63 protein-coding genes and 1 tRNA gene (2 of these 64 cut by a window edge) are annotated in these 53,593 nt (G+C 70.8%); 24 read left to right on the plus strand and 40 right to left on the minus strand.

Annotation, left to right across the window (positions count from 1 at the left end):
• The 3 genes from NE234_RS16770 to NE234_RS16780 form a co-directional block, all read left to right on the plus strand.
• Positions 1 to 257: the final stretch of a CGNR zinc finger domain-containing protein gene (locus NE234_RS16770; protein ID WP_252781215.1), read on the plus strand. The gene continues 340 nt to the left of window position 1, outside the view; 257 of the gene's 597 nt are visible here — the last part of the coding sequence; its start codon lies beyond the left edge, outside the window; it ends in the stop codon at positions 255 to 257.
• A gap of 67 nt (positions 258 to 324) precedes the next feature.
• Positions 325 to 519, plus strand: a complete 195-nt coding sequence (locus NE234_RS16775; protein WP_252781216.1) for a hypothetical protein — start codon at positions 325 to 327, stop codon at positions 517 to 519.
• Positions 520 to 659: 140 nt separating this feature from the next.
• Positions 660 to 968, plus strand: a complete 309-nt coding sequence (locus NE234_RS16780; protein ID WP_252781217.1) for a type II toxin-antitoxin system VapB family antitoxin — start codon at positions 660 to 662, stop codon at positions 966 to 968.
• A gap of 75 nt (positions 969 to 1,043) precedes the next feature.
• Here the strand turns inward: NE234_RS16780 and NE234_RS16785 are convergent, their stop codons facing one another.
• Positions 1,044 to 1,397 (minus strand): beta/gamma crystallin domain-containing protein, encoded by a 354-nt coding sequence (locus tag NE234_RS16785; protein ID WP_252781218.1) that lies wholly within the window; start codon positions 1,395 to 1,397, stop codon positions 1,044 to 1,046.
• Between the two features lie 103 nt (positions 1,398 to 1,500).
• Here NE234_RS16785 and NE234_RS16790 point away from each other — a divergent pair, with 103 nt between their 5' ends.
• Positions 1,501 to 1,836 carry a hypothetical protein gene (locus NE234_RS16790; protein WP_252781219.1) on the plus strand — a complete coding sequence of 112 codons (336 nt, stop codon included), beginning with the start codon at positions 1,501 to 1,503 and terminating at the stop codon, positions 1,834 to 1,836.
• Between the two features lie 16 nt (positions 1,837 to 1,852).
• On the opposite strand, the gene NE234_RS16795 is transcribed toward NE234_RS16790, so the two are convergent.
• From NE234_RS16795 to NE234_RS16835, 9 genes are all read right to left on the minus strand, one after another.
• On the minus strand, positions 1,853 to 2,992 hold the full coding sequence (locus tag NE234_RS16795; protein WP_252781220.1) for an alpha/beta hydrolase: 1,140 nt from the start codon (positions 2,990 to 2,992) through the stop codon (positions 1,853 to 1,855).
• Positions 2,993 to 3,105: 113 nt separating this feature from the next.
• Complete coding sequence (locus NE234_RS16800) at positions 3,106 to 4,062, minus strand: phosphotriesterase family protein (RefSeq protein WP_252781221.1); 957 nt, start codon at positions 4,060 to 4,062, stop codon at positions 3,106 to 3,108.
• A complete protein-coding gene (locus NE234_RS16805) occupies positions 4,059 to 4,652 on the minus strand; it encodes a TetR/AcrR family transcriptional regulator (RefSeq protein WP_252781222.1) in 594 nt (197 codons plus the stop codon). Before NE234_RS16805 ends, NE234_RS16800 begins: the two co-directional genes overlap by 4 nt.
• 59 nt (positions 4,653 to 4,711) lie before the next feature.
• Complete coding sequence (locus NE234_RS16810) at positions 4,712 to 5,218, minus strand: hypothetical protein (RefSeq protein ID WP_252781223.1); 507 nt, start codon at positions 5,216 to 5,218, stop codon at positions 4,712 to 4,714.
• A 357-nt stretch (positions 5,219 to 5,575) separates the two neighbouring features.
• Positions 5,576 to 5,665: transfer RNA gene (locus NE234_RS16815), tRNA-Ser, on the minus strand.
• Between the two features lie 11 nt (positions 5,666 to 5,676).
• Positions 5,677 to 6,126: a tRNA adenosine(34) deaminase TadA gene (tadA, locus tag NE234_RS16820; RefSeq protein WP_252781224.1), complete on the minus strand. Its 450-nt coding sequence runs from the start codon at positions 6,124 to 6,126 to the stop codon at positions 5,677 to 5,679.
• Between the two features lie 46 nt (positions 6,127 to 6,172).
• A complete protein-coding gene (locus NE234_RS16825; RefSeq protein WP_252781225.1) occupies positions 6,173 to 6,625 on the minus strand; it encodes a tRNA adenosine deaminase-associated protein in 453 nt (150 codons plus the stop codon).
• Between the two features lie 26 nt (positions 6,626 to 6,651).
• On the minus strand, positions 6,652 to 7,128 hold the full coding sequence (locus NE234_RS16830) for a tRNA adenosine deaminase-associated protein (protein WP_252781226.1): 477 nt from the start codon (positions 7,126 to 7,128) through the stop codon (positions 6,652 to 6,654).
• 86 nt (positions 7,129 to 7,214) lie between these two features.
• Positions 7,215 to 7,403, minus strand: coding sequence for a hypothetical protein (locus NE234_RS16835; RefSeq protein ID WP_252781227.1), 189 nt, complete (start codon positions 7,401 to 7,403; stop codon positions 7,215 to 7,217).
• 51 nt (positions 7,404 to 7,454) lie between these two features.
• Here NE234_RS16835 and upp point away from each other — a divergent pair, with 51 nt between their 5' ends.
• From upp to NE234_RS16850, 3 genes are all read left to right on the plus strand, one after another.
• A complete protein-coding gene (gene upp / locus NE234_RS16840) occupies positions 7,455 to 8,093 on the plus strand; it encodes a uracil phosphoribosyltransferase (RefSeq protein WP_252781228.1) in 639 nt (212 codons plus the stop codon).
• 236 nt (positions 8,094 to 8,329) lie between these two features.
• Positions 8,330 to 8,857, plus strand: a complete 528-nt coding sequence (locus tag NE234_RS16845) for a PH domain-containing protein (protein ID WP_252781229.1) — start codon at positions 8,330 to 8,332, stop codon at positions 8,855 to 8,857.
• Positions 8,858 to 8,990: 133 nt separating this feature from the next.
• Complete coding sequence (locus NE234_RS16850) at positions 8,991 to 10,322, plus strand: helix-turn-helix domain-containing protein (RefSeq protein WP_252781230.1); 1,332 nt, start codon at positions 8,991 to 8,993, stop codon at positions 10,320 to 10,322.
• 115 nt (positions 10,323 to 10,437) lie between these two features.
• Here the strand turns inward: NE234_RS16850 and NE234_RS16855 are convergent, their stop codons facing one another.
• Together NE234_RS16855 and NE234_RS16860 are read right to left on the minus strand one after the other, a co-directional pair.
• A complete protein-coding gene (locus NE234_RS16855) occupies positions 10,438 to 11,271 on the minus strand; it encodes a DMT family transporter (protein WP_252781231.1) in 834 nt (277 codons plus the stop codon).
• Positions 11,268 to 11,915 (minus strand): B3/B4 domain-containing protein, encoded by a 648-nt coding sequence (locus NE234_RS16860; RefSeq protein WP_252781232.1) that lies wholly within the window; start codon positions 11,913 to 11,915, stop codon positions 11,268 to 11,270. Before NE234_RS16860 ends, NE234_RS16855 begins: the two co-directional genes overlap by 4 nt.
• Positions 11,916 to 11,991: 76 nt before the next feature.
• Between NE234_RS16860 and NE234_RS45330 the strand changes: the two genes are divergently transcribed.
• Positions 11,992 to 12,549: a helix-turn-helix domain-containing protein gene (locus tag NE234_RS45330; protein ID WP_252781233.1), complete on the plus strand. Its 558-nt coding sequence runs from the start codon at positions 11,992 to 11,994 to the stop codon at positions 12,547 to 12,549.
• Here NE234_RS45330 and NE234_RS16870 read toward each other — a convergent pair.
• Positions 12,536 to 13,453: an aldo/keto reductase gene (locus NE234_RS16870; protein ID WP_252781234.1), complete on the minus strand. Its 918-nt coding sequence runs from the start codon at positions 13,451 to 13,453 to the stop codon at positions 12,536 to 12,538. The genes NE234_RS45330 and NE234_RS16870 overlap by 14 nt on opposite strands.
• Positions 13,454 to 13,692: 239 nt before the next feature.
• Between NE234_RS16870 and NE234_RS16875 the strand changes: the two genes are divergently transcribed.
• Both NE234_RS16875 and NE234_RS16880 read left to right on the plus strand, forming a co-directional pair.
• Entirely contained in the window at positions 13,693 to 14,058 is a 366-nt protein-coding gene (locus NE234_RS16875) for a nuclear transport factor 2 family protein (RefSeq protein WP_252781235.1), read from the plus strand.
• Between the two features lie 77 nt (positions 14,059 to 14,135).
• A complete protein-coding gene (locus tag NE234_RS16880; RefSeq protein WP_252781236.1) occupies positions 14,136 to 15,074 on the plus strand; it encodes an NAD-dependent epimerase/dehydratase family protein in 939 nt (312 codons plus the stop codon).
• A 42-nt stretch (positions 15,075 to 15,116) separates the two neighbouring features.
• On the opposite strand, the gene NE234_RS16885 is transcribed toward NE234_RS16880, so the two are convergent.
• Positions 15,117 to 16,658 carry a GNAT family N-acetyltransferase gene (locus NE234_RS16885; protein ID WP_252781237.1) on the minus strand — a complete coding sequence of 514 codons (1,542 nt, stop codon included), beginning with the start codon at positions 16,656 to 16,658 and terminating at the stop codon, positions 15,117 to 15,119.
• 143 nt (positions 16,659 to 16,801) lie between these two features.
• Between NE234_RS16885 and NE234_RS16890 the strand changes: the two genes are divergently transcribed.
• Positions 16,802 to 17,404 (plus strand): DsbA family protein, encoded by a 603-nt coding sequence (locus NE234_RS16890; RefSeq protein WP_252781327.1) that lies wholly within the window; start codon positions 16,802 to 16,804, stop codon positions 17,402 to 17,404.
• Between the two features lie 30 nt (positions 17,405 to 17,434).
• Here the strand turns inward: NE234_RS16890 and NE234_RS16895 are convergent, their stop codons facing one another.
• From NE234_RS16895 to NE234_RS16905, 3 genes are all read right to left on the minus strand, one after another.
• The gene (locus NE234_RS16895) at positions 17,435 to 19,456 is read right to left on the minus strand and encodes an elongation factor G (RefSeq protein WP_252781238.1); all 2,022 of its coding nucleotides are present in this window, start codon (positions 19,454 to 19,456) and stop codon (positions 17,435 to 17,437) included.
• A 231-nt stretch (positions 19,457 to 19,687) separates the two neighbouring features.
• Entirely contained in the window at positions 19,688 to 20,446 is a 759-nt protein-coding gene (locus NE234_RS16900) for a MerR family transcriptional regulator (protein WP_252781239.1), read from the minus strand.
• Positions 20,447 to 20,541: 95 nt separating this feature from the next.
• A complete protein-coding gene (locus NE234_RS16905) occupies positions 20,542 to 20,937 on the minus strand; it encodes a nuclear transport factor 2 family protein (protein WP_252781240.1) in 396 nt (131 codons plus the stop codon).
• 88 nt (positions 20,938 to 21,025) lie between these two features.
• Between NE234_RS16905 and NE234_RS16910 the strand changes: the two genes are divergently transcribed.
• Positions 21,026 to 21,478, plus strand: coding sequence for a MarR family winged helix-turn-helix transcriptional regulator (locus NE234_RS16910; RefSeq protein WP_252781241.1), 453 nt, complete (start codon positions 21,026 to 21,028; stop codon positions 21,476 to 21,478).
• A 4-nt stretch (positions 21,479 to 21,482) separates the two neighbouring features.
• Here NE234_RS16910 and NE234_RS16915 read toward each other — a convergent pair whose 3' ends face one another.
• From NE234_RS16915 to NE234_RS16930, 4 genes are all read right to left on the minus strand, one after another.
• Positions 21,483 to 22,073 (minus strand): hypothetical protein, encoded by a 591-nt coding sequence (locus NE234_RS16915; RefSeq protein WP_252781242.1) that lies wholly within the window; start codon positions 22,071 to 22,073, stop codon positions 21,483 to 21,485.
• A gap of 1,003 nt (positions 22,074 to 23,076) precedes the next feature.
• Complete coding sequence (locus NE234_RS16920; protein WP_252781243.1) at positions 23,077 to 23,721, minus strand: hypothetical protein; 645 nt, start codon at positions 23,719 to 23,721, stop codon at positions 23,077 to 23,079.
• Complete coding sequence (locus NE234_RS16925) at positions 23,718 to 24,785, minus strand: DNA polymerase III subunit beta family protein (protein ID WP_252781244.1); 1,068 nt, start codon at positions 24,783 to 24,785, stop codon at positions 23,718 to 23,720. The genes NE234_RS16920 and NE234_RS16925 overlap by 4 nt, the downstream gene beginning before the upstream one ends.
• Positions 24,786 to 24,830: 45 nt before the next feature.
• Complete coding sequence (locus NE234_RS16930) at positions 24,831 to 25,307, minus strand: MarR family winged helix-turn-helix transcriptional regulator (protein ID WP_252781245.1); 477 nt, start codon at positions 25,305 to 25,307, stop codon at positions 24,831 to 24,833.
• A 106-nt stretch (positions 25,308 to 25,413) separates the two neighbouring features.
• Between NE234_RS16930 and NE234_RS16935 the strand changes: the two genes are divergently transcribed.
• The gene (locus tag NE234_RS16935; protein WP_252781246.1) at positions 25,414 to 26,328 is read left to right on the plus strand and encodes a nitroreductase/quinone reductase family protein; all 915 of its coding nucleotides are present in this window, start codon (positions 25,414 to 25,416) and stop codon (positions 26,326 to 26,328) included.
• On the opposite strand, the gene NE234_RS16940 is transcribed toward NE234_RS16935, so the two are convergent.
• The 5 genes from NE234_RS16940 to NE234_RS16960 are packed head-to-tail and all read right to left on the minus strand — an operon-like array spanning position 26,249 to position 30,453.
• Complete coding sequence (locus NE234_RS16940) at positions 26,249 to 26,995, minus strand: hypothetical protein (RefSeq protein ID WP_252781247.1); 747 nt, start codon at positions 26,993 to 26,995, stop codon at positions 26,249 to 26,251. The two genes, NE234_RS16935 and NE234_RS16940, sit on opposite strands and share 80 nt — an antisense overlap.
• The gene (locus NE234_RS16945; RefSeq protein WP_252781248.1) at positions 26,992 to 28,464 is read right to left on the minus strand and encodes a hypothetical protein; all 1,473 of its coding nucleotides are present in this window, start codon (positions 28,462 to 28,464) and stop codon (positions 26,992 to 26,994) included. The genes NE234_RS16940 and NE234_RS16945 overlap by 4 nt, the downstream gene beginning before the upstream one ends.
• A complete protein-coding gene (locus NE234_RS16950; protein WP_252781249.1) occupies positions 28,461 to 29,204 on the minus strand; it encodes an ATP-binding cassette domain-containing protein in 744 nt (247 codons plus the stop codon). The genes NE234_RS16945 and NE234_RS16950 overlap by 4 nt, the downstream gene beginning before the upstream one ends.
• A complete protein-coding gene (locus NE234_RS45075; RefSeq protein ID WP_252781250.1) occupies positions 29,201 to 29,890 on the minus strand; it encodes a hypothetical protein in 690 nt (229 codons plus the stop codon). The genes NE234_RS16950 and NE234_RS45075 overlap by 4 nt, the downstream gene beginning before the upstream one ends.
• Positions 29,887 to 30,453 carry an RNA polymerase sigma factor gene (locus tag NE234_RS16960; RefSeq protein WP_252781251.1) on the minus strand — a complete coding sequence of 189 codons (567 nt, stop codon included), beginning with the start codon at positions 30,451 to 30,453 and terminating at the stop codon, positions 29,887 to 29,889. Before NE234_RS16960 ends, NE234_RS45075 begins: the two co-directional genes overlap by 4 nt.
• 108 nt (positions 30,454 to 30,561) lie before the next feature.
• On the opposite strand from NE234_RS16960, the gene NE234_RS16965 reads away from it, so the two are divergent.
• Positions 30,562 to 31,191 (plus strand): hypothetical protein, encoded by a 630-nt coding sequence (locus NE234_RS16965; RefSeq protein ID WP_252781252.1) that lies wholly within the window; start codon positions 30,562 to 30,564, stop codon positions 31,189 to 31,191.
• Here NE234_RS16965 and NE234_RS16970 read toward each other — a convergent pair.
• Positions 31,188 to 31,925 (minus strand): GbsR/MarR family transcriptional regulator, encoded by a 738-nt coding sequence (locus NE234_RS16970; RefSeq protein WP_252781253.1) that lies wholly within the window; start codon positions 31,923 to 31,925, stop codon positions 31,188 to 31,190. The genes NE234_RS16965 and NE234_RS16970 overlap by 4 nt on opposite strands.
• 222 nt (positions 31,926 to 32,147) lie before the next feature.
• Here NE234_RS16970 and NE234_RS16975 point away from each other — a divergent pair, with 222 nt between their 5' ends.
• From NE234_RS16975 to NE234_RS16990, 4 genes are all read left to right on the plus strand, one after another.
• On the plus strand, positions 32,148 to 32,810 hold the full coding sequence (locus NE234_RS16975; RefSeq protein ID WP_252781254.1) for a DUF4097 family beta strand repeat-containing protein: 663 nt from the start codon (positions 32,148 to 32,150) through the stop codon (positions 32,808 to 32,810).
• Between the two features lie 25 nt (positions 32,811 to 32,835).
• Entirely contained in the window at positions 32,836 to 33,774 is a 939-nt protein-coding gene (locus NE234_RS16980; RefSeq protein ID WP_252781255.1) for an ATP-binding cassette domain-containing protein, read from the plus strand.
• Positions 33,771 to 34,544 (plus strand): ABC transporter permease, encoded by a 774-nt coding sequence (locus NE234_RS16985; RefSeq protein ID WP_252781256.1) that lies wholly within the window; start codon positions 33,771 to 33,773, stop codon positions 34,542 to 34,544. The genes NE234_RS16980 and NE234_RS16985 overlap by 4 nt, the downstream gene beginning before the upstream one ends.
• A 229-nt stretch (positions 34,545 to 34,773) precedes the next feature.
• A complete protein-coding gene (locus NE234_RS16990; RefSeq protein ID WP_252781257.1) occupies positions 34,774 to 35,694 on the plus strand; it encodes a serine protein kinase RIO in 921 nt (306 codons plus the stop codon).
• Here the strand turns inward: NE234_RS16990 and dnaB are convergent, their stop codons facing one another.
• Complete coding sequence (gene dnaB / locus NE234_RS16995) at positions 35,695 to 38,349, minus strand: replicative DNA helicase (protein ID WP_252781258.1); 2,655 nt, start codon at positions 38,347 to 38,349, stop codon at positions 35,695 to 35,697.
• 325 nt (positions 38,350 to 38,674) lie between these two features.
• Here dnaB and NE234_RS17000 point away from each other — a divergent pair, with 325 nt between their 5' ends.
• Positions 38,675 to 39,991 carry an MATE family efflux transporter gene (locus NE234_RS17000; RefSeq protein WP_252781259.1) on the plus strand — a complete coding sequence of 439 codons (1,317 nt, stop codon included), beginning with the start codon at positions 38,675 to 38,677 and terminating at the stop codon, positions 39,989 to 39,991.
• Here NE234_RS17000 and NE234_RS17005 read toward each other — a convergent pair.
• Positions 39,988 to 40,689 carry a TetR/AcrR family transcriptional regulator C-terminal domain-containing protein gene (locus tag NE234_RS17005; protein ID WP_252781260.1) on the minus strand — a complete coding sequence of 234 codons (702 nt, stop codon included), beginning with the start codon at positions 40,687 to 40,689 and terminating at the stop codon, positions 39,988 to 39,990. The genes NE234_RS17000 and NE234_RS17005 overlap by 4 nt on opposite strands.
• Before the next feature lie 81 nt (positions 40,690 to 40,770).
• Between NE234_RS17005 and NE234_RS17010 the strand changes: the two genes are divergently transcribed.
• Both NE234_RS17010 and NE234_RS17015 read left to right on the plus strand, forming a co-directional pair.
• The gene (locus tag NE234_RS17010) at positions 40,771 to 42,279 is read left to right on the plus strand and encodes an FAD-dependent monooxygenase (RefSeq protein WP_252781261.1); all 1,509 of its coding nucleotides are present in this window, start codon (positions 40,771 to 40,773) and stop codon (positions 42,277 to 42,279) included.
• A 53-nt stretch (positions 42,280 to 42,332) separates the two neighbouring features.
• Entirely contained in the window at positions 42,333 to 42,521 is a 189-nt protein-coding gene (locus NE234_RS17015; RefSeq protein WP_252781262.1) for a hypothetical protein, read from the plus strand.
• A 212-nt stretch (positions 42,522 to 42,733) separates the two neighbouring features.
• Here the strand turns inward: NE234_RS17015 and NE234_RS17020 are convergent, their stop codons facing one another.
• The 6 genes from NE234_RS17020 to NE234_RS17045 all read right to left on the minus strand — a co-directional run bounded on the left by NE234_RS17020 (position 42,734) and on the right by NE234_RS17045 (position 45,638).
• Positions 42,734 to 43,492, minus strand: coding sequence for a peptidoglycan recognition protein family protein (locus NE234_RS17020; protein ID WP_252781263.1), 759 nt, complete (start codon positions 43,490 to 43,492; stop codon positions 42,734 to 42,736).
• A 162-nt stretch (positions 43,493 to 43,654) separates the two neighbouring features.
• Entirely contained in the window at positions 43,655 to 44,101 is a 447-nt protein-coding gene (gene rplI, locus NE234_RS17025; protein ID WP_252781264.1) for a 50S ribosomal protein L9, read from the minus strand.
• A 17-nt stretch (positions 44,102 to 44,118) separates the two neighbouring features.
• Positions 44,119 to 44,355, minus strand: a complete 237-nt coding sequence (rpsR, locus tag NE234_RS17030; protein WP_252781265.1) for a 30S ribosomal protein S18 — start codon at positions 44,353 to 44,355, stop codon at positions 44,119 to 44,121.
• A 75-nt stretch (positions 44,356 to 44,430) separates the two neighbouring features.
• Positions 44,431 to 45,012 carry a single-stranded DNA-binding protein gene (locus tag NE234_RS17035; protein ID WP_252781266.1) on the minus strand — a complete coding sequence of 194 codons (582 nt, stop codon included), beginning with the start codon at positions 45,010 to 45,012 and terminating at the stop codon, positions 44,431 to 44,433.
• Between the two features lie 51 nt (positions 45,013 to 45,063).
• Entirely contained in the window at positions 45,064 to 45,354 is a 291-nt protein-coding gene (gene rpsF, locus NE234_RS17040) for a 30S ribosomal protein S6 (protein WP_252781267.1), read from the minus strand.
• Positions 45,355 to 45,494: 140 nt separating this feature from the next.
• Positions 45,495 to 45,638 carry a hypothetical protein gene (locus NE234_RS17045; RefSeq protein WP_252781268.1) on the minus strand — a complete coding sequence of 48 codons (144 nt, stop codon included), beginning with the start codon at positions 45,636 to 45,638 and terminating at the stop codon, positions 45,495 to 45,497.
• Between the two features lie 182 nt (positions 45,639 to 45,820).
• On the opposite strand from NE234_RS17045, the gene NE234_RS17050 reads away from it, so the two are divergent.
• Positions 45,821 to 46,078: a hypothetical protein gene (locus tag NE234_RS17050; RefSeq protein ID WP_252781269.1), complete on the plus strand. Its 258-nt coding sequence runs from the start codon at positions 45,821 to 45,823 to the stop codon at positions 46,076 to 46,078.
• Between the two features lie 140 nt (positions 46,079 to 46,218).
• Entirely contained in the window at positions 46,219 to 46,977 is a 759-nt protein-coding gene (locus NE234_RS17055) for a deoxyribonuclease IV (protein WP_252781270.1), read from the plus strand.
• A gap of 111 nt (positions 46,978 to 47,088) precedes the next feature.
• Here NE234_RS17055 and NE234_RS17060 read toward each other — a convergent pair whose 3' ends face one another.
• The 5 genes from NE234_RS17060 to NE234_RS17080 form a co-directional block, all read right to left on the minus strand.
• Positions 47,089 to 47,538, minus strand: a complete 450-nt coding sequence (locus NE234_RS17060; RefSeq protein ID WP_252781271.1) for a barstar family protein — start codon at positions 47,536 to 47,538, stop codon at positions 47,089 to 47,091.
• 76 nt (positions 47,539 to 47,614) lie between these two features.
• Positions 47,615 to 48,790 carry a mannosyltransferase family protein gene (locus tag NE234_RS17065; protein WP_252781272.1) on the minus strand — a complete coding sequence of 392 codons (1,176 nt, stop codon included), beginning with the start codon at positions 48,788 to 48,790 and terminating at the stop codon, positions 47,615 to 47,617.
• A 3-nt stretch (positions 48,791 to 48,793) separates the two neighbouring features.
• On the minus strand, positions 48,794 to 50,215 hold the full coding sequence (locus NE234_RS17070; protein ID WP_252781273.1) for a glycosyltransferase family 87 protein: 1,422 nt from the start codon (positions 50,213 to 50,215) through the stop codon (positions 48,794 to 48,796).
• 9 nt (positions 50,216 to 50,224) lie between these two features.
• On the minus strand, positions 50,225 to 52,438 hold the full coding sequence (locus NE234_RS17075; RefSeq protein WP_252781274.1) for a transglycosylase domain-containing protein: 2,214 nt from the start codon (positions 52,436 to 52,438) through the stop codon (positions 50,225 to 50,227).
• Positions 52,439 to 52,872: 434 nt separating this feature from the next.
• Complete coding sequence (locus NE234_RS17080; protein ID WP_252781275.1) at positions 52,873 to 53,271, minus strand: DUF5318 family protein; 399 nt, start codon at positions 53,269 to 53,271, stop codon at positions 52,873 to 52,875.
• Between the two features lie 212 nt (positions 53,272 to 53,483).
• Here NE234_RS17080 and NE234_RS17085 point away from each other — a divergent pair, with 212 nt between their 5' ends.
• Positions 53,484 to 53,593: the 5' portion of a PadR family transcriptional regulator gene (locus tag NE234_RS17085; protein WP_252781276.1), read on the plus strand. 463 nt of this gene lie beyond the right edge of the window; 110 of the gene's 573 nt are visible here — the first part of the coding sequence; its start codon is at positions 53,484 to 53,486; the stop codon falls past the right edge of the window.

A 53,593-nucleotide genomic window follows, 5' to 3' on the forward strand; every position in this document is an offset into this window, starting at 1 on the left:
GGATCCGGTGGGCCGCGGACGACCCGGTCACGGCCACGCTCGCCCTGATCGCGCGGGACGCGCTCGACCTCGTCACCTCGGCCGCCGTCACGCGCGTCCGCGAGTGCGCCGACCCGCGCTGCGGGGCGCTCTTCCTGGACCAGTCGCGGCCCGGCACCCGCCGCTGGTGCTCGATGGACACGTGCGGCAACCGCGCCAAGAAGACGACCCTGCGCGCGCGGCGGAGCGGCTCACAAGCCGCCGTCACCGAGGTTTGACCGCCCTCCTCCAGGAGATCACTTGGGCGTCTCGGGGGACGCGGATCAACCTCAGGAGGCACTCGTCATGTTGGCCATAATCGCGGCGATCTGCTTCGCCGTCGCGCTCCTCGCCGACTGGATCGGCGCGAGTTCGGACTTCTTCAACTACCCCACGCTGGACACGCTCGGACTGCTGCTCCTCGCGCTGCACTTCGCCGGGTTCGGCGCCGGGTACGACTGGCGGGCGCGCGGCCGGTCCTGGCGCGGCAGGCGCCGCTGAGACACCTGGGATTCGTCCCCCGGCACGGCGTCCGCGGCGCCGTGCCGGGCCGCCCGTCCCGCGACGGCCGTACGGCGCGGCTTCCCCGCACTACCGCGCAAAGGAGGCAGGTCGGCCGGTGCGGCACTAAACTGCATGGGGTGATCTTCAAGGCAGTGGGCGAGGGGCGTCCTTACCCGGAGCACCGGCTGAGCTCCCGGGACTGGGCGAGCGTCCCGCCACGCCAGGTGCGCCTCGACCAGTTGATCACCACCAAGGCCGGGCTGGACCTGAACTCCCTGCTGGCCGAGGACTCCACCTTCTACGGCGACCTGTTCCCCCACGTCGTCCAGTGGCGCGGCCAGCTCTACCTCGAGGACGGCCTGCACCGGGCGCTGCGGGCGGCCCTGCACCAGCGCCTCGTCCTCCACGCCCGCGTCCTGGACCTGGACGAGCACGCCCCGCACTGACACCAATGCCGGTCGGTTAAGGGCTGGGTGCTGCTGTCGACTTCCGCAACATCGACGGAATTCGCTGAGGTCACCTCAGAGAATGGTCATGCGGTCTACCCCTTTCGGACGGTTGGGGTAGGTCACGATGTTCCATCGCGAGATGTACACGTCGGTTCCGTTGACGTCGTGAAGGGATACGTCGTTATTGCCGGTCGACACCTTGTCGATCCATACGTATGCGTCGGCCATCGTTGTGGTTCCCGCATTCGCGTAGCATGTCGTGTACGACCCTATGCCGTCGTGCCACCAAATCTGCAAGAAATCAGAACCAGTGCAGTCGACCCTGTCGATCGCGAACGCCTGGCCTGGAATCAAGCTCATGACCAGTGCGGTTGCCCCGGCGATGATACCGACGCGCTTGATCGATTTTCGACCGACGGCGAACATTTGACCACCCCAACCTGGTGCGTATTTCCCTTACTTCGCCACTCTCCCGTAACCGCCACCTGTCGGAAATAGGCAAGGTTGCCTATATCGCCCTCATAGGTAAATGCCCGTCGTTGACATGTGGCCCGACAGGCCGGCCGACCTGGGCCGTTACGGGTGCCAAAGCGGCAGTCACGATGAATCGGGGGATCCGATGCTGCGGCTGGTGGCCGTGGTCGCCTCTGGCACCCGAACGCTGGTGGACGCGGTGTTCGGCGCCTATGCCACCAGTGAGCTCACCGATGCTCAGCGGCTGCCGGCGTGCCTGCGGCCGGGAATGGTGCTTCTCGCCGACCGGACCTCCGCTACCGCCGACCTGATCGGTACGTTCGCCGCCACCGGCGCGGACCTACTGGTCCGCCGCGAGAACCTCTCTGCCCGCCCTCCGCGTCCGGTCTGACCACGGGGGCTGATGACTAACACGCCGTACCGCCGGGGGGCCGCGCGCACTGCGCCGCGCTCCACAGTCTCGGCGTCGCCCACGTGAACAGCTTCGGGAACGCCTCCCGCCAGGCGCCGTAGTTGTGCTGACCGCCCTTCACGATCATGAACGGCACGTCCGGCTGGTACCGCCGCACCAGATCGACGAACGCGTGCGCCTGCACCAGGTCGACCTGCACGCCGCTGCCGGTCATCACCCAGAAGTGCGGCAGCCGGCCGGTGTACCCGGTCTTGCCCAGCACCTTCAGCGGGGAGTTCGCCTCGCGCAGCGCCTTGTTCCCGCCGAAGGGATCGACCTGCTGCGGCAGCTTGTTGTACCGCAGCGGCTCGTAGTAGCCGCTCAGGGAGGCCGCGATGCCGTACCGGTCGGGATGGCGCACGCCGAGGTTGGCCGCGCAGTACCCGCCCTCGGAGAACCCGGCGATCGCCCACGCCGGGCCGGGCGGCTGGACGCGCAGCCGCGCGGCGACGAGGTCCGGAACGTCGTACGCGGTGTACGTCTCGTCCTGCTCGCCGCCGACCGTGTCCAGGCACTGCGTGGCACGGTCCCGCCCGCCGCCGACGTCCGGGATGACGAGCACCGCCGGCTTGGCCTTCCCGGCGGCCATCAGCTTGCGGAACATCCCGGAGATCTTCAACCGGCCCTCGTAGTCCCCCGGGTTCCCCGGGGCGCCGTGCAGCAGCTCGACCACCGGGAACCGCGTCGTGGCGTACTGCCGCTGGAAGTACTGGGGCGGCAGCCAGATGATGCCCTGGCGGACGATGTGGCTCTTCGCGCCGTTCAGCACGGTCTCCATGGCGAAGCCGTTCTTGCGCGCCTGCCGCTTCTTGACCGCCTCGCCGAGGACCTGGTCGAGGCGGTCACCGAGGTCGGGCACACGCGCCACGGCCGCCGGCGCCTGGTTGGTCAGGTCCCGCCACGCGTCGTCCCAGCTCTGGTAGTAGCCGTAGAACCTGTTCACGAGCGCCACGCCGAACAACATGGCGGGAGCGAACGCGACCACCCCGGCGACCATCCGCAACGCGAGCAGCCGCGTCTTGACGAGCCAGTACAGCGCGCCCATGAAACTCGCCACGAGCACGGTGAAGGTCACGAAGCCCTGCGGACCGAACACGACCCTCCCTACCCATGGTCACCTCGCCAGGCCGGACTGCTCCGGTCAGTAAGCATGACGTCTGCGGCGACGCGATAGATCCCACTGCGGACGGACAGAACACCAAGTTTGCTTTACCCGGCCTCCCCCGGCTCAGCCGCGCGTGGCCGGTCCCCGCCACGCCATTCGACGGCGAACGCCCGCGCCGGGTTGGAAACGAAGATCTTCTCCGCCACGGCCTCGCCCAGGTCGCGCGCGATCCTCGGCCGCATCACCCGCAGGAGGTACGGGATGCCGGGTCCGCCGCCGGTCGACGCACGCGCCGCGGCGGTCGTCGTGTCGCCCCCCAGCAGCAGCCGGTCGGCGTGGCCCGCATCGACCAGCGCCGCGAGCAGGTCGAACAGCCGCCAGTCGGTCGCGTGGTTGGCCCGGGAGGGCCCGTCGAACGCCAGGAACGCGCCCGCCCGGCCCGCCTCCGCGTGCAGGCTCGGATCCGGGAAGCGGTTCAGGTGCCCGAGGATCACGCGCTCCGGCGGCACGCCGTGGCGGCCGCACAGCAGGTCGAGCACGTCGAGCGAGGCCGTGCCGAGCTCGTGGTGGATGCCGATGGGGGCGCCGGTCGCGTGATGCGCCCGCGCGGCCGCCGCCATCACCGTACGGGCGTGGTCGTCCAGCGCGTGGAAGCCGCCCGCCACCTTGATCATCCCGGCGGGCGGCAGCGAACCGCCGTCCATGCCCTCGGTCAGCTCCCCGACGAAGAGCTCGTCCAGCCGCCCGTACACCTCCTCGACGACCCCCGGCTCGTAGTGCGCCGCCTGGTGCATGCCGGTCGCGGCGATCAGATGCACGCCGCCCGCCCTCGCCACCCCGGCCAGCGCCTCCGCGCGCCGGCCCAGTCCGTACGGCGTCCACTGCACGACCGTGCGACCGCCGAGCGCGTGGAACCCCCGCAGCTCCGCCACCGCCGCGTCGACGTCGTCGAGCTCCTGCCCCGGCAGCCGCGCGCTGCGGAAGAACAGGTGGTCGTGCGCGTCGCAGATCCCGAGCTCGTCCGCCGGCACGTCACCGAGGACGGTACGCGCGAACCTCATCGCTCCCCGCCCTCCGCGAGCACGGCCGTCCCCGACCGGGCGGCGAGCAGGCCCAGCACCCCCCTGATGGCGTGCTCGAACGGCTCGACCGACGCGGCCGCCCGTGCGAGCACGTAACCGCCCTGCAGCGTGGCGACGATCGTCGCCGCCGTGGCCACCGGGTCGAGGTCTCCCGCCAGTTCGCCGCGCTCCTGCCCCTCCGCGATGACCTGCGCCAGCCGCTGCCGGAGCCAGCCGAACGTCTCCTCCAGCGGCTGCCGGAGCACCTCGTCCGTGATCACGTCCGGATCCTGGGTCAACCGCCCGACCGGGCACCCGCGCAGGACCGCGCGCTCACGGAGCAGGTAGGCCTCGATGCGCTCATACGCGGTACCGGACCCGGACAGCTCCCCCTCGGCGTTGGCCCGCATCTCCTCGGCCGTGCGGCGTACGGCCGCCAGGGCGAGGTCCGGCTTGCCGCTGAAGTGGTGGTACATACTGCCCTGACCGACCCCGGCCCGCTGCTGGATCGCCCGTGGGCTCGTCCCCACGTACCCGCGCTCCCACAGCAGCTCACGCGTGCTCTCGATCAGCCGCTCCCTGGTGTCCATGTCGTACATACTAGTAGGTACAGCAGCAGCCGTAGCGCCCCGGCGTGGCCGCCCGAGCGCTACGGCTGGTAGATCTGCTCGAGACGGGTGATCCGGCCGTCCGCGCCGACCCGTATGTCGAAGCCGATACGCGGCAGCTGGTCCCGATTCCGCGCCAGAGCCGCCGCGAAGGTCGCCGGGGTCACCGATTTGGCCGCCGGGTCGTCCCCGGCCAGCGGCACCCTCAGCAGGATCCGGGCGTCGGGGCTCAATTCCAGAGTCGTCTGCGGACCGGTGACCGCGACCTTGATGTACTCGCTGTACTCGTCGACGACATGCCTCACCTTGGCCGGCCGGTACGTCACCCGCGTACCGTCGGCACGCACCATCACCCCGGTGAAGCTCCTCGGACGCATCGACGGACTGGGCGTCGGCGAGGATGGCGTCGCCGACGCACTCACCGTCGGCGCGGCGTGAGTGCCCGGCGGCCCGACCGGACGATGACCGGCCCGGTCATCGTTACAGCCACCGCACAGTACGCCGGCAACCGTCATGAACACCGCAACCCGGAGACGGATGACGCGCACGTTCCCCCTTCGGCCGTTCGGATCCCTCCGTAACGAGATGCCCAAGGGGACCATGCCGGTTCCGGAAAGCATGATCACGATCGAGTCACGCCGCCACGGCGCAGCCGCGCACCGCGAGTCGTCCCCCGGCCGAAGGTCGAAAACGGCGAGGCGCCACCCCGCGCGGCGCAGCCGCGCACCGGGGGGCTCGGGGGGTCGTCCCCCCGAAAGAGGCCCGGAAACGGGAAGGTGGCCCCCAGAGGGGGCCGCGGAAGGGGCGGGCGCGGCGCAGCCGCGCACCGGGGGGCCCGGGGGGTCGTCCCCCCGAAAGAAGGCGGAAAAACGGGAAGGTGGCCCCCGGAAGGGGGCCACCGAACATGGCGGTGGAGGTGGGATTTGAACCCACGGATGAGTTGCCCCATCACACGCTTTCGAGGCGTGCGCCCTCGGCCACTAGGCGACTCCACCAAGAGGGCAGCCTACCGGAACTCGGACGGTCCTCGGTCACGTCGGGCGGTGAAGAACTCGGTGAGCAGTGCGGCGCACTCGTCGGCGAGGACGCCGGAGAGGACCTCGGGGCGGTGGTTCAGCCTCCGGTCGCGTACGACGTCCCACAGGGAGCCCACGGCGCCGGCCTTGGGATCGTGGGCGCCGAAGACGATCCGGTCCAGCCGGGCGAGGACGGCGGCTCCGGCGCACATGGTGCACGGCTCCAGGGTGACCACGAGGGTGCAGCCGGACAGGCGCCACTCGCCCCGGCGCGCGGCGGCCTGGCGGATGGCGACGATCTCCGCGTGCGCGGTGGGGTCGCCGGTGCGCTCCCGCTCGTTGTGGCCGGCGCCGACGATCTGACCGTCGGGCGCGAGGACGACCGCGCCGACGGGCACGTCGGCGGCGGCCCGTCTGGCCTCCTTCAACGCGAGCCTCATGGCCTCGTCCATCCGGGGGCCTGTGGCGTTCATCACGCGGCCGCGGCTAGCGGAGGCGCTCGTACTCCTCGGCGAACCCGGCCCCCTCGGCGATGACCGACAGCGCGTCCCCGGGGAGCGTACGCTCGCCGAGCGCGCTCAGGGCCTCCGAAGTGGTCCCGAGGTCGGCGAGGAGCTCCGGGTCGCCGATCGGCTCTTCGCTCGCCGTCTCCGCGGGGGCGTCCAGCTGCTCGCTGAGCATCTCGGCCAGCTCGCTGCTCTGGGGCGCCCTGCCGTCGGACAGGAACACGCGGGGGTCCTCGCCGTCGTCCAGGCGGACCACGGAGAACCATTCGTCCTCCTGCTCGACGAGGAGGACGACCGTCTCGCCCGCCGTCTCGACGGCGGCCTCGCGCATGATGTCGGCGATGTCGTCAAGGCCGGTGACCTCGCTGAGGTCCGGCTCGGTCCCGATCCATCCGGCGTCGCTGCGTGCGAACACCCCGCAGAAGTACGGCACGGTTCCATTCTCTCCCGAAGCCGGCGTCACTCGATCGCGCGCTCGAAGGCGGCGGCGAAGCCGAGTCGTTTGGCGATGCTCGCCAGCATCTCGTCGGGATAGAGGTCGAGGTCGCCGGAGAGGGCGCCGAGCTCCATCTCGTCCAGACCCAGGTCCGCGAAGATCGACATGTCGCCCGCCGGGAGCACCTGGTCGAGCTCCTCGTCGTCGGGGATGTCGAGTTCGAGGAACTCGACGATCTGCCGCGCCAGCTCCCAGTCCACGGACGCGGTGACGTCCGAGAGAAAGACGATCACCTCGTCGCCGAGCACCCGGAGCGCCACGAAGAAGTCGTCGCCGACCGCGACCAACCCGATCGCGCCGCCCAGGCTCGGTTGTTGCCTGAGGGCGTGGATCAGCCCCTCGAGGTCTTCCGTCAGTGCGATGGGAAGCTGCTCCACCTCCCACGCGTCGTCCTCGCGATAGACCACGACAGCGAAATCCGCCGTGTCCAGTTCAGTCATCTTCACCCCACCCGCGCGCGTCCTGCTCGGGCATCTTGGCAGATGCGGGGGCCGGAGATTCGCGGCACGGGAAAACCCGGGTACCGTCAGTTGGCTCGGAAGGTACGCATGCGGACCGCCTCGGCGACGCGTTCGCGCCGTGATCGGCGCGGGGTCACCCGCTTGCGGAGCTCCCTCGCCTCGGCCAGCTCGCGGAGGAAGACCGCCCTGCGTCGCAGACGGTCACGGACCTCCTCGGGGCTCATGCCTTCGTCGGGGTTCGTCCCTTCGCTCATGGCCGGGTACGTTCCCCATGCTCAGACATCCATTCAGATACCTTTTCGGACATGAAGACCCTCGTCGTCGATCACCCCCTCGTCGCGCACAAGCTCACGACGCTCCGCGACGCGACCACCGACTCCCCCACCTTCCGCCGGCTCGCCGACGAGCTGGTCACCCTGCTGGCGTACGAGGCGACCCGTGACGTTCGTGTCGCTCCTGTGAGAGTCGCCACACCCGTCGCAGAGGCCTCCGGCGTACGGCTGACGCGGCCGCAGCCTCTGGTCGTGCCGATCCTGCGCGCCGGCCTCGGGATGCTCGACGGGATGACGCGGCTGCTGCCGACCGCCGAGGTCGGTTTCCTCGGCATGGTGCGGAACGAGGGCACGCTTCAGGCGACGACGTACGCCACGCGGCTGCCGGACGACCTGTCGGGCCGTCAGTGCTACGTGCTGGACCCGATGCTGGCCACCGGCGGCACGCTGGCCGCGGCGATCCGGCTCCTCATGGAGCGGGGCGCCGACGACGTCACCGCCATCTGCCTGCTGGCGGCCCCGGAGGGCATCTCCCGCATGGAGGACGAGCTCGCGGACTGTCCGGTGCCGGTGCGGGTCGTCACGGCCGCGATCGACTCCCACCTCAACGAGAACGGCTTCATCGTGCCGGGGCTCGGGGACGCGGGGGACCGCCTGTACGGCGTCGTGTGACCGCCTCGGGCCCGCGGCTCTTTGCTACTGGATCGCTGCGTGGTGTACAAATTTAATGGGTCAGTGGGTCGGCCTTCGGGAGGCGGGGTTTCCTTGAAGAAGTACCTCACTCGGACGGGCGGGGCCTTGACGGGCTCCTCCTCGCCGAAGTCCCGCGATGCGACGCACATCGCCCGGAGCGCCGACGGCGGCCGCACCCCGGCGAGCGTTTCGGCGGCTCAATTCGTGACCGCGCTATGAGGCTGGTGACGCCGGGCGATTCGGCGCCCGCATCCATCCACCGATACCTGCTGCCGCACGAGCATCAAGTCATCACGGTTCGGCGCCACCCCGCGGTGCTGATGACCCCGATCGGCTTCGTGCTCGGCGGCCTGATCGTCGCCGGGGTGCTCAGCAACCTGCTGGCGAAGCAGGGCGGAGCGATCGTCAGCTGGATCTGGTGGGCCTGGCTGGTGCTGCTCGCCTGGTTCGTCTGGAAGGTCGCCGAGTGGTCCGTCGACTACTTCGTGATCACGAACCAGCGCATGCTCCTGACCACGGGCCTACTGACCCGTAAGGTGGCGATGATGCCGCTGTCCAAGGTCACGGACATGAGCTTCCAGCGGTCCATCACCGGGCGGATGCTCGGCTACGGGGAGTTCGTCCTGGAGTCCGCGGGCCAGGACCAGGCGTTCCGCGTCGTGAGCTTCCTGCCGTACCCCGAACAGCTCTACCTCGAGGTCTGCAGCATGATCTTTCCGAGCAAGGACGACGCTGACGACTGATTCGACCCACGACTTGACCAAAACTTATCCATGTTGTCCTTGTTGTTTGGGTTACTCTCCATGTGTGAGGTAGTGCACCCTACGAACAAGACGTAACCCTTTACGGGTGAAGCCCTTCGGTAAGTGAGTCGAGATGCCGGGTCAAGGAAGCGTCGGTGAGCGAGTCCGTAACCTACGCCTGAGTAAACATCTGTCTCAGGCGCAGCTTGCCGGGACTGAGCTGTCCGACAGTTACATCTCATTGATCGAGTCGGGGAAGCGCACCCCGACGCCCGCGGTGGTCCGGCTGCTCGCTAGCCGACTGGGCTGCCTCCCCGAGTACCTGTCCGAGGGCATCGAGCCGGAGGAGCGCCTCCATCTGCAGGTGCGCGTCCGCCACGCGGAGCTCGCCCTGCTGGCCGGCGACGCCGACCAGGCCCTCAGGCTGTTCACGGACATCCTTTCCGCCATCGACAACGACCCCGACCTCGCCAAGCGCGCCCGCTGGGGACAGGCACGCGCGCTCGAAGCACGCGGCGACGGGGAAGAGGCGATCAGGGCGCTGGAGGAGCTGCGCGAGGAGGCCACGCGCGACCGCGGCCGCGCGGGCTGGCTCCCGGTGCTCGTCGTGCTCGCCCGCTGCTACCGCGCCGCCGGGGACCTCGGCCGTACGATCGCGCTCGGCGAGTCCGCGCTCGAGCGCCTCGCGGAGCTGGGCCTGCTCGGCGGCGAGGAGGCCGCGGAGGTCGGGCGTACGCTCATCGCCACCTACCTCGACCGTGGGGACACCGCGCAGGCGCGGACGCTCTCCGAGCGCCTCCTCGCCGCTTCCGAGTCCGCCCCCGCCGCGATGATCACCGCGTACCGCAAGGCCAGCCAGCGGGCGCTGGAGGAGGGCGCGGGCGGCGAGTCCCTCTACCTCGCCGACCAGGCGCTCGCGCTGCACGCGGGCGAGACCCTGGCCAGGGCGCAGGCCCGGCTCCGGGTGGCGTCGGCGCGCAGCCTCCTGCCCGGCGACGCCTCGGCGGAGTCCGCCACCAAGGCCCTGGAGCTGCTGCGTGCGGCCGAGGAGTCGCTGAGCGGCGTCGACGCCGCCGAGTGCCTCATCGAGACGGCCCGGTCCAAGATGGTGCTCGGCGAGCCCGGCGCCGCCGTCGCGATCGCCCAGCGGGTCCTGACCGAGCTGAGCTCCCACCCCGGCGGTTCCGTGACCGCCATCCGGGCCCGGCTCATGCTCGCCCAGGCGCTCGTGGCCACCGGTGAACGCGAGGAGGCGCTGACCGCGCTGCGCGCCACCGGAGACCAGCTCGGCATGCTCCCCCCGTCGCGCGCCACCGCGCGGGTGTGGCGGGAGCTCGGCGATCTGTTCGGCGCCGCGGGCGACACCGAGGCGATGATGGACGCCTACCGGAAGGCGCTGGAGTCCGCCGGGCTGCGGTCCAGCCCGCAGCACTCCAGCATCGCCGCCAATCTCGGCAGCCGCTGACCCGGCGTGCCGGCCCGGCCGCGCAGGCCGGCCCGGCACGCTCCCGTCCGCCCGCGGTCGGGCGCGCCCGGGAGTCCGGCGCACACGTGGTCCGGCGCGCTCTCGCGGCTCGTTCTCAGCCGGTCGTGACGAGGCCGACGCCGACGACCGCGATGAGGAGACCGACGCGCTGTACCGGCCGCAGCCGCTCCCCGTACACGATGCGGGCGAGCAGCACCGTGCTGGCCGGGTAGAGCGAGCTGAGGACGCCCGCCACGCTGAGCACGCCGGCGCGGGCGGCAAGGACGTACAGCGTGTTGCCGAGCATGTCGAGGCTGCCGGCCAGCAGTGCGATGCCGAACGTCGCGCGGTCCCGGACCAGTGCGAGGGGGCCACGGCGCTTCGCCAGGGCGACGACGACCACGACCGCCAGTCCGGACACCTTCGAGGCGGCCAGCGGCCACAGCGTGCCGTCGTCGCCCAGTTTGAGGATCACGAAGAAGAGGCCGAAGGACGTCCCGGCGAGGGCGGCGAGCACCGGCCCGCCGGTCAGCCGGACCGGCCCGGACCCGCGCTCGATGCTGACGAAGCAGATGGCGATCAGGCACAGGACGATCCCGGCGGCCATCGTGAGGCTCAGCCGGTCGCCGCGGGCGATGCCGACGGCCGCGGGCACGACCGCGGCCATCAGCCCGGACACCGGCGCGACGACGCTCATGGGCCCCATCGCCAGCGCCCGGTAGAAGACCAGCAGCCCACCGCCGCCGGCGAGCCCGGCGATCGCGCCCCAGGCGAGCTGCACGGCGTGCCAGTGCCCGGTGAAGACGGCCACGGGGAGCAGCAGGCACAGCCCGGCGGGCAGGCTGGCCAGCAGCACCCTGAGGTCGTCGGAGCGCCGTGTCGCCGCGCCTCCGCAGAAGTCACCGGCGCCGAACGCGATCGCGGAGGCGAGGGCCAGGATGATCGTCACGGTTCGAGCAGGCGGGTACGGATGACGACGTCCGGGGAGATCTCGGCGAGCATCCCGGCCAGCGCGTCGCCCGCCGCGCGCAGCCGGTCCAGCGGGTACGGCTCCAGCCGCTCCAGGATGAACAGGGCGTTCTTCGTCTGTTCGGTGATGCGGGTGCGGGTGCACTGGCGCCAGTTCCAGCGGCGGCAGGTCACGCCGGTGCCGTCCCGCCAGATGACCTCGCCGGGCTCGGAGTGCTCGACGACGGCCTCGCCGTTCTTCACCGTGTCGAAGGACTCGTCCCCCGCGGCGCGGACGAGCCGGGCGGGCCCGTCGTACGCGTCGAGGTCCTCGCCGCCGATCGGAAGCTCGAACCGGACGCTGACCACGTTGTAGGCGTCCACGACCCGGTTGATCTCCGGCAGGTCGCCCCGGCGCAGCAGCGCGTCCACCGACGGCCGGGCCCGCTTGGGGTTGACGCCGAAGCCGCGGTAGGCCTCGCGCCACGCCTCCACGTGGCCGCCGTCCACGCCCTCGGAGGGCGTGATGTCACCGGTACGGCCGTTCGAGGGCCCGTTCGCGAGTCCCTCCGCGGTCATCAGCAGGACCGCGAAATCGGGACGCAGGGCCTTAACCGCCTCATCGATGACGATCTGGTCGAGCATCGGACATCTTCCTCTCGGCTTCGGTCGTTAGAGCATACCGAGCGGTGCAATGAAATGACCCTCTAGGGTGTCCTCCGTGACGGACAAGGTCGGCGACGCGGTCGCCCGCACCGTACGCTCCCTGCGCGCGGCCCACGGCTGGAGCCTCGACCAGCTCGCCGCGCGGGCGGGGGTGAGCAAGGGCGTCCTCGTCGCGCTGGAGCAGGCCCGCGGCAACCCCAACCTCGGCACGCTCATCCGAGTGTCCGAGGCGCTCGGGGTCCCCCTCACCCGTCTCGTCCAGGTCGAGGAGGAGCCGCCGATCCAGTTCTTCCCCGCGGGCCGTCACGTCGTCCTGTGGCACGGACCGTCCGGCGGCACCGGCACGCTCCTCGGCGGCAGCGACCCGCGCCCCTCGGTCGAGCTCTGGCGCTGGGTGCTGCGCCCGGGCGAGAGCCGCGACAGCGAGGCGCACACTCCCGGCACCCGCGAGATCGTCACGGTGGACTCCGGACGGCTCTCCCTCACGGTCGACGCCAGCCGTACGGAGATCGGCGCGGGCGACGCGGCCGTCTTCCACGGCGACCGGCCGCACTCGTACGCCAACGAAGGGGAGGAGGACGTCCTGTTCGTCCTCGCCGTCATGGACCTGTGACGCACCCTGGCGCGGCGTCGAGTTCGGCCAGGTCGTCCTCACTGAGGTCCACGCCGGCCGCCCGCGTGTTCTCGTACAGGTGACTCTGCCGCGTGGTCCCCGGAACGGGGATGACGTGGCCGCCCTGGGCGAGCGTCCAGGCGATCGCGACCTGCGCGGGGGTCACCGCGTGCCGCTCGGCGACCTTCCGCACGACGTCGGCGACGCGGAGGTTCCCCCGGCCGAGCGGAGCGTACGACACGAACGCCGCGCCCTTCGCCGCGCACCAGCCGACGACGTTCCCCCGCCCGTCGCCGTTCTCCTGTCCGTCCGCGCTCCGGTGGCCGCCCGCGCAGCCTCTTCGGGCATCCGTGCCGAGCGGGTCGCGGATCCAGAGCGACAGTTCCGACCGGATCGCCGCCACGGGATGGATGCGGTGCGCCTCCTCGGCCTGCGCGACGGTCACCTGCGACAGGCCGAGGTGCCGGACCTTGCCCTCGGCGACCAGTTCGGCCATGGCGCCCCACGTCTCGGCCAGCGGCACCTCCGGGTCGACGCGGTGCAGGTAGTACAGGTCGACGGTCTCGGTCTCCAGGCGCCGCAGGCTCGCCTCCACGGCCCCGCGCACGTACGCGGGCGTGCCGTCGCAGCGGATCCGCCCGGTCTCCGGGTCCGCGACGAGACCGACCCTGGTGCCCACGACGACGAGGTCGCGGATCCCGCGCACGGCCCGGCCGACGAGCGTCTCGTTGTGCCCGGCGCCGTACACGTCACCCGTGTCGAGGAACGTCACGCCCAGGTCCACGGCCTCCCTGATCAGGGCGACCGACCGGCGGTCGTTCGGCTCGGATTCGGCGTACGCGCGGCTCATCCCCGTGCAGCCGAGCCCGACCGCGCCCACGTGGCGGTCCGCGAATCTCCTCATCCCGGGTCCCTTCCTGGGCTCAGGCCACGGCTCCCGCGCGGGACGGCCGCGTCGGGCGAGGGAGTCTCGGTATACCCGGGGCGCGCTGATTCGACGCCGGGACGCGCCCGGCGACGAAGACCCGTTGCAGGCCGGCCCGTTACCTCCCACGTAATCGATCTTGCGCTGGATCAGCGGCATCGTGAGGGCATCGGATCACCGCGCCGGACCTTCCGGCCGGATCTACAGGGAGGAACGTCATGAGCGACGTCAACGAGCTGGTCGGCCGGTACATCGACACCTGGAACGAGAAGGACCCCGCTGCCCGCCGCGCCGCGGTCCAGGCCCTCTGGGCGGAGGACGGCACGTACGTGGACCCGCTGGCGGACGTGCGGGGGCACGACGGCATCGACGCGGTCATCGGCGCGGTGCAGGGTCAGTTCCCCGACTTCGTGTTCCGGCTCGGCACGCCGGTCGACGCCCACCACGACCTGGCGCGCTTCACCTGGGAGCTCGGCCCGGAGGGCGGCGAGGCGCTCGTGGTCGGCTTCGACGTGGTGGTGCTCGCCGAGGACGGCCGGATCCAGCACGTCCACGGCTTCCTGGACAAGGTCCCCGCGGCCTGAGCGGCGTCACGCCGGTGCCGCCGTGTCCCGGCGCACCCGGGCGACGGCGCGGGGACGCGGCACTACGCTTGCCGAACATGCGCATCCTCGTGACCGGCGGCGCCGGCTTCATCGGCTCCCACCTGGTGGACGCCTTCCTCGACAACGGTGACGAGGTCGCCGTTCTGGACGACCTGTCCCGGGGCCGGACGGGGCGTCTCGACCCTTCGGTCGTCGTCCACAAGGCGAGCATCACGGATGTCCCGGCGCTGAACGCGGTCGTCGAGCAGGTACGGCCCGAGCTGATCTGCCATCTCGCCGCGCAGATCGACGTACGGGTCTCGGTGGAGTCCCCGGCCGAGGACGCCGCCGTGAACGTCGTCGGCACCGTCAACGTGCTGGAGGCCGCCCGCGCGGTCGGCGCCCGGGTGCTGTTCGCCAGCACCGGCGGCGCGATCTACGGCGTGGACGCGCCGGTGCCGACGCCCGAGGACGTCCTGCCGGGGCCGGAGGCGCCGTACGGCACGGCGAAGTACTGCGCCGAGCAGTACCTCGGCCTGTACAACCGCCTGTACGGCACCCGGCACGCGGCCCTGCGGCTCGCGAACGTCTACGGCCCCCGCCAGGACCCGGCGGGCGAGGCGGGGGTGGTCGGCATCTTCTGCGGACGCGCGTACCGCGGAGAACGGCCGACGGTCTTCGGCGACGGCCACCAGACCCGCGACTACGTGTACGTCGGCGACGTCGCCGAGGCGTTCGTCGCGGCCGCCCGTACGGACCGGCCGGGCGTGTGGAACATCGGGACGGGCCACGAGACGAGCGTTCGCGAGCTGCTCGACCTGCTCGGCCGCGCCTCGGGCCGGCCGCTGGACCCGGAGTTCGCGCCGGCCCGCCCCGGCGAGGTGCAGCGCAGCGTGCTGGCGAACGACAGCGCGGCGCGCGACCTGGGCTGGACCCCCCGCACCACGGTCGCCGACGGGATCGCGGCGGTCTACCGCTGGGTGGCGGACGGCTCCCCGGATCGTGCGGGCCGCTGACGGAGCGGTGGCGGGCGGGTTCTCGTGCCGTCCGCCGGGCGGTCAGGGCGCGATGCGGTAGTGGTAGGCGTACGCCTGGGTGAAGCCGGCTTTCTCGTACAGCCGCCAGGCGGCGTCGTTGCCCGCCTCGACCTGCAGGTACATCCGGTGCGCGCCCTGGTGGGCGGCCCAGCGGGCGCCCGCGCCGAGGAGGGCGGCGCCAAGGCCCTGACGTCGGCGTTCCGGCCGTACGGCCATGCAGAAGACGCCGGCCCAGCCCGTGTCCGCCACGAACAGGCCGATGCCCTCGGGCCTCCCGTCCAGGACCGCCGTCGCGAATCCGGCCGGCGCGGCGATCCGGGAGATCACCTGCGAACCGACCGCTTCGGAGTCGGTGTAGGCGCTGAGCTCGCCGAAGACCGGGAGCCACGCCGCGGGGTCCGCGTCGATCCCGACCTGGGCCGTGGCGTTCTCCGTCGCGGCCGCCACGTCCTCGGTGAACGCCGTGAGCACGGCCGTCGGCGCCTCGAATCGGTACCCGCGCCGGTCCAGCAGTGCGTCGAGGTCGCCGGCGCCGTCGAGGCCGTCGATGACCTGCACGATGACCGGCCGGGAACGTTCCCGGTAGAAGCGCTCGACGTCGCGGACGGCCTTCTCGGCACCGGCCGGAGGGGCAACGGCCGAGTTCGAGCGGCGTCGCCGGACACCCGTGGTGTGCCGTAGCAGCCAGCCCTCGTGCTCCTCGCTGAACTCGGCGGGCCAGGCGGCGCGGGCCCGGGGTTCGACCAGATCGGCGACGGAGGCGCGGCAGGCGTCCACGATCGGACGGACCAGGCCGGCGAGGAGGTCCTGGTCCTCCGGCCGCGCGGGCTCGTACTCGGTGATGCCGAGCCCGGCCACCTCGAACCGCCGGGCGAGGGCGGTCACCATCGCGAGCAGCCGGTCCGGGGTCAGGCCCCGGGGCGTGGGCAGGCCGACGGAGCGGAAGACCGACGGGTCGAGGACGTCGAGGTCGATGTGGACGTACACCGCCGACGCGTCACCGACCGCCTCGACGAGCGCCTCCGGGTCGCCGACGGTGGGAATGCCGGCGGCGGCCGCGTACTCGTGTTCGGCCGGGTCGAGGTCCCGTACGCCGGCGAGTACCACCTGGCTCGGTTTCAGCGGGCGGTCCGGCACCAGCTCGGCCGGTCCGTCGCCCAGCAGGGTGCGCAGCACCATGCCGTGGAAGGCGCCGGAGGGCGACGAGGCCGGGGTGTTCAGGTCGCCGTGCGCGTCGAACCAGACGACCGTGAGCCGGTCGCCGTACCGGCGCGCCGCCGCCGCGATCGGCTCGAGCTCGACGCCGCAGTCACCGCCGATCGTGACGGTGAACCGGCCGCCGACGTGTTCCAGGGCGGTGCGGATCCGCCGCGCGTTGACGGCGAGCGCCGCCGCGCCCGCGCGGTCCGCGACGCCGACGGTCCTGCGGTCGGCGGCGGGCAGGAGACCGGCCAGAAGACGCGCGCCGGCGCGGAGCCGGTGCGCCGTCGCCGAGGACGACCCCTGCCACTGCGGCACCTCGATGACCGTGACATCGGGCCGCTTCGGCGCGTCGTTGTCCATCGGAGCCATCCTAGAGAGCCGACCGGCCGTGGCCGACCGGGTTTCCCTCTTCGGCATCCTCATTGGCCCGATCATTTCGCGCTCGATTGGTCCTTACGGTCGGCCATTGCGCTTCCTACGCTGGCGGCGTGATCGAAGCTGAGATGTGGTTCGACCCCAAGTGCCCGTGGGCGTGGATCGCCTCCCGCTGGCTGCTCGAAGTCGAGAAGGTACGCGACGTCCGCGTGCGCTTCCACGTCATGAGCCTGGCGATGCTCAACGACGGCCGCGAGGGCCTCGACGAGTGGTACGCCGAGTGGCTGCGGGACACGTGGGGCCCGGTGCGCGTCGCGATCGCGGCCCGGCAGAAGTACGGCGACGAGGTGCTGCGCGACCTGTACACGGCGCTCGGCACGCGGATCCACCACGACAAGGCGCCGATCGGGCGCCCGCTGTACCTGGACGCGCTGGCCGAGGTGGGCCTGTCCGCGGAGCTCGCCGACGCGGCCGACGTGACCGACTACGACGAGGCCCTGCGCGAGAGCCAGCACGCGGGACTGGACCCGGTCGGGGAGGACCTCGGCACTCCGGCGATCCACGTGCCCGGCCCGGACGGCGAGCGGATCGCCTTCTTCGGGCCGGTGGTCAGCCCCATCCCGCGCGGTGAGGACGCCGGGCGGCTGTGGGACGGCGTGCTCCTGGTCGCGGGGACCGACGGCTTCTTCGAGCTGAAGCGCGCGCGGACCCGCCGTCCGATCACCTCATGACGGAGCCCGCCCGGCGCGGAGGCTCTCCGATCACCCGATGACGGGAGCCGGGCTCGCCCGGCGCGGAGGCGCTCCCTGGACGCGGCGATGTCCGGCGAACTCCGACAGCAGCACCCCCTCGCCCCGGGTCAGCCCCGGCAGCCGCCGCCCGAGTTCGTGCACCCGGCCGAGGGGGAGCACGCCCGTCACGTACGCGGTGCCGGACCGCACGGCCATGTCGTGCGGAGCGCCTGCCAGCTCCGCGAGTACGCCCAGTACGCCGTTGACGAGGTCGGACGGCACCTCCAGTTCCACGCGGACCACCGGCTCGTACACATGGGTCCCGGCCCGACGCAGCGCCCGCTCCACCAGCCGGGGCGTCAGCGTCCGGAAGTCACCGGCGGTGGTGACCGGGCTCGCGTAGCCCGAATGCGTCAGCGTGACGACGCAGTCGGTGACCTCCCAGCCGTACGGCCCGCGCAGCAGGGCGGTGCGCACGCTGTCCTCGATCGCCGCGTGGAACGCCGCGGGCAGCGACCCGGGCTCGACCTCCAGGCGGTACCGCACGCCGGCGCCCGCCGGGGCGGGCTCGATCCGGAGACCCGCGGTGGCGCACACCTCGTGGTCCCCGTGCCGGTCGATCTCATGGAACGCCGCGCCGACGCCGGCCGGCCGTTCGAGGTACACGATCCGCGTCTCCGCGAAGGCGACGGCGATGCCGTCCTCCTCCTCCAGCTGGGCCTTGAGCACCTCCTTCTGCACCTCTCCGTACAGCAGCACCGAGATCTCCCGCGCCCGGTCGTCGACGCGAATGTCGATCAGCGGGTCCTGCTCGGCGAGCCGCTGCAGCGCGGCGTGCAGCAGCGGGGCGTCGGACGGGCGCACGCTGCGCACGACGGTCTCGAGCGCCGGCGGCGCGAACTGCGGTTCGTCCGGCCCGTCGCCGGACCCGCCGGGCCGCTCCTCCCCCGACCCGTCACCGGACCCGCCGACTCGGCCGGCATCCGGCCCGTCGCCGGGGCGACCGAGCCGGTCTCCGATCCTGGCGTCCTTCAGCCCCGAGAGCCGGACGATGTCGCCCGCCCCCGCCCGGTCCGCGGGCACCGCCCCGCCCTGCTCGAAGACCCGCAACGACGTGATCTTTCCGGTGTGCTCCTCCCACCCGGCACGGTCCCACCGGCCGCCGACGCGGCGACGTACGGTGACGTGCTCCCGGACACCGACGGACCCGGTCCGCAGCCGCGCGTACACGGCCTTCCGGCCTGAGGAGTCGCGCTCGATCTTGAAGACGGTTCCCGACAGCGGCTCCTCCCGGCCGCCCCGGGCCGGCGGGAGGAACGCACGGATCCCGCCGACCAGGTCGGCGACGCCTATCCCCGTCGCGGCCGACCCGAAGAACACCGGATGCGCCGCCGCCAGGCCCGTCCGTTCGATCAGCCGCCGACGGCAGTCCTGCGCGTCGACCCGCCCGTCGGCCTGGACATAGGCCGTCAGGAACGAGTCGTCACCATCGGCCAGCACCTCCGCCAGTCGATCGAGGTGACGCGGATCGTCCGCGGCGTACGGCCGGGTGACGGCGTCGCGCGTGCCCAGGCCCGTGACCGCGCTCATCGGCACGGCCGCGGGTGTGAGCCGGCGAGTGATCTCCGCCAGCAGGTCGCCGTACCTGGCCCCGGTCCGGTCGATCTTGTTGACGAAGATCAGCGTGGGGATGCGCAGCCTGGTCAGCACGCGCATGAGGATCCTCGTCTGCACCTGAACGCCCTCGACCGCGGACAGGACCAGCACCGCGCCGTCCAGGACCCGTACCGCGCGTTCGACCTCGGAGATGAAGTCGGAGTGGCCGGGCGTGTCGATCAGGTTGACCTTCAGGTCGTCGATGGTGAACGAGACCACCGCAGACCGGATGGTGATCCCGCGCCGCCGCTCCAGCTCCATGGAGTCGGTCTGCGTCGTGCCCCGGTCGACGCTGCCGGGCTCGTCGATGACGCCGGCGTGGAACAGCAGCCGCTCGGTGAGTGTCGTCTTGCCCGCGTCAACGTGCGCGAGCACCCCCAGGTTCAGGGTCGTCATGGAGTGTCGTCCTCGATGCCGCCGAGTGATCTTCCGTCGTGATGACCTCTGACCACTGGCGCATCGCAAGCCCCCTGGCTCGTACGGACGACGGCGTCCTGACCGACGCCGATGCGGCGGACCCTAACAACGAGGGCGGGAGACGGCACCTCATTTTCGGGTGCGTACGATCACGGCGGGGCCCGTCCCGGAGGATCTGCAGCTCCTCCGGGCGACCGGCCGGGCCGGCCGTCAGCTCAGCCGGGTGCGGGCGTACGCGGCCATCGCGTCGCGCTGGAACTCGGCCAGCCCCTCGGTGATCTTCTCGTAGTTCTCGCGGAACCTCGGGTCGTTGACGTACATCTCCCCGAGCTTGGTGTACGCGCAGGCGTCCGGCTTCCAGAACCGGCTCACGGAGCGGTAGTTCCAGTCCACCTCGTCCAGCACGACCGGGTCGTCGGGCGCCGCGCCCGCGACCTTGAGCTCGGCCATCCGGACCATGTGCGCGGTCACGTCCCGCTGCCAGGTCTCCATCTGCTCCGGTGTGATACCCGCCTGGGCCTGCGCGGCCTGGGCGTACTGCTCCGGCCAGCGCTCGCGGGCCTCGTCCTCGTACTGCGAGGCGTCCAGCCCCGCGAAGAGGTTCTCCGGCCGGTTGATCTTCGGGGTCACGGTGTCACCACCTTCTTCGAGTTCGGCGATGGTGCGGGCCACGGTGTCGACGAGCACTCCGAGCCGCTCACGCTCGGCCAGCAGCCGGGCGTGGTGGCGGCGCAGCGCCGCGACCGTGCTCGGTTCCGAGTCGATCGCGTCGGCGATGTCGGCCAGCCCCACCCCCAGCTCCCGGAGCACGAGGATCTGCTGCAGCCGCAGCAACTGCTCCTGCTCGTAGTAGCGGTAGCCGTTGTCCCCGACGTACGCCGGGGTGAGCAGGCCGATCTCGTCGTAGTGCCGGAGCGTCCGCGAGGTGACCCCCGACATGCGGGCCACCTGAGCGATCGACCAGGTCATGACCGTCCCATCCACCGGTGCGGCCGGGCGTTCCGGCCGCGACTCAGACGATAGGAGTTGACGTAACGTCAAGGTCAACCGCGCGGGCGCCCGCCTCAGGCCACGGCCGTCTCCCAGACCGGGTCGGCCGCGACCCGGGAGAGCCGCCAGCCGTCAGGGGTGCGGGCCGCCTCCAGCCGGTACCGCTCACCGAGGATCCGCCGCTGCGCCGGACCCGCGAAGACGACGAGCAGGTTGGCGTCGATGGTGGCGCGGTCGCCGTCCACGGCGATGAGGGGATTGGTGATGAAGTGCTGGGTCACCACCTCGGGCGGGTGCGAGCGCCGGGCCTGCGCGGCGAGCGCGTCGATCCCGCGCACCGAGCCGCCCGCCGTGTCGGCCGTCGCGTCCTCGGTGAAGACCGTACGCGCCTCGTCGAACCGTTTCTCGTCCAGCCACAGCCCCAGGCGGTTGACCAGGTCGAAGAGCAGGGCGTGGTCGCTACGTCCCATGAGACATCTCTTTTCATTGGCAATTCCAACATTGGCTTAGCCAACGATAGCGCCCTTCGTGGGCCGTGCCAACGATTAGACTGCGGCCATGACGGCCGACGACACGGTGCCCGCGCTCCTCAAGGAGACCCCGACCTGGCTGATCGGCCAGGCGGCGATGCACAGCCATCGAATCCTGACCGAGCGCTTCTCCGCCGCGGACGCCCGCGGGTACCACTATCGGCTGCTCGCCGCCCTCCAGGAGTTCGGCCCGGCCAGTCAGGCGGCGCTCGGCCGCCGCACCGGGATCGACCGCAGCGACGTGGTCGCGGCGCTCAACGAACTCGCCGGCAAGGGGTTGATCGAACGCTCACCCGACTCCGCCGACCGGCGGCGCAACATCATCACGATCACTCCGCCCGGCGTCGACCACCTCGGCCGCCTGACCGACGTGCTCGGCGAGATCCAGGACGCTCTGCTCACCCCGCTCTCGGCCGCCGAACGCGACCAGTTGACGCGCCTCCTCACCCGCGTCGTCGACCACCACACCACCCGCCGCTGACCGCTCACCCACTCCCGGTGGCCGAGGCCTCGGGCGAGACGGGACGGCCGGACTTCCAGAGATCCGTGACGTGGCAGGCAAAGCGGTCGTAGAGCCCGTCGTCCTGGCAGCGCCGGATGTGCAGCATCGGCGAGTCGTGTCCGACGAGCCGCGCCAGATGGGGAGTAACGAGCATCTCCTCGTCGAAGACGAAAACGCTCATGGCGATGTGCTCATCACTGAAACGAGCCTCGACGCCCGAGATTCCGGACAGCTTGGATAGTTCGTCGAGTGTGACCCTTATTCGGGTGCCGACCGTCAAGGGAACGGCCTCGATCTCTTCACGGCGCCGGGTCACCTCGCTGTCCGGATCCCCGATCAGGAACCGGACCGAGCACCCGTGCTCGGCCTTGCGCCGGAGAACGTTCCGCAGGCTCGGATGTTCCAACCAGAGGAAGTAGTTCGTGTAACCCGCGAAGATCAGCTGATCAGTGGCCTTAGCGATCAGGCTCCGCCATACGGATTTCGGACACCCCGCCCGGAAGGGGTAAACACTTACTATTTCTCGGTCCGGTCCGGTCTTCACGGCGTTTCGGATGGCATCCGGCCAGATCATGGACTCATCAACTCCAAGGGCGTCACAGGCAGGCCCAGCGATGACGGGGGTGGGGCGTACGACCCTCCTGACATACCCACCGATTCACCGTCTTCACGTCCACTCGGCATATCGCGGCCAAGTCCGATTCTGTCATCTTGGCTTCGGACATGGCTCGGCGAAGCGCGTCATTCGGCATGAGCGTCACCTACGGTATGCGGGACGGATGGGACATGTCTGAAGCGTATCCGGTAAACGTCCCCTCCGTCCCGCGAACGCAGTTCCCGCGTCACGCATAGTGATCGATTCTGAGGATCGAAAGGTCGCCACGGCGACGCGGAACCGAGGCTCACGGGGAATTCTCATGGGGAACGAAACTCCAGCCGGGACGATGATCCGCTTACTCCAAAACCTCCGGCGATGCGCGGAAGAGAACGGATTGGCCGGGCGCGTCGTCCAGACCTCTCGAGCACATCCACCGGTCCTCGTTCTGATTAATCCTGACATCCATCAACTCTCGGAAGAGATCAGTTGCAAGGAGGTGAATCCCGGCGACTGGTGGCTCTACTGGTCCTGGGGCGGCCAGATCGGGCGAGCGACCGATGTCACCGGCGCGGTCGCCGCCATTCGGCGAGTTCTGGGAACGCGTCCATGACGGCCAGGCGCAGGCCTCAGGGCACGCCTCCCGTACGCCCGGAGGGCGACGCTCCTCAGATCGCTCGCGACCTGGAGCGACGATGCCCGGGGTGGGTCGTCATCTGGTCGGCTTGGCGACGCACTTTCACCGCCTTCTCGGCCGTGACCGCGGAGGGCCTGGTGATCGATGACCCGTCGGCGTACCGACTCCTCCAGCGGATTGGCGACGTTCATCGGGCGGCCGTTCTCGGGACGCGGACAGGCGGACGACCGCCCCTGCGGTCCTACGACCCGCCGGCACATTTCCGCCCTGACGTCCCGGCCTGCTAAGGCCCTGGCGCGGGGTCGCCGGGGGCAGGAGGTGAGGGACCTGCGCCCGGCGGCCCCGTCAGGCGAGGGCGGTGATCGCTCGGCCGAGCGCCTCCTGGTCCTCCTCGGGCAGCCCACGGGCGGCGTGGACCATGTGGAGGGCGGTCGCGAGGCGGGTCCGGTCGTCGTCCGTGCCGAGGTCGCCCAGGTAGGCGGGAAGGATGAGGCCGAGCGTCTTGAGGTCGCGGCGGGCGCACAGGCCGGAGAGCAGGTCCGCCAGGAGGTCGTCGACGGGACGGGGGTCCAGGCCGCCGGTCGAGCGCAGACCCTCGGCGATGGCGAACCGGTTCCAGTCGCCGTACTGCCCCTGAGGCAGGGCGTCGACGCATGCGGCGGCGCGCTGGAAGTGCTCGCGTGCCTCGTCGAGCCGGCCCAGGTCGCGGCAGGCCTTGGCGATGTTCAGGTGCAGGGACGGGTAGAAGGCGCGGACGCGTTCGTCGCCGACCCGGTCGGCGCGGGCGAGGCATTCGCGGTTCCAGTGGAGGGTGTCCTCGGAGGTCGGCTGGTGCCGGGCCACGTAGTGCGCCGCGACGCATGCCTCGTAATCGTCGGTGGCCGTCTCCCACGCTCGCCGGAAGAGGTCGCGCGCGTCGTTCTGCCTGGCCTCGGCCTCCGCACGCATGCCCTCGCTGCACAGCCGTACGACCGGGTTGTCGGGGTTCATCGCTCTTCTTCCTGGAGGACCGGCATGACGAGGGTGGTGAAACTGCCCTGGTCGGCGGAGCGTACGACGACCGGGCGGAGCGTGGAGGAGATCTCCAGCAGCACGTCGGGGCCCACGCTCGCCTCGACCGCCGGCAGGAGCACGCCCGGGTCGAACGCGATCCGCAGCGGAGGACCCGTGCAGATCGACGGGACCTCGGCCGCTGCCCGGCCCAGGACGAGACGATCGCGCTCGTCGGTCCGGAGGAGGACCGGGCCGTCGTCGTGGTCGGCGAGGGCCGTACGGAGGGCGTCGCGGTCAACGATGAGGCGGTGCCGGGCGGCCGGGAGGTCGTCCAGGACGATCCGGTAGTCGGGGAACGTCCCATCGACGGCGGGGAGCGGCCGCTCCTCGCCGTCGCCGTGGACGCGGGCGCCCCGGCCGTCGACCTCGATCGCGACCTCCGGCAGGCGCATCGCCCAGGAGGCGATCTCCTTCATCGTTCCGGCGTCGGCCAGGAGGCCGTGCGCACCCCCGGTGACGGCACTGGGGCGCAGGGCCCGTACGGCGAGCCGGTAGCGGTCGGTGGCCACCAGGCGCACCTCCTGGCCGGTGAGCTCGACGAGCACGCAACCGAGCACGGGAAACTCCTCCCGCACCGCGCCGCGGGCCGCCGACGGCACCACCTGGCGTACCGCGCCGGCCAGTTCCGCGCCGCCGACGCGGGCCATCGCCGCGTTCCCGGCGCCGGAGAGGTCGCGGAGCAGGCCGTCGATCGCCGCCTGGGCGGCCGCGGCGGTGTCCCGGGTACGGCGCGCGTGCGCCGTCAGCACCGCGCGGGCCTCCTCCCGGTCGCCGTCGAGCACCACCGACGCGTCGACCAGCGGCAGCCCGGCCTCGCGGAGCCGCCGTACGAGGACGGCGCGCGGCTCCTGGTCGGGAGCGTAGTAGCGGTACCCGGTCGTGGCGTCCACGCGGGCGGGCCGCAGGACGCCGCAGTCGTCGTAGAACCGCAGGGCGCTCGGCGTCAGCCCCACCCGGCGGGCGAAGGTCCCGATGCTGACCAGCGCTTCGGCGTCGTTCATGCCGGACATCGTGGGCCTTCGAGCGACTCGAAGGTCAACTCCGGCTCAGTCGGCGGAGCCGGCCAGGCGCTCGTACGTCTCGATGGTCCGGACGAAGGTGGCGCGCTCCTCCGGGGACAGCGGGTCGAACGCCGCGCGCCAGGACTTCGCGCCGTTGGCGAGCCAGCTCTCGATCGCCGAGCGGGTCTCCGCGTCCTCGGTGAGGTCGACGATCGTACGCCGGGCGTCTCCCGGGTCCGACCGTCGTACCAGGACGCCCTGCCGGGTGAGGTCGCTGACCATCAGGCTCACGGTGGTCGGGGCGACCTGCAGCCGGGAGGCCAGCTCGCCGACCGCCATCGGCCCGTCGAACAGCAGGTACGACAGCAACGACAGGTGCCTGGGCGCCAGATTGAAGGAGCGGAGCCGGTCGGGGATCGGCGTCCGCTTGAGCCGTGCGGCCAGCCGCGGCATCAGCAACAGCATGGCCCGGACCGCCTCGTCCGCGCGTAGGCCGGGCTCTGGCGTCTGCTCCGTTGACATCCCCGCGATCATCCCTATACGTTTGCGATCAAAGCTTCTTTGTTTGCAAAACAAATACGTACGGCGTCCACACCGTACCGGACCCTCTCCGGCGGAGGTCTCGCCCATGAACGCAACGCCCGTGGCACCGAACCCCAACGACCCGATCATCGGTGAGTTCCGCGCGAACAACGGGAAGGTCGGCGGGGTCTTCGACGGCGTCCCGCTCCTGCTGCTGACCACGGCCGGCCGCAGAACGGGCCGACCGCACACCACGCCCGTCGTCCACCTCCGCGACGGCGGCCGGTACCTCGTGTTCGCCTCCAACGCCGGGCGGCCGGAGCACCCCGACTGGTACGAGAACCTGGTCGCCGGCTCGCAGGTGACGATCGAGGTCGGCACCGAGGAGGGCCGCGTACGCCCGTTCGCCGCCCGCGCCGTGGTCCTCGACGGCGACGAGCGGGATCACTGGTACGAACACCAGTGCGCCCTCAATCCGGCCTTCCGCCGGTACCAGGAGCAGACCACCCGGAGGATTGCGGTGGTCGCCCTGCACCCCCTGGACCTGTCCGCCGACGCCGCGCGCGCCCGGATGATCGGTGAGCAGCTCGTCCGCCACCACGAGGAGCTCCGCGCCGAACTCCGCGACGTACGGGCACGGATCGGCGACCTCCTCGCCGGCGGGCCGGGCCGTACGGATCCCATCCCCCCGGCGGACCTGACCGCCCAGCTGCGCCGGCACTGCCTGACCTTCTGCTACGGCCTGCAGATGCATCACACGCGCGAGAACGGCGCGTTCTCCGCGTTCGAGGACGAGTTCCCGCACCTGGTCCCCGTCGTCGAGCGGCTGCGCGCCGAGCACCACGTGATGGAGAAGGCCCTGCGGGACTTCGAGGCGCTGCTGCGGGAAGGGCCGTCCGGCGACGACGTGACGCGGTTCCGCACCGAACTGGACCGCGTGGTCACCGGCCTGGAGGACCACTTCGCGTACGAGGAGGCGAACCTCCTCCCGGCGGTGGGCGCCACGCCTCCGCAGCGGTGAGCCTGTCCCGGCCGTGCCATGGACGCCGAGGCGAGCCCGGTCCTCCCCGGACGGCGGTGACGGCCATGCCGGCGGTGAACACCAGGCCGGCGCAGACGGCGGCACCGACGTCGTACGGCGGGCGGGCCGGCCAGGTCCACGGCGTGGTCACGGCCGGGCCGTGCCACAGGGTGTACTGCGCGTACATCGCGATCACCAGGTAGCCCGTCGGACCCGTCCAGGCGAGACCGGCACCGAGCGTGGCGGCGCAGAGCAGGCCGATGCCGGTCGAGCCGGCGACGTTGCGGAGCACTCCCGCGGTGCCGCCGGCGAGGTGCAGGCCGGTTCCCGCGATGACGAGCGCCCCCATGGCGATGGCGGTCAGCGCCGAGGCACCCCCGAGCCGCAGGACATGGCGCCGCGGACCGGTCGCGCTCTCCGGATCACCGAACGGGCTTCCCACGGTGGCTGCGACGACCGTCGCGGCCACCGTCTCGAACAGCAGAGGCATCTGGAGCGCACCGTAGGTGTTCCACCTCAAGTGGAGCGCGACCCGCGTTCCGGCGGCGCAGATCAGCAGGATCAGCAGGGCGAGAGGCAGCCTGCGGCTGGTCGCGTACAGCCGCAGGAGGCGCAGTCCGGCCCGATGCGAGACGGCCGCCCGCAGCCGGGCCGAGGAGGCGATCACGGCAGGTCTCGCAGCGTGAGGTGGCCGGCCCGCAGCGCGACCGCGTGAGCGACCAGCCAGGCATGCCGGGTCGAGAACGGCAGTGCGGCGAACCGCCGGGCCGCGTCGAACTCCGGGCTCCCGGGGCTCGGCAGCCCGGTCTCGGCGGGACGCGCGGCCATCCGGCCCCCGTCGACCCCGGCCACCGTGAGCAGCGCCATCGTGACCGCCCGCTGTGCCGGGCCGGGGTGGGGAGCGCGACCGACGACAGTGGAGATCAGATCGAGGCCGGCGGAGGACGCGACCGCCCTCGTGAACTCCGCGGTCGTCATGCCGTGCTCGCCGGGCAGCGTATCCGGAACGACCAGGCCGACCACGGGACGGCCGCCGACGGTACGCGGGCCTCCGCCGCCGACGACCATCTCGTCGCCCCGCTGCCGGAACACCGGAGCGGTCTCCTCCACGGCGAGAGGCGCGCCCGGTACGCCGGTGAGCTCACCCAGCACGGGTCCGAGCGCGTCCGTCACAACGGGCAGGTACGCCGCGTGCGCCGGGTGCACGCAGACCCGGATCGCGGTCCGGCCGCAGACCGGCGTGTACGGGACCGGGCGGTCGTCGGCGGAGTCGTGCAGCGCCGGGATGAGCGTCATGCCGTGTCCGTCCGGCCGGGCGGTACCGACCAGCAGCACGCTCGTCACGGCCGAGGCGATGCCGACCGCGCCGAGACAGGCGGCGGCCCGGCGCGGCCATCGCCCTGCGCCGGGCAGGCCCACCACGCCGAGCAGAGCGGCGCTGAGCCCGATCAGGAAGATGACCTGGGCGATCGGCAGGTCGGGACGGTAGGGGTAGAAGGTCGCCACGGAGGCGTTGGGCGGGGCCCACAGCGGGTCGACCTGCCAGTACGACGGCGTCGTGTGGATGGGGTAGAGGCCGAACCCGAGCCCGAAGAACACGGCGAGGATCGTCAGCGGGACGGTGAACCGGTGGGGCAGGAACACGCCGACGACGAACCCGAGGGCGGAGATCGCCGGTATGCCCGCGGCGCCGACGGCGGCCGGCCACCACAGCGGGCCGCCCCACGAGGCCTGTCCCGCGGTGATCCCGTACAACACGCCCACGCAGCCGAGATAGGCCGCCTCGGCCCAGCACGTACAGGCCGCCCAGGCGACCAGCCGGCGGGTCCAGCCGGATCGTGGGGTGCCGGCGATCAGATCGCCCATCCGGTGACGGCCCTCGCGTGACCCCAGCCACGCGGCGGCGCCCACCACCGGCGGTACGAAGTCCAGCAGGATCGACTGTTGCATGGCCATCGCCCGCAGGTTCCACAACGGCGGAAGCGCCGTGCTCTCGCGGAAGGCGTTGTACCAGAACAGGCCGGCGGCGACCGGCAGCATCCAGACCATCGTGCTGCGGCGCAGCTCCAGGCTCACCAGCCGCGTCACGGAGCGGCCCGGCGGACGCGGGCCGCGGCGCGCGACGGCGAGGGTCATGACCGCACCTGTGCCAGCACCGCGGTGTACCCGCGCTCCAACGGAGCGTCGCCGACGCCGCGGTCATCCCCCTGAGCCGCAAGCTCGTCCGGAGTGCCATGGAAGACGACCTTCCCCCGGTCCATCAACGCCACCGCACCGCAGGCGGCGCCCACGTCCTCCACCAGGTGCGTGCTGACCACGACGGTGGCGCGCGTGCCGATGTCGCGCAGCAGAGCACGGAAGGCGACCCGCTGCTCGGGGTCCAGCCCGGCGGTCGGCTCGTCCAGGAGCAGCAGCTCCGGGTCGTTCACGATCGCCTGCGCGATCCCCACCCGCCGCAGCATCCCGCCGGACAGGGTCCGCAGCTTCGCCTTCGCCTTCTCCCCCAGACCGACCCGTTCCACGGCGACGGCGACGGCGCGGGGGACCCTTGCCGCGGGCATCTCCTTCAGCAACGCGAAGTACTCCACGAACTCCACCACGGTGAAGCCCGGGTAGTAGCCCAGGCTCTGCGGGAGGTACCCCAGCCGGCGTCGAAGCTCCCGGCGCTCACCGTGAACGCCCGGATCACGACCCAGCAGCCGCAGCCGCCCCGACGTCGGTTCGATCACCGTTGCCATCATCCGCAGCAACGACGTCTTCCCCGCCCCGTTGGGGCCCAGCAGCCCCAGGACGCCGGGCCCCGCCCGTAGGTCCACCCCGGCCACCGCCTCCGTCCGGCCGAACCGACGGGTGACCTCGGTGATCTCGATGGTCACGACGATCCTTTCGGCATCCGGGTGGTGAACAGGACGATCGCCGTGCAGCAGGCGGTCACCACCAGGTACGGAACGACCAGGGAGGAGTCGGTGACGACGGCGGCGACGCGTCCCTCGGCGGTTCGCGTGTACAGGACCGTGCCGGCCCAGGCCGCCGATCCCGCGACGGTGCCGACGAGCGCCGACCGTGTCACCGTGGCGGTCGCCAGCGCCAGCGCCGACACGGCCGTCATCGGGATCAGCCAGCCGAACGTCACGCCGACCGTCGCGCCCGACGCCGCCGAGCCGACCAGCCCGAACACCGTGTCCACCGCGAGCACGCCGAACGCGCGCACCAGCAGCACCATCCGCACACCGACGGCCGCACTGCACGACAGCTCCCACGCCGGATCGATCCCGGGGCCGTACGCGTAGGCGATGCCCGCCGCGGCCACGGCCGGCGCCACGAGGCTCACCAGAGGCCGTCCGCTGGCCGCCGTCGCCACCGTCCCCGCCCCGAGCACGACCGCGCTGGCGAGTAACCAGGGCACGAGCAGCGATGGAGTGGTGAGCAGCGCCCGCGCCAGGCCCGGCGAACGCAGCAACCGCCCGATGATCCGCTCCGGCCACCGCACCTCGCGGCGCCACAGCCCGGTGGCGATCCCGGTCCACACCCGGTCCAGATTTACGTCCTCCGGCACGTTCATCCCACGCCTCCTTCCTCGACCCGGCGGCCACCCTCTCCGGTGACGCGCAGCGCCGCACGCAGTCGGCGCCGCACCCGGTACGCCCGGCTCTTGACCGTTCCCGTGGGAACTCCCATGAGCCGCGCCACCTCGGCGACCGGACGGTCCTCCACGTACAGCAATCGCCACACCTCCGGATCCGGGTCGCCCGGCGGGCCCAGTACCGCGACCGCTCCGTCGAGATCGGCCCGCGACGATGCCGCCTCCGCCGGATCCTCCGGGTCCGGCCAGTCCTCCAGTACGACGGACGGCAGCAGGTGCGCAGGCCGCCGGCGGCGCAGGACGAGAGCGGCCTGGCGCCGGGCGATGCCCCACAGCCACCCGCCCGCCACGCCGGTGGGGCGATAACCGGCCGCACCACGCCAGGCGGCGAGGAACGTCTCCTGCAGGACGTCCTCCACCTCGGCCGCGGGCAACAGCGCCCGGAGCCGCGTCGCCAGCCAGGGCGCATGCCGTAAGAACAACTCCCGCGTCGCCGCGTCGTCACCGGCGGCCATGGCCGCGATCAGCCTGTCGTCATCCATCGCATCCCTATTGCGCCAGGACCGCGATCGGTTCACGACCATCGCCAGGTTCTTCTCAGCCGCTTCTCCCGTCATCGCTCCGTGATCCCCCGGTGCAACGATGCGCGCGTGGAGGAGTTACGAGATCCTGAGCGTCCGGGATGCGCGCCCGCAGTGGTGATCATGCTGGTGGCGGTGGCCGGTGGCGTGCTGGTCGCGGTGTTCTCCGGCTGGGACACGGATGTGATGGTGGCCACCGCGTTCATCCTGGCTCCCGTCGCGGTGACGCCGCTGCTCGCGGTCCAGGCCAAGGCCGGCGCGGCGGCCCTCGTCGTGGCGACCGCGCTCGGCGGTGAGCTGGCCACAGCGCTGTACGCCGCGGGTCAGGGCGGAAGATCCGCGTGGCTGATCGTCATCGAGCTGGTGGCGGTGCTGGCGGCACCGCGCACGCTCGACCTGCTGAGACGCGCTCACGTCCCCGCCGTCCCGGCGGGGCGGGAGTTCCCGGGACCGGTCGGCGTGCTCCTGATCATCGTCCTGGCACCGGTCGCCCTCGCCGCGGGCGTCCTGGGCGCCATGGCCCGCCGGCCGTGGGTCGCCGCCCTGGCAGCCGCCGTCGCCGCTCTGGTGACGGCGCTCATCGTCGGGTCGGTGTGGTGGGCCCTTCCGCTCTTCGCCGCCATCGCCGCCATGGCGGCGATGCTGCCCGCCGCCGCGCGCCGGACCGTTGTACGGGGCCGGCACGGCAGGGAACGTTAGCCGGCCGCCGAGGCCGCGTCCTGATCGGAGGCCGCTTCGGCTCTGGTGTGGAGGACTTCGCGGGCCTGATCCGCCGCGCGGGTGATGCTCTCGGTGATGAAGTCGAGGAACCGGGCGATGTTCTCGAGGCGGGCGGCGGCCGGGCTGTCGGGACCGAGGACGGTGACGCCCTGCCGTGCGGTCTCGGCGACCTGGGCGGTGCCGCGGGCGCTGGCGATCATCGATTGGTACCAGACGTCATCGTCGACGACGTAGCGCTCGCGGCGGCGTTCGTCGCGTTCCCGGCGGACGAGGCCCTGCTCCTCGAGGAACGCGATCGCCTTGGAGATGGAGGCCGGGCTGACCTGGAGACGCTCGACGAGCTCGGACGCGGTGAGGCTGCCCGTGTCGCTGCAGAGGAGGCCGGCCAGCACCCGGGCCATCATCTTGGGCGTGCCCGACTGCATGAAGACGGTGGTGAGCGTCTCCTCGTACTCCCGCACGGCCTCGGCGTCGGGGCCGTGCGTCTGCGGCCCCGGAGGCGCGGCCTGCCTGCGCCGGTGGGCGCGGCGCTCGGTGGCGCGGTGGGCCAGGTCGGCGCGGTAACCGGTGGGGCCGCCGTTGCGCATCACCTCACGAGTGATCGTCGAGGTCGGACGGTCGAGGCGTCTGGCTATCTCCGCATAAGCGAGCCCGTCCGCCAGCCCTGAGGCGATCCGCTGGCGATCCTGCTGGGTGAGCCTGCCTCCCGGCATCACAACCTCCTCCGCACTCCCTGATGCCTCCAGCATAGCGTTCACCGACACTCATCGCAACGAATACCCACCGCAATGTTGCGTTGAAGCCAGCTCCATTGCAATGATTTCCTGCGCGCGAGCTGCACCGATGTATCGAAGGCGCAACGAGGTTGTTGAGGAGATCGGAAAAGCAACGTAGCGTTTGCGTTGTTCGAAACAACGAGCCGCACGGAGCACACCATGCAGAAGTACGACACCCCCACCCCGATCACCACCGCCATCGACATCCCCGCCGGACGCGTGCAGATCATCGCCGCCGACCGCACCGACACCACCGTCCAGGTCCTGCCCGCCAACCCCTCCAAGAGCCGCGACGTCAAAGCCGCCGAGCAGACCACCGTCACCTACGCCGACGGCGTCCTGCGCATCCAGCTCCCGGCGAACAACCAGATCCTCGGCCCCTCCGGATCCATCGAGGTCACCGTCCAACTGCCCGCCGGCTCCCGCGTCGAGGGCAAGGCCGCCGCCACCGAACTACGGACCGTCGGCCGCCTCGGCGACGTCACCTTCACCGGCGCCTACCGCCACACCAAACTCGACGAAACCGCCAGCCTGCGCCTCACCGCCACCGACGGCGACATCCAGATCGGCCGCCTGAACGGCCCCGCCGACATCACCACCGCCGGCGGCGACATCCACATCACCGAAGCCACCGGCGGCAAGGTCATCCTCGCCACCCACTCCGGCGACATCACCATCGGCGCCGCCACCGGCATCTCCGCCGCCCTCGACGCCGGCACCCCCAACGGCCGCATCACCAACACCCTCAAAAACGACGGCACCACCGAACTCGACATCCACGCCACCACCTCCAACGGCGACATCACCGCCCGCAGCCTCTGATCAGCAGCCTCCAAGGAGCAGCGTCATGACGAACCTGGCCATCGCGGCGAACGGGCTGCGCAAGTCCTACGGCGACAAGGTCGTGCTCGACGGCGTCGACCTGGCCGTGCCCGAAGGAACGATCTTCTCCCTGCTCGGCCCGAACGGCGCCGGCAAGACCACCACCGTCCAGATCCTCTCGACCCTGATCCGGGCCGACGGCGGCACCGTCCAGGTCGCCGGCCACGACCTGGCCCGCAGCCCGGACGACGTACGCGGCGCGATCGGCGTCACCGGCCAGTACTCGGCCGTCGACAAGCTGCTCACCGGCGAGGAGAACCTGCTCCTCATGGCCGACCTCAAGCACCTGTCCCGCAGGGACGGCAAGCGCAAGGCCGCCGAACTGCTCGACCGCTTCGACCTGGTCGACGCGGCGCGCAAACCGGCCTCGACCTACTCCGGAGGCATGCAACGCCGGCTCGACCTGGCGATGACCCTGGTCGGCGACCCGCGACTGATCTTCCTGGACGAGCCCACCACCGGTCTCGACCCGCGCAGCCGCCGCTCCATGTGGCAGATCGTGCGTGAACTCGTCGCCGCCGGCGTCACCATCTTCCTCACCACCCAGTACCTGGAGGAGGCCGACGAGCTCGCCGACCGGATCGCCCTCCTCGACCATGGGCGGCTGATCGCCGAAGGCACCGCCGAAGAGCTCAAGCGGCTCATCCCCGGCGGCCACATCGAACTCACCTTCGCCGGGACGCACCTGCTCGAGGCGGCCCGTCACCTCGTCGAGGCCGGAGTCCCCGACCCCGAGGCGCTCACCTTGCAGGTGCCGAGCGACGGCAGCGTCCGCTCGATCCGCGAACTGCTCGCCCTCCTGGACGACCACTCGATCGACGTCGCCGAGATGAGCGTCCACACCCCCGACCTCGACGACGTCTTCCTCACCCTCACCGGCCAGCAGAAGGAGACCGTCCGATGAGTACCCTCGCCCTCGCCATGCGCGACTCCTCCACCATGATCCGGCGCCAGCTCAAGCGCCTGATCCGCTACCCGTCCATGACCGTGCAGCTGATCATCACGCCCGTCATCCTCCTGCTGCTGTTCGTCTACGTCTTCGGCGGCACCCTCGGCGCCGGCCTCGGCGGTGGCCGCCACGTCTACGTCAACTACGTCGTCCCCGGCATCCTGCTCATGGCGGCGGCCACGGCCGCGACCGGAACCGCCGTCATGGTCGCCACCGACATGACCGAGGGCATCATCGCCCGCTTCCGCACCATGCGGATCTCCCGGGCCTCCGTCCTGACCGGCCACGTCGTCGGCAGCGTCATCCAGCAGCTCCTCGGCATGGCGGTCCTCATCGGCATCGCCCTGGCGATCGGCTTCCGCCCGAACGCCACCGCCGTGGAATGGCTGGCCGCCATCGGAATGCTGACCCTGTTCGTCGTGGCCATCACCTGGCTCGCGGTCGCCCTCGGCCTGAAGTCCTCGACCCCCGAGGCCGCCAGCAACGCCCCGATGCCCCTGGTCGTGCTGCCCTTCCTCGGCAGCGGCTTCGTCCCCACCGACTCCATGCCCACCGCCATCCGCTGGTTCGCCGAGTACCAGCCCTTCACCCCGATCATGGAGACCGTCCGCGGCCTCCTCCTCGGCACCCCGATCGGTCACAGCGCCGCCATCGCGGCCGCCTGGTGCGTCGGCATCGCGGCCGTGTCCTACCTCTGGGCCAAGAAGACCTTCAACAAGGCGTAACCCGTGAACCGGCCGAACAGGGCCGTCGGACCAACCGGTCCGACGGCCCTCATCGCTTCGCGCATGGAGAGTCCCGGAAAACACGTTGCGGGGTCCGGAACGGGCGGGCCATGCTGGGTCGATCGAGCGGCGGCGAGCGCTGCCTGGACTAAGGAGGGCTGACGGATGGCCATCACTGTGCTGCGGCATGTCCGCATCAGTCCCACCTCTTTGTCCAGGAGCACACCCGTTGTCTTCCGAGTACGAACTCTCTGACACCTTCTCCGGCCTCGACTCCCGTCGGCCCGATGCCTCCGGTGACGTGTCCCCGCCGGATCCGGCCGGCGCCTTCGCCTTCACGTTCCATTCGGTCGACGAGGAGCTGGGCCCGCATCAGCGGTGGTCCACCTGGCTGGACGTCGAGCGGAGTTCTCGCGGCCCGGAACCACGCCCATCGTGGGTCGTGACGGAACAGGCTGCGATCGACACCGAGCTCGGCATCCTCAAGACCGGCAAGGAAGCCGACGTCTTCCTGCTCGAACGGGCCGTCGAAGCCATCGGCGACAACCCGGCGAAGTCCTCGCTGCTGGCCGCGAAACGGTACCGCACCGAGGAACACCGGTCCTTCCACCGCAGTACGTCGTACGTCGAAGGCCGCCGTACCCGCAACAGCCGCGACAGCCGGGCGATGGCGAAGAAGACCTCGCACGGCCGTAGCGTCGCGGCCGGTCAGTGGGCGTACGCCGAATGGGAGGCCCTCAACCGGTTGTGGAAGGCCGGCGTCCCCGTGCCGTATCCCGTGCAGGTGGACGGCACCGAGCTGCTGATGGAATTCATCGACGACGGGGAGGGCGGTGCCGCGCCCCGGCTCGCCCAGGTCCGGCCGTCGAAGGAGCTGCTCGGTGTGTACTTCGAGCAGCTCCGCGACGGCATGCGTGAACTGGCCCGCGCGGGGCTCGCGCACGGCGACCTCTCGCCGTACAACGTCCTCGCGCAGGCCGAGCGGATCGTGATGATCGACCTGCCCCAGGTCGTCGACATCGTCGGCAACCCGAAGGGCATGGACTTCCTGATGCGCGACTGCCACAACATGGCCACGTGGTTCACGAACCGTGGGCTCGCGATCGACGAACAGGAGCTGTTCGCCGACCTGCTCACGATGGTGTTCTGATCAGTGCGCCATGTCGACGAAGCGGCTGTAGTGGCCCTGGAAGGCGACCGTCACGGTGGCGGTGGGGCCGTTACGGTGCTTGGCCACGATCAGGTCCGCCTCGCCCGCCCGCGGGGACTCCTTCTCGTAGGCGTCCTCGCGGTGCAGCAGGATGACCATGTCCGCATCCTGCTCGATGCTGCCCGATTCGCGTAGATCGGACACCATGGGCTTCTTGTCCGTTCTCTGCTCTGGGCCACGGTTGAGCTGGGAGAGCGCGATGACCGGGACCTCGAGCTCCTTCGCGAGGAGCTTCAGCGACCGGGAGAACTCCGAGACCTCGACCTGGCGGCTCTCCACCCGCTTGCCGGACTGCATGAGCTGCAGGTAGTCGATGATGACCAGGCGCAGGTCGTGCTGCTGCTTCAGCCGCCGGCACTTGGCGCGGATCTCCATCATCGACATGTTCGGCGAGTCGTCGATGAACAGCGGGGCCTCGGCCACCTCGCTCATCCGCCGGGCCAGCCGCGTCCAGTCCTCGTCGTTCATCGTGCCGGAGCGCATGGCGTGCAGCGCGACCCGCGCCTCCGCCGACAGCAGGCGCATCGTGATCTCGTTGCGCCCCATCTCCAGCGAGAAGACCACGGTCGCCAGCTGATGTTTGATCGCCGCCGCCCGCGCGAAGTCCAGAGCCAACGTGGAGTTGTGCACGACGAGGTCGTTCGCCACGAAGTTGTGCCAGATCGGTACGGTCAAGTCATAGACCCGTTCCTGCCCGGCCTCCTCGATCGAAACGATCTTGTCCCAGATGACGTCCGAGTCAGCGATCTGGCGGAGGGTCGCGGATCCGAGCGCCTTGGCGATCTCCATCAGCCGGTGCCGGCTGAGTTGCTGCCCGACGTGCCAGTTGTGAGTGGACGGACGACCGGCGCGCCGACTCAGCTCGGCGATGGGCATGTCGCCCATCTCGTCGAGGATCTGCTCCCAGATCTCGCCCGGGATCAGGTCCACATTCGGCTTGGCGACCCGGTCGCCGATCACCTCGAGGAGCCGCTCGACCTGCCGCTCCTTCGAAAAGATGCCGATCAGTTGCGCGAAGCGCCGGATCTGGTCGATGTCATGGATGTAGACCGTCCACGCCGGGCGTCGCTCACCCTCGTACGCGACCGTTCGCGGGCAGACGCGCGCCGTGACGCCGAGGCGGAGCAACAGGTGCGCGACGTCGCGGGCGAGCCGCTCACTGACGGTGCAGTAGCCGACTTGCGGCTGGCTCGACGCCGCGACCGACGCCCAGCCGTCCGTGGCGAAGAGCCGCGACAGGAACAGCGCGATCTGCCGCTCCGACAGCCGGAAGACCTCGTTCGGGATGTACTTGTGGTGAGAGTCCAGGCCCATGAGGCCCCAGGCCACGAGACGCTCCGTCAACGGATTGGGCCGACCCGCCGGCGTGCTGAAACTGAGCGCGGTCGGATGACGATGGTCCGAGGGAGTGACAGTGCACGTCTCATCTCGGCATGACCGCAGTGCAAGCGAGCGTGCCGTGAGCCCGAACTTCGCCGCCCAGTGTTCGGCATCCTCTTTGATCTTCGGGTCGAAGACAGTGAGCCGGGGCGTGGCGCTGGTGAGGCATCCGTCGCCGATGAGGTACGCGGTAAGCGCCACGAGCGCGTCCGGCAACTTTTCAACCGCTTGAGTCCGGATCTCACGAGGGGCGGCGATGCGGTCGCCTGGCCGTAGCTCCTCCAGCGGCACCCAACCCCGCAGAGTGAAGAACGGGTGGTTCGGCGTTGCGACGATCGTCCGGCCCAGCTGGGTGGTGAGCCGCCGGACTGAACGGACTCCGTTGTCGAGGAAGTCGCTCGGCCGGACCTCCTCGAACTGCCAAGCGGCGTTCAACGCGTGGACACGGAGGTCCTCACCGGCCTGCCCACGCCGGACGAACTCGTCGATGCGGATGCGATCACCGGTGCGGGCGTCCACGACCACCGTGCTGCCGGCCAGGCACTTCCCGATCGCCGGCCGTGCGGCGACGATGATCATTTGCCCGGCATGGAGGCCGTTGGTGAGGGCGTCCAGGTCGGTGAAGCCGGTGGGGACGCCGACCATCTGGCCGCCGCGGCTGCCGATCGCCTCGATCTCGTCCAGGGCGCCGGGCATGATGTCGCTGAGCGGCGAGTAGTCCTCGCCGGAACGCTTGTCGGCGATGGCGTAGACCTCGGCCTGGGCCCGGTCGAGGAGGGCGTCGGCGTCGGCGCCGTCGGTGCTGTAGCCGAGCTGGGCGATGCGGGTGCCGACCTCGACCAGCCGCCGCAGGACGGCCTTCTCCTGGACGATCTTCGCGTAGTAGCCGGCGTTGGCCGCCGTCGGGACCGACGCGACCAGGGTGTGCAGGTAGGGCGCGTCGCCGATGCGGCTGAGCTCACCGCGCTTGAGCAGCTCGTCCTTCACCGTGATGGCGTCGACCGGGTCGCCCCGGCCGTACAGGTCGAGGATCCGCTCGAAGACGGTCTGATGGGCCGGACGGTAGAAGTCGCGGCTCTGGACCATCTCGATGACCTCGGCGATCGCGGTCTGGGACAGCAGCATGCTGCCCAGGACGCACTGCTCGGCGGCGAGGTCGTGCGGCGGGGTTCGCTCGAACTCCCGCTCGTGTGACGGCATCTCGGTGACGCTCATTTCGGCACCCCCAACCGCCTCAAACGCTCACGTCTCCCACGTCTATCCCATGGGACTGACAGTCTGCGGCCGGTCCGGGATCGAAGGCAAAACGATCTGTGGAGGGCGCTGTGGACCACCTGTGCATACACGCCGATCCGGCTGTGCACATCGCCTGTGGACAACCTGTGGATACTCGAATCACCCCGCCGAATAACGGCTGTGACCTGCGAAGATTCCATCCACCCCTTGTGGGCGGAAGAAAGTTCGGGCGATGGTCGTCCACAGGGTCACCCACAGGATCAAGTAAGCGTTAACTCACCTTTGCCGGTTACAGTGGCACATCATGACGTTCCGACACCCGTACGACCGAGAGATCCTCCGCCTCGCGGTCCCGGCGTTCGGCGCGCTCGTGGCCGAGCCGCTGTTCCTCCTCACCGACTCGGCGATCGTCGGTCACCTGGGCACGGTCTCCCTGGGTGCGCTCGGAGTCGCCGGGCAGATCCTCGGCACGCTCGTCAACCTGTGCATCTTCCTCGCCTACGGGACGACCGCCTCCGTCTCCCGCCAGGTGGGCGCCGGCAACCACCGTGCCGCCGTACGCCAGGGCGTCGACGGCATCTGGCTCGCCGCCCTCATCGGGGTCGCGCTGATCGTGGTCGGGCGGCCGCTCGTCCCCATGGTCGTGCGCGCATTCGGCGCGTCGGCGGTCGTCGCGCCGCAGGCGGAGACGTACGTGCACGTGAGTCTCCTCGGCGTCCCGGGCATGCTGATCGTGCTGGCCGGCACCGGCGTGCTGCGCGGGTTGCAGGACACGAGGACGCCGCTGATCGTGTCGGTGGGGATGTTCGCCGTGAACGCGGGGCTGAACGCGCTGTTCGTGCTGGCGCTCGGGTACGGCATCGCGGGTTCGGCGTGGGGCACCGTCCTCGCGCAGACCGGCGGAGCCGTCGCGTACGTGGTCATGGTCCTGCGCGGCGCGCGGAGGCACGGCGCGCTGCTCCGCCCGGACCTGGGCGGATTGCGGGCGTCCGCGACCGCCGGCGTCGGCCTCCTGATCCGCACGCTCAGCCTGCGCGTCGTCCTCGTCGTCGCGACGATGGTCGCCGCCCGCCTCGGGGACGCCCAGATCGCCGCGCACCAGATCGCGGCGAACGTCTGGACGCTCACGGCGTTCGCCCTCGACGCGATCGCGATCGCCGGGCAGGCCATCACCGGCCGTCAGCTCGGCGCGGGCGACGTCGCGGCCGCCCGTGCCGCGACCCGCCGGATGGTCGAATGGGGCGTCGCGTGCGGGGTGGTGTTCGCGCTGATGCTGTTCGCCGTACGGCCCTGGCTGCCGGACGCGTTCACCGCCGACGCCGCCGTACGGTCCCAGCTCCTCGACGCGCTGGTGATCGTCGCACTGTTGCAGCCGATCGCGGGAGTGGTCTTCGTCCTCGACGGGGTGCTGATCGGTGCCGGTGACATGGCGTACCTCGCGGTGGCGGGCGTGATCCAGACGGCGGCGTTCCTGCCCGTGGCGTGGCTCGCGTACGCGCTGGGCGGCGGCCTGGTGTCGCTGTGGCTGGCGATGGGGGTCTGGATGGCCGCTCGGCTGGTCACGCTCGGCCTGCGCGCCCGTACCGACGCCTGGTCGGTCGCGGGCGCCGTACGCGGCTAGTCCTCCGCCTGGTCGGTCGCGGAGGGTCTGCGCGGTCGGTCCTCGCCGTCGGCCGCCGGCGGCGGGTCCTCGTGGCCCGGGCGCGTCTCTCTCGCGGCCGTCACGTGGGCGCGCATGCCGTCCAGCATCCGCTGCAGGCCGTACTCGAACGTCGCGTCGCGGTCCAGGGCGGCGGGTCCCGCGGCCGCGATGACGGGGAAGCGCTCCAGGTCGAACTCGATCCCGGCGTCGCCCTGGCGCTCGAGGTCCTTCTGTTCGTCGAGCACGAACCCGACCACGTAGTGGCCGAGAACGATCACGGCGCGCAGGGCGTCCTCGGGGGTGAAACCGGCCTCGACCAGCACGCTCAGCGCGCGCTCGACGTGCGGCCAGGCCTCGGGCGGCGGCCGGTTCCCCGCCCCGAGACGCGCGCCGTCGCGGTGGGCGAGCAGTGCCCGGCGCTGAGCCCGCATGCCGTCGGCGAGCCAGCGGTCCCACGGTTGTCCGGCCGGCGGAGGCTCGAACGAGACGCCCGCCTCCTCCCGGGCGAAGGCGACCAGGTGGTCGAGGAGGTCCTGCTTGTTCGTGAAATGCCAATAGAGCGCGGGGGCCTGGACGCCGAGTTCCTTGGCCAGCCGCCGCAGCGACAGCCCGTCCAGGCCGACCTCGTCCAACAGCCGCAGGGCGGTACGCAGGACCGTCTCGCGTTCCAGTGCCATCGATCGCCTCCCGTTGACAATTTAACACCGTTCAAGGATCCTTAACGGCGTTAAGGATTTAACGCCGTTAAGGAGTGCGACATGCCGTACGACGTGGTGATCGCCGGTGCCGGGCCCATCGGTCTCTTCCTCGCCTGCGAACTCCGTCTGCAGGGCGTCCGCACCGTCGTCCTCGAACGGCGGGCCGAGATCGACCCGACCCTCAAGGCAGGCGCCGTCGCCGGACGGGGCGCCGACGTCCTCATCCGCCGGGGGATCTCCGAACTGCTCGGCGACCAGCCCACCCTCGCCGACCTCATGGGCGGCGGGAGGCCCGGAGCCGGGAGTCTGCAGGCGACGACGGGGAAGACGGGAACGCCGGTCGTAGGGCACTTCGCCGGGCTGTGGATCCTGCGCGGCGGCTCCCGGCCCGCCGGAATGCCGATCTTCGCCGCCCAGCAGGTGCTGGAGGCCGCCCTCGAGAAGCACGCGCTCGATCTGGGCGCCGGCGTGCGGCGTGGCCACACTCTCACCGGTATCGACCAGGACGACGGCGGCGTCTCGGTCACGGCCGAAGGCCCCGAGGGCGCGTACGCGTTGCGCACCGGATGGCTCGTCGGCTGCGACGGCGGCCGCAGCGCCGTGCGTAAGCTCACCGGCTTCGCCTTCCCCGGCGTCGACGGAGTGACCACCGGCCACCAGGCGATCATCGAGGTCGACGACCCGGACTTCTTCCCCCTCGGCTGGCACCGGACCGAGCACGGACTGCTGGCGCGCGGGCCGATGCCACAGCGGATCCTGGCCGTCGAGTTCGACGGGCCGCCCGCCGACCGCTCCGCACCGGTCACCCGCGACGAGCTCCAGGCGTCGCTGCGCCGGCTGTCGGGCACCGAGGTCACCGTCACCGCCGTCCACAGCGCCACCCGGTTCACCGACAACACGCGCCAGGCCGACGCGTACCGTCGCGGCCGGGTCCTGCTGGCCGGGGACGCCGCCCACGTGCATCCGCCGTTCGGCGGGCAGGGCATCGCCCTGGGCCTCGGTGACGCCGTGAACCTCGGCTGGAAGCTCGCCGCCGAGGTGTCCGGGTGGGCCCCGGACGGCCTGCTCGACACCTACACGACCGAACGGCGTCCGGCGGCGGCGCGCGTTCTGCACAACACGCGGGCGCAGGTGGCGCTGCTGGCCCCTGGCCCACGGGTCGACGCGCTGCGGGAGATCTTCACCGCCCTCGCCGAGACCGAGGAGGCCAACCGGCTGCTCACCGACCTCATGGGCGATCTCGATCTGCGGTACGACGTGGCCGTCGACCATCCGCTCGCCGGCCGCTACTGCCCGGACCTGGACCTGACCGTGTCCGGCACGGTGACGAGCGTGGCCCGCCTGTCGCGGAGCGGGCGCCCGCTGCTGCTCGACCTCGACGGCCGATCCGCCGTACGGGACGCGGCGCGGCCGTGGGCCGATCGCGTCGAGGTCGTGGCGGCGAAGGCGGACGACGCTCCGGCGGCTGCCGTGCTCGTACGGCCCGACGGATATGTGGCCTGGGCCGGTGAGGATGTCGGTGGCCTGCGAGAGGCTTGCGCCCGCTGGTTCGGAGCACCCCGTGAGTAATCAGTAGGGCGGAAATCCACGCTCGTGTCGGTCGGGGACGCTAGACTTCGAACATGTGTTCTACACAAGGGGAGCGCCTGGCTCGCCTCACCCGAGCGATCGACGACCTGGCGGCCGAGGGCCTCGGCGGCCTTCCGCCGGACGCGTGGGCGGAGCGGGTGGCCGGCATCTGGGCCCTCGTCGAGGGCATCGATCCCGAGCTCGCCCGCCGTCGCGCCTGCTACTCGACCCTGGAGTCCTGAACGACGCCCGCGTGCGGACGCCGCCGCCCCGGCGTCCGCACGCGTAGGCCCGGTGACCCGGCCGGCGCCCTCTCTCCAGCCTCAGGCGGCCTGGCGCCTGCTCCCGAAGCCCACAGCGCGGCCGGCGCCGTGCCTCCGAACCGTGGTAGCCGTGCCGACTCGGCGGGCCGGCCGACGTGCCACTCCCAGGGCCCGGCGGGCCGGCGGGCGGCCTACTCTCCGTGGCGGCGCAGGCGGCGGTGGTGGTGGGATGTGAGGCGGCGTCGTTCGTCGGACGGCGGGTCGGCGTCCGGCCCGGGGGGCGGCTCGGTGCGATGCGCGTCGTCAAGGGCCCGCCCCACCTCCGCCCGCAGGCGCGGCAGCCGGCGGTAGAGCACGTCACCCGGGCAGTCCGTGTCGTTGTAGTCGCGGTGACCGACGATCGCCTCGGCCGGGTCGAGCCGGTAGGCCGTGCACAGCCACGCGCAGACGTCGACCAGGGAGGCCCACAACCTGCCGGGCACGTCGTCCTCGAGGTACGTGCCCTCGTTCTCGATGCCGATCGTGTGGTTGTTGTGGTGCAGCGACTGGGCGCCGACGACGAGCCGTCCCTGCTGGATCGCGGGAAGGGAGGCCGCCCGGCCCTCCATGACGTATCCGCCGCGGCTGATCGTCAGCTGCTCTCCGATGTCGTCCCAGCCCTGGTTCTTCATGTGGTAGCGCTGGATCTGCCGCGACAGCGTGAACGCATGCGCACGGGACATATCGGGCACGTTGGGCGAGGCGGTGTGGTGAACGATGATGTGGTCCGGCGGGTGGTCGAGCACCCGCGGTGGCCGTCTCGGCGGCACCGCGCCCCATTCCCGGCGCGTGTACACCCTCGGCATCACATCGGCGTCCGCCCACTTCATCGCACCGGCCATCATGACATCGGCGGCCACGACGCCCAGCATCCCCCGCAGCACATCCCGGCGCAGCGTCCCCTTACGCACGATCGCGGCCACCCCCCGTGGACGACTGATCGCTTAGCGTAGTGATCGCGACGCGGAATGCGAGGAGGTCGGATTGGGTGTTTCACGTGGAACGCCCCTCTGAGGTACGCGAAAGGGCCGGGTCCCAGGGGGACCCGGCCCTTCACGTGCGCTGAGCTCAGATCAGCCGGCGAGGACCTCGAGCGAGATCTTCGCGCTCACCTCGGGGTGGAGGCGGACGGCGACCTCGTGGGAACCGACCGTCTTGATCGGGTTCTTCACCTCGATGCGGCGCTTGTCCAGCTCCGGACCGCCGGACGCCTTCACGGCGCCCGCGATGTCGGCCGGGGTGACCGCACCGAACAGCCGGCCGCTCTCACCGGCGCGCGTCCGCAGCCGGACCTTGAGCTTCTGCAGGTCGGTGCGCACGGCCTCGGCCTGCTCGACACTGGCGATCTCGCGGGCCGCGCGGGCCTTGCGGATCGAGTCGATCTGCTTCTCCGCGCCGCGCGTCCACTGGATCGCGAAGCCGCGCGGGACCAGGTAGTTACGGCCGTAGCCGTCCTTGACCTCGACGACCTCACCGGGCGCGCCGAGACCGGAGACCTGCTGAGTCAGGATGAGCTTCATGAAGAGTGACTCCTTTCTCAGCGAGCCGTGCTGGTGTACGGCAGCAGCGCCATCTCGCGGGCGTTCTTGATCGCGGTGGCGACGTCACGCTGGTGCTGGGTGCAGTTGCCCGTCACCCGGCGCGCGCGGATCTTGCCGCGGTCGGAGATGAACTTGCGCAGCAGCGCCGTGTCCTTGTAGTCGACGTAGGAGAGCTTCTCCTGGCAGAACAGGCAAACCTTCTTCTTCGGCTTGCGTGGTGCCGGTTTCGCCATCGTGGTGCTCCTTAAGAAGAGAGCCCCGCTCGCGCGGGAATGGTCGGTCGGATGATGAGTGGTGCCCGGAGGGGCTTAGAACGGCGGGTCGTCGGAGAAACCGCCGCCCCCGGTCGCCCAGGGGTCGTCGGCCGGCGCGTTGCCGCCTCCGCCGAAGCCGCCGCCGCCCGGTCCGCCCTGACCGCCACCGAAGCCGCCGCCCTGACCGCCGCCGCCGTAGCCGCCCTGGCCGCCGCCGCCATAGCCGCCGCCTCCGCCTCCACCGAAGCCGCCTCCGCCGCCGCCGGAACGCTGCGACTTGTTGACCTTGGCGGTGGCGTTCCGCAGGGACGGGCCGACCTCGTCGGCCTCGAGCTCGAAGACGGTGCGCTTCTCACCCTCGCGGGTCTCGTACGACCGCTGCTTGAGGCGGCCCTGGACGATGACCCGCATGCCGCGCTGGAGGCTCTCGGCGACGTTCTCCGCCGCCTGCCGCCAGACGTTGCAGGTGAGGAAGAGGCTCTCGCCGTCCTTCCACTCGCCGGACTGCTGGTCGCGGAAGCGAGGGGTGGAGGCCACGCGGAAGGTCGCGACCGGCTGCCCGTTCGGGGTGAAGCGGAGCTCGGGATCGGCGACCAGGTTGCCGACGATCGTGATCTGGGTGTCGCCTGCTGCCATGCGGCTCTCCGGTTACAGATCGGTACGTGTCGTGGGCTGACCGGGGAACGGTCAGTGGGCCTCGGGGCGGATGACCTTGGTGCGCAGGATGGACTCCTGCAGGTTCAGCTGCCGGTCGAGCTCTTTGACCGTGGCGGGCTCGGCCGTCAGGTCGATGACCGCGTAGATGCCTTCGGACTTCTTGGCGATGTCGTACGACAGGCGCCGGCGGCCCCAGACGTCGACCTTCTCCACGCTGCCACCGCCGTCCTTCACCACGGTGAGGAACTGGTCGAGCGACGGCTGGACCGTGCGCTCCTCGGTGTTCGGGTCGAGGATGACCATGACTTCGTAACGACGCATGCTGGTCCCAACCTCCTTTGGACTGGTGCGGTCACGGTCTCTCCGTGACAGGAGGGCTCTTGCGTCGTCCCGCATCTCGGATGCGCGGGACCGACAAAGGCTATCAACAACCGGCAGCTCAATCGGCCGGAAGCGGGGACTCAGCGGCCCCGGCGGCGGTCGAGCTCGGACATGATGTCGGCCATCCGCGACCGCATGCGGGCCGTCTGGGTCGTCAGCATGGACAACTCCTCGATCAGCTCGGCGTCGTCGATGCCGGCCAGGTCACGAGTGATCATCGTCATGGCATCCTCCGTTCGAAACCACGTTCGACACTACCGCCTGGGACCGACAGTACGCTCGCCACCCCGGAGACCCCGATGACGCACTTGACCAGCACCTCGGCGGGGAACGACTCTGAGAGAGAATCGTCCCTCGGAGGAGGTGACCGACCGTTATGTCACCACTCGCCATCCCGCGTCGGCTCATGGCACGGCAGACGCACCCCTTGGAGAACTCCCTCGCCCTCGTCACCGTGGTCGCCGGCCTCGCGACCTTCGTCCTCGGGGCCGTCCACGCGACGCACCTCGTCGCCGTGTGCCTGGGAATCGTGACGTTCCTCTTCGGCCTGTACTCCCAGCTCGTCTCGGCGACCACCGCCGAGCGCTGGCTCAACATCCTGGGCATCGGCATGGCCTTCGTCGGGCTCGGCCTGGGTCTGTCCCATGGCGGCTTCACGGTCTGACCCGCCGAGCGGTACGACGCCGGCCACCGACGGCGCGCGGCGGCCGGACCGGTCCGACCCGGTCACCGCCACGCCGGCCCCCGGCGGGGTCCGGCGCGGACACGGCTCTCTCGTCCGACCACGCGCGTAGGCTCGTCGCCATGCTGCGAATCGGAGCCCACGTCGACCGCACGGACCCGCTCGCCGCCGCGGCGGCGAAGAAGGCCGAGGCGGTCCAGTTCTTCCTCGGGGACCCGCAGGGCTGGAAGGCGCCCGTCCTGCCCGAGGACTACGAGGCGATCCGCGACTCCGACGTCGACGTGTACATCCACGCGCCGTACGTCGTGAACGTCGCGACGTCCAACAACCGCATCCGGATCCCGAGCCGCAAGATCCTCACCCAGCAGCTCGAGGGCGCCGCGAAGATCGGCGCGAAGGGTCTGATCGTGCACGGCGGGCACGTGCTGAAGAACGACGATCCGCAGACCGGCTTCGACAACTGGCGCAAGGTGTTCGAGCGGATGGAGGAGTGCCCGGTCCCCGTGTTCATCGAGAACACCGCGGGCGGCGACAACGCCATGGCCCGCAGGCTGGAGCGGATCGCCCGGCTCTGGGAGGCCCTCGACGGCTTCGACGTCGGATTCTGCCTGGACACCTGCCACGCGCACGCGGCGGGCGAGGACCTCGTCGACGTGGTCGAGCGCGTCAAGGCCATCACCGGCCGGATCGACCTCGTGCACTGCAACGACAGCCGCGACGCCTTCGGTTCCGGCGCGGACCGGCACGCCAACCTCGGCGACGGCCATATCGACCCGGAGCAGATCCTGGCGGTCGTACGGGCGGCCGGGGCGCCGGTGATCGTGGAGACGCCCGGCGACGGGCAGGCCGCCGACATCGCCTGGCTCCGCGAGCACCTCTGATCCAAAAGTTATCCACAGGCTGTGGACGATTTCGTGCCGTGGTGAACCCGGAATTCCAGCGGGCGGCGGGCTCCCGGATGTCCACAGCCTGTGGAAAGCGGCGGACGCGACTCAGACGTCCGGGAGCCCCACGGGCCCGTGCTCCCGGTCCTCCTCCGTCATGAGGATGAGGACGGACAGCGGCGTCGTGGTGTCCCGCCAGTGCTCGACCGCGGCGCTGAACACCTCCAGCAGCGTGTGGTGGGTCGCGGGGTCGGCGCCGGCCAGGTCCCGCCAGTGCTCGTACAGGACCAGGTAGCCGCAGTTCGCCGGCGCCCAGGACAGATCACGCAGGCTGTCCTGGAGTGCGTCCCAGTTGTGCCCGAAGTACGACGGCAGGACGAACTCCTCGGCGCACCGCGCGAGGAGCCCCCGCTTGTCGCGCACGTCGTGGACGTCGAGCCAGAACACCCGCCGGCCGGCGCGCTCGGCCTCGGCGGCGCCGCGCGCCGCCTCCTTACGGTCGACGGGCCAGGTGTACACGCCCGGCGGCCGGCGCCCGGTCAGGATCTCCGCGATCATTCGTCACCCTCGTCCCGCAGGTCCGTCTGTCGCTCGCTGTTCTACCTTCGAGGATCCCGCGTACACCCGTCCGGCCTCAGCCCGCCCATCCTCCGGAGTTGTAGGTCACCACTTCGGCGACCATCAGGGGGATGAAGAGGGCGATCAGGAAGAGGTACGCGGGCCGCCGGCTCCGGCCGATCAGCAGCCACAGCGGCCACCACAGCAGCGTCGCCCGGCCGATCGACAGGTAGTACGCCGAGGTCAGCAGCGAGAGCAACGGCAGCCCGACGTACACGCTCTCCGCCCACTGCCGTCGCCACAGCAGCCAGCAGGTCAGCGCCACGCCGACGGCGGCCGCGATCAGCTCGACGCGAAAGGCCGTCGTGAACTGGTCGTGCGTGCCGAAGGCCGCGTGCCACGTCGTCTCGAAGGACTTCCACGGCCAGACGGTCGAGCGGCCCCAGCCCGCCTCCTGTGCGTGCTGCCACGCCGACCAGTCGCCCGTGCGCCGCCACAGGTACAGGATGTAGCCCAGCACCGGCAGGAACGGCACGGCCAGCCACGGCGCCGACCGCCACCGCCGGTCCGCCGTCACGAACTCCACGATCAGCGCGACGGCGAGGAACAGCCCGGTGACCCGCACACAGGACGCGCCCGCGGCGCACAGGGCGGCGGCCTCCCACCGCCGCTGCCGGGCCAGCAGCCAGGCCGGCAGCGCGAACGCCAGGAACAGGCTCTCGGAGTAGCCGGCGAACAGGAACACGGCGTACGGGCTGACGAGCAGCGCGAGCACCGCGCGCGGTCCGGCGGCGCCGGTGATCCCGTGCGCGCCTAGCCTGGGGTGGCCGGCGTGCGCGCCGGGCACCGTGCCCGCGGGCTCATCGCCGAGCCTGGCCAGCGCGACCATCGCCACCGCGCCGGCCACGAGGCTGACCAGCAGCGCCGACAACTGCCAGTTCGGGATCAGCGGATGGAGGATCCGGAGCGCGACGGGCAGGCCGGGGAAGAACGCCGGCAGGCCGGGGTCCGGCGGGTGGGAGGGGTCGCCGCGGTAGCCGTACCGGGCGATCTCGACGAAGTGGTCGACGTCCCACTGGGTCCAGCGGTTCAGGAAGGAGTCGTGCAGGTCACCGTACGACCACAGCGCCGAGGCGAGGAGTGAGATCCCCAGCACGGCCGCCCGCGTGCCGAACCAGGCGCCCAGCGCGAGCCGGTCGCCGGGGCGGAGCCGCTCCGCGCCGACGCCGTCCGAGCGATCTTCCGTGGCCATGGCTCACGCGGGCCGCGGCGCGCGGCGGCGCGCCAGGACGAAACGGTCTTCTGCGTCGTCGAGGACGCCGCCGGCCGGGTCGTCGGCGCCGTCGGCCCGTACGGCGTCGAGCCGGGGCACCAGGATGTCGACCACGACGAGCATGGCCAGCAGCAGCACCGTCAGGAAGCGGGCCAGCAGGGCGATGAAGTACACGCCGTCGCTGATGCCCGCCGCGGGGGCGTGCCCGGCGAAGATCGCGGACAGGGTGGCGGACAGCCCCACGCCGGGGTGCTGCTTGGCACCGGACATGAGGTACCACCAGATGCCGAAGAAGTAGACGATCTCTCCCGCCTGCCACAGCAGGAAGGCCGGCAGCTTCGGCCGGGCGAGCGCCGCCAGGGGCAGCAGCCACAGGACGTACTGCGGCGACCAGACCTTGTTGGTCAGCAGGAAGGCCGCGAGCGTCAGGAACAGCACCTGCGGCAGCCGTGGCCGTCGCGGGGCGAGCAGCACGAGCAGCGCGATGCCCAGCGCGAGGATCACGAACCCGGTCTCGCCCATGAGGTTCAGGGTGGGCACCTTGTCGACGGACGACAGGCCCTTGCGCTCGGCCAGGAAGAAGATCGAGCCCCAGTCGACCGGGCGTTCCTGGTTGAACGTGTAGAACCGGCTCCAGCTGTCCCACGCCGCCAGCGCGATCGGCACGTTGACGACCAGCCAGGCGACGACGGTGCCGGCCAGCAGCCGGCCGAACTCCCGCCACCGGCCCGTGCGCAGGCACAGCAGGAACAGCGGGCCGAGGAAGACGAGGGGGTAGAACTTCGCCGCGACCGCGAGGCCGAGCAGGGCGCCCGCGACGCCGGGGCGGCGGCGGGCCCAGGCCGCGAGCGCCAGCGCGGACAGGGCGACGGCGAGCAGGTCCCAGTTGATGTACGCGGTGAGGAGCAGCGCGGGCGACGCCGCGACCATCATCCCGACCCGGCGGCTCTGTCCCCCGGCGACGAGCGCCGTCGCCAGCACGGTGACCGCCGCGCACAGCACGAGGACCACGGCGGTCAGGTTGAAGAACCACATGCCGCGCGAGACGGCGTCGTCACCGCCGAACCAGCGCGCCGCCGTCGCGGCGACCTGCATGAACCCACCGGTGAGCACGGGGTACTCGACCGGTTCGGGGATCTTGTCGAGGTACGGGACCTTGCCGTCGGCCAGGCCCCGCCCGAAGTACAGCGGATAGATGTCGGTGTAACAGGCGTTGCGCACCGTGGGGATGAAGTCGAACCCCACCTGCTTGCACGGCACCTTCTGCAGGTAGCCCAGGACCGAGACGGCCGCGGTCGTGGACACGAGCAGCGGCAGCAGCTGCCGGAGGCCCATGAGGGCACCGGCGGGGCCGGGGGAGTCCGCGACTCCCCCGGCCCCATCGATCATCTGTGACTCCGGCATGTCGGCAGGCTATTCCTTCAGCGGCCGTGCGGCCTGGTCCTGCACGGTCGTGCCGCCGTTGCCGTGCTTACCGGGAGGACCGCCCGGGTCCGTCGACTGCGAACTGCAGTTGAAGCTGATCGGCGGCCTGCACGAGGTGGTCGGGTTCGAGCTGGGCGAATGGTTGCGACACTGCGGGAGTCTCGGGTGTTGCTGGCACTGCCCCGTGTCGCCCGGGTTCGGCGTCTTGCCCGGCTTGCAGTGGTCGATCGCCGGGACCTCGCCCTCCTGGCACGTCGGCGTCGGCGATGCCGACGGCGTCGTCATGGTCGGGCTCGGCGTCGCGAACTTCTGAGTGTTGCCCCCGTAGACCGGCCCTTCGAAGTGCGTGACCGGCTTGTTCGCGAGGGCCGCGCTCATGAAGTCGTGCCAGATCTCGGCCGGGAAGTCACCACCGTTGACGTGCCCCAGGCCGCCGATGTTCTGCAGCGGGAGGAACTTGTGCTGCTTGTCGCGGTACCGCCACATGGCGACCGACGTGACGTACTGCTTCGGGGTGAACCCGACGAACCAGGCCGCCATGTTCTTGCTGGTCGTACCGGTCTTACCGGCGACCTCCCGGCCCGGCAGCGCCGCGCGGTAGCCCGTGCCCGGGGACCTCACGACCGCCTGCATGGCGTACTGCGTGTCCCGGGCGACGTCCTTGGAGAACGCCTCGTGCTTGGTGACGTAATGCTCCCATTTCTCCGGCTTGTAGGGAGCGTTCTTTGAATCGAGCACCTTCTTGATGATGTGCGGCCGGATGTACTCGCCGTCGTTGGCGATCGTCGCGTAGCCGCCGGCCTGGGCCAGCGGGCTCATGTCGGCCTGGCCGAGGAAGAAACCACCCTGGTTCAGTTGGTGCTTCATGCTGTCGCCGGGCAGCCCGGCCTTCTCCGCGAGGTCGAACACCTTCTGCGAACCCGCCTTGAAACCGAGGGGCACGTACACCGTGTTGTACGACATCTGCGTCGCCTTGATGAGGTCGACGACCTCGTTGGTGTTGCCCTCGTCGTTCACGACGGTCATCGCGCCCGGTGTGCCCTTGGGGACGCTCTCACCGTCGGTCGTGAAGTACTGCGGCGCCCGGGCGTCGAACATACTTTTCAGCCCGATGCCGTTGTCGAGGGCGGTCGCGAGAACGTACGGCTTGAAGGAGGAGCCCACCTGGACGGTCGAGTAGAAGGCGTCATCCTGCTGCCGTTTCAGGTAGTCCTTGCCGCCGTACGCCGCCAGGACCTCCCCGTTGTTCGGATCGATGGTCACCAGGCCGACTCGCGTGTCGCTGGGCAGGCCCTTGAGCTTGGGCTCGACCGCCGCCACGGCCTTGTCCTGGAGATCCTTGCGCCAGGTGGTGTAGATCTTCAGGCCCTTGGTGTTGAGCTCCGTGTCGGTGAAGCCCATGGAGTTCCGCAGGACGTTGGTGATCCGCTGCAGGAGGTAGCCGTTCTGACCGCGGTAGGAACTGCTCTTGGACCTCTTCACCTTGGGCAGGTGGTTCTGGTATTTGGCCAGGTCGGCGTCGGACAGGTTGCCCATCGTGTGCATGCCCTGGAGCACCCAGTTGTAGCGCTCCATGGTGTCGATCCGCTCCTGCCCCTTGCTCGCGGGCGTGTAGTACCCGGGCTGCTTGATGTTGGAGGCGAGGATCGCGGCCTCGGGGACGGTGAGCTCTGCCGCGCTGTGGCCGAACCAGATGCGCGCCGCCGTCTCGACGCTGTACGCGCCGGTCATGTCCTTCGTCGGCGCGCCGAAGTAGATGGTGTTCAGGTAGTTCAGCAGGATCTCGTCCTTGCTGGTCTGCTTGTTGACCTTGACCGCAATGAAGATCTCTTTGAACTTCCTGGTGAACGTGCGGTTCTGCGACAGGTAGGCGTTCTTGACGTACTGCTGGGTGATCGTCGAGCCGCCCTGCGTGTCGCCGCCCTTGAGGTCGTTGTAGAACGCGCGGGCGATGCCCGTCGGAGAGATCGCCGCCTCGTGATAGAACTTGCGATCCTCGGCGGCCAGCACGGCCGCCTGCATGGGCTTGCTCACCTTCGACAGGCTGGGCAGGATCTGACGCGATGCGCCGATCCGCCCGAGGACCTCGGGGTTCTTCGCGCTCCCGCCCCAGTAGATCGTGGTGCCCTGCTCCTGGACGTCCGAGTTGATTTTCGGCACCTTGACCATCGCGTACGCGACGCCGACCCCGCAGATGGCCACGAGCGTGCCGATGCCGAAGACGCCGACCCACAGCTTCCACGACAGGAGGCGCCGCCAGCCCTTGCGCTTGGCCTTCTTGCCGGATGCGCGCCGCGTGCCGTCACCGTCCCCGGGCCGCCGGCGACCCGGTCCGCCGCCGCCACCCGAGCCTCCGGGGCCACCAGGACCTCCGGGCCCGCCCGGACGACCGGGACCACCGGGGCCACCAGGATGGGGCCGGGTGGGGAGCGCAGGGAGGTGAGACCCGTCGACCTGCGGCTGCGGCCGGGTCGGGGCAGGTCCAGCAGACCCCGATCGACCGTACTCTGGCCCGTAATCGCTGCTGTAACTCACGCGACCTCGTTCACTCGGGTACGGCTTTTCAATCCGTCCGACAGTACTGTGTAGGCAAGTGAGCGGGGACCGCCTGCCGGGTACACCGTGCTCGCGCGCGGCTACTCTCGGACGCTACGGCCCTGGTCAGGAGCTGTTTCTCCGTAGCCAAGGACGTAGGACAGCGTCAGGTAGTTCCAGGAACAACCTTGACACACTTCCACCACATAGACCCGGAATTCACCGAATTCCCGGGCCATCTCCTGGAGTTCGTCCGTCGCCTTGACCCGTCCGGCGTAGCGGCCCAGCTCGTCGCCGTACACGTACGTGACATGGGTAAGCCGCTCCTTCCGGCAGACGGGGCAGGGCTGGTCGGTGGGCTCGCCATGATACTTCGCGGCTCGCAGCAGGTACGGGTGTGCGTCGCAGGCGTCCGCGACGGTCAGGCCGCCGGATGACAGCTCGGCCAACGTGGCCCGCCGGGCGAGCCCGTAGTCGACGACCAGTCGCTGGGACCACATGTCTGCAGACTACGACGACCCGCAATCCTCAATTCGTGACATTCCAGGCACCCTGCGTGCGTCCTTCCTGAACACGGCCTGAACCCGGCCGTCATTTCACGGTCCTTTCACGCCCCGGCTTGCCATGCGGGGAGGGAGGACCGTATCTTCCTGATGTATCGAGTCGATACATTCGAGCGATACATCGAGTCGAGCGGTCGAGGGGAGGGACCATGAGGAGCAAGGCCGGCGTGCTGGAGCTCGCCGTACTCGGGCTGCTCCACGAGTCCCCCATGCACGGGTACGAGTTGCGCAAGCGGCTGAACACCCTGCTCGGCATGTT

The sequence above is a fragment of the Actinoallomurus rhizosphaericola genome (assembly GCF_024055675.1).
Classification (GTDB): Bacteria; Actinomycetota; Actinomycetes; order Streptosporangiales; family Streptosporangiaceae; genus Actinoallomurus; species Actinoallomurus soli.

Bases quoted from the DNA above. Each gene is read 5' to 3' on its own strand.
- NE234_RS16775 (WP_252781216.1), top strand. From the start codon at position 325: ATGTTGGCCATAATCGCGGCGATCTGCTTCGCCGTCGCGCTCCTCGCC.
- NE234_RS16785 (WP_252781218.1), bottom strand. From the start codon at position 1,397: ATGTTCGCCGTCGGTCGAAAATCGATCAAGCGCGTCGGTATCATCGCC.
- NE234_RS16790 (WP_252781219.1), top strand. From the start codon at position 1,501: ATGCCCGTCGTTGACATGTGGCCCGACAGGCCGGCCGACCTGGGCCGT.
- NE234_RS16800 (WP_252781221.1), bottom strand. From the start codon at position 4,062: ATGAGGTTCGCGCGTACCGTCCTCGGTGACGTGCCGGCGGACGAGCTC.
- NE234_RS16805 (WP_252781222.1), bottom strand. From the start codon at position 4,652: ATGGACACCAGGGAGCGGCTGATCGAGAGCACGCGTGAGCTGCTGTGG.
- tadA (WP_252781224.1), bottom strand. From the start codon at position 6,126: ATGAGGCTCGCGTTGAAGGAGGCCAGACGGGCCGCCGCCGACGTGCCC.
- NE234_RS16830 (WP_252781226.1), bottom strand. From the start codon at position 7,128: ATGACTGAACTGGACACGGCGGATTTCGCTGTCGTGGTCTATCGCGAG.
- NE234_RS16835 (WP_252781227.1), bottom strand. From the start codon at position 7,403: ATGAGCGAAGGGACGAACCCCGACGAAGGCATGAGCCCCGAGGAGGTC.
- upp (WP_252781228.1), top strand. From the start codon at position 7,455: ATGAAGACCCTCGTCGTCGATCACCCCCTCGTCGCGCACAAGCTCACG.
- NE234_RS16845 (WP_252781229.1), top strand. From the start codon at position 8,330: ATGAGGCTGGTGACGCCGGGCGATTCGGCGCCCGCATCCATCCACCGA.
- NE234_RS16850 (WP_252781230.1), top strand. From the start codon at position 8,991: ATGCCGGGTCAAGGAAGCGTCGGTGAGCGAGTCCGTAACCTACGCCTG.
- NE234_RS16860 (WP_252781232.1), bottom strand. From the start codon at position 11,915: ATGCTCGACCAGATCGTCATCGATGAGGCGGTTAAGGCCCTGCGTCCC.
- NE234_RS16870 (WP_252781234.1), bottom strand. From the start codon at position 13,453: ATGAGGAGATTCGCGGACCGCCACGTGGGCGCGGTCGGGCTCGGCTGC.
- NE234_RS16875 (WP_252781235.1), top strand. From the start codon at position 13,693: ATGAGCGACGTCAACGAGCTGGTCGGCCGGTACATCGACACCTGGAAC.
- NE234_RS16880 (WP_252781236.1), top strand. From the start codon at position 14,136: ATGCGCATCCTCGTGACCGGCGGCGCCGGCTTCATCGGCTCCCACCTG.
- NE234_RS16885 (WP_252781237.1), bottom strand. From the start codon at position 16,658: ATGGACAACGACGCGCCGAAGCGGCCCGATGTCACGGTCATCGAGGTG.
- NE234_RS16890 (WP_252781327.1), top strand. From the start codon at position 16,802: ATGTGGTTCGACCCCAAGTGCCCGTGGGCGTGGATCGCCTCCCGCTGG.
- NE234_RS16895 (WP_252781238.1), bottom strand. From the start codon at position 19,456: ATGACGACCCTGAACCTGGGGGTGCTCGCGCACGTTGACGCGGGCAAG.
- NE234_RS16900 (WP_252781239.1), bottom strand. From the start codon at position 20,446: ATGACCTGGTCGATCGCTCAGGTGGCCCGCATGTCGGGGGTCACCTCG.
- NE234_RS16905 (WP_252781240.1), bottom strand. From the start codon at position 20,937: ATGGGACGTAGCGACCACGCCCTGCTCTTCGACCTGGTCAACCGCCTG.
- NE234_RS16910 (WP_252781241.1), top strand. From the start codon at position 21,026: ATGACGGCCGACGACACGGTGCCCGCGCTCCTCAAGGAGACCCCGACC.
- NE234_RS16915 (WP_252781242.1), bottom strand. From the start codon at position 22,073: ATGATCTGGCCGGATGCCATCCGAAACGCCGTGAAGACCGGACCGGAC.
- NE234_RS16920 (WP_252781243.1), bottom strand. From the start codon at position 23,721: ATGAACCCCGACAACCCGGTCGTACGGCTGTGCAGCGAGGGCATGCGT.
- NE234_RS16925 (WP_252781244.1), bottom strand. From the start codon at position 24,785: ATGAACGACGCCGAAGCGCTGGTCAGCATCGGGACCTTCGCCCGCCGG.
- NE234_RS16930 (WP_252781245.1), bottom strand. From the start codon at position 25,307: ATGTCAACGGAGCAGACGCCAGAGCCCGGCCTACGCGCGGACGAGGCG.
- NE234_RS16935 (WP_252781246.1), top strand. From the start codon at position 25,414: ATGAACGCAACGCCCGTGGCACCGAACCCCAACGACCCGATCATCGGT.
- NE234_RS16945 (WP_252781248.1), bottom strand. From the start codon at position 28,464: ATGACCCTCGCCGTCGCGCGCCGCGGCCCGCGTCCGCCGGGCCGCTCC.
- NE234_RS45075 (WP_252781250.1), bottom strand. From the start codon at position 29,890: ATGAACGTGCCGGAGGACGTAAATCTGGACCGGGTGTGGACCGGGATC.
- NE234_RS16960 (WP_252781251.1), bottom strand. From the start codon at position 30,453: ATGGATGACGACAGGCTGATCGCGGCCATGGCCGCCGGTGACGACGCG.
- NE234_RS16970 (WP_252781253.1), bottom strand. From the start codon at position 31,925: ATGCCGGGAGGCAGGCTCACCCAGCAGGATCGCCAGCGGATCGCCTCA.
- NE234_RS16975 (WP_252781254.1), top strand. From the start codon at position 32,148: ATGCAGAAGTACGACACCCCCACCCCGATCACCACCGCCATCGACATC.
- NE234_RS16980 (WP_252781255.1), top strand. From the start codon at position 32,836: ATGACGAACCTGGCCATCGCGGCGAACGGGCTGCGCAAGTCCTACGGC.
- NE234_RS16985 (WP_252781256.1), top strand. From the start codon at position 33,771: ATGAGTACCCTCGCCCTCGCCATGCGCGACTCCTCCACCATGATCCGG.
- dnaB (WP_252781258.1), bottom strand. From the start codon at position 38,349: ATGAGCGTCACCGAGATGCCGTCACACGAGCGGGAGTTCGAGCGAACC.
- NE234_RS17000 (WP_252781259.1), top strand. From the start codon at position 38,675: ATGACGTTCCGACACCCGTACGACCGAGAGATCCTCCGCCTCGCGGTC.
- NE234_RS17005 (WP_252781260.1), bottom strand. From the start codon at position 40,689: ATGGCACTGGAACGCGAGACGGTCCTGCGTACCGCCCTGCGGCTGTTG.
- NE234_RS17010 (WP_252781261.1), top strand. From the start codon at position 40,771: ATGCCGTACGACGTGGTGATCGCCGGTGCCGGGCCCATCGGTCTCTTC.
- NE234_RS17015 (WP_252781262.1), top strand. From the start codon at position 42,333: ATGTGTTCTACACAAGGGGAGCGCCTGGCTCGCCTCACCCGAGCGATC.
- rplI (WP_252781264.1), bottom strand. From the start codon at position 44,101: ATGAAGCTCATCCTGACTCAGCAGGTCTCCGGTCTCGGCGCGCCCGGT.
- rpsR (WP_252781265.1), bottom strand. From the start codon at position 44,355: ATGGCGAAACCGGCACCACGCAAGCCGAAGAAGAAGGTTTGCCTGTTC.
- NE234_RS17035 (WP_252781266.1), bottom strand. From the start codon at position 45,012: ATGGCAGCAGGCGACACCCAGATCACGATCGTCGGCAACCTGGTCGCC.
- rpsF (WP_252781267.1), bottom strand. From the start codon at position 45,354: ATGCGTCGTTACGAAGTCATGGTCATCCTCGACCCGAACACCGAGGAG.
- NE234_RS17045 (WP_252781268.1), bottom strand. From the start codon at position 45,638: ATGACGATGATCACTCGTGACCTGGCCGGCATCGACGACGCCGAGCTG.
- NE234_RS17050 (WP_252781269.1), top strand. From the start codon at position 45,821: ATGGCACGGCAGACGCACCCCTTGGAGAACTCCCTCGCCCTCGTCACC.
- NE234_RS17055 (WP_252781270.1), top strand. From the start codon at position 46,219: ATGCTGCGAATCGGAGCCCACGTCGACCGCACGGACCCGCTCGCCGCC.
- NE234_RS17060 (WP_252781271.1), bottom strand. From the start codon at position 47,538: ATGATCGCGGAGATCCTGACCGGGCGCCGGCCGCCGGGCGTGTACACC.
- NE234_RS17065 (WP_252781272.1), bottom strand. From the start codon at position 48,790: ATGGCCACGGAAGATCGCTCGGACGGCGTCGGCGCGGAGCGGCTCCGC.
- NE234_RS17070 (WP_252781273.1), bottom strand. From the start codon at position 50,215: ATGCCGGAGTCACAGATGATCGATGGGGCCGGGGGAGTCGCGGACTCC.
- NE234_RS17080 (WP_252781275.1), bottom strand. From the start codon at position 53,271: ATGTGGTCCCAGCGACTGGTCGTCGACTACGGGCTCGCCCGGCGGGCC.